This window comes from Cedecea neteri NBRC 105707 = ATCC 33855 (assembly GCF_001571265.1).
GTDB classification, from domain to species: Bacteria; Pseudomonadota; Gammaproteobacteria; order Enterobacterales; family Enterobacteriaceae; genus Cedecea; species Cedecea neteri.
Genome location: NZ_BCTL01000048.1, coordinates 1 through 48,438, shown reverse-complemented (window position 1 = coordinate 48,438; position 48,438 = coordinate 1). Strand labels below are relative to the sequence as shown.

The following is a 48,438-nucleotide window of genomic DNA, read 5'->3' as shown; positions in this document are numbered from 1 at the left end:
ACACCTAAATTAATCAGCAGTAAAAGCAGTATTTCGGCGAGTAGCGCAGCTTGGTAGCGCAACTGGTTTGGGACCAGTGGGTCGGAGGTTCGAATCCTCTCTCGCCGACCAATTTAAAAAGCCCTTCTGAAGAAGGGTTTTTGCTTTCAACACCGAACCGTAAAAGGTCACAGGCACGTTGAAAGCCGCAGTAAGAGCAGTATTTCGGCGAGTAGCGCAGCTTGGTAGCGCAACTGGTTTGGGACCAGTGGGTCGGAGGTTCGAATCCTCTCTCGCCGACCACATTAGAAAAGGCCAGCTTTCGAGCTGGCCTTTTTGCATCTGAAGTCAAAGAGGATGAGAACCTCCGAAGGAGGTTTGAGCCGAGCGCAGCGAGACAACGTTGCTTCAGCAACGGCCCGCAGGGGAATAATCCTCTCTCGCCGACCACATTAGAAAAGGCCAGCTTTCGAACTGGCCTTTTTGCTTTTAGCGTTTCACCATCCTCTCCCGCTAATGCCAGATATCCCCAACCCTGCCTTTTTAGTCTTCATGCTGCCATAGGCTGTTATTGTCGCTCAGACGCGACAATAGGGTTATTTTATGTCTCTAAATGGAGACATTTAGCTCTTTGTTTTCAAAGTGATTTATAAATAATGTGCTAACCCGTCTCCTTAAGGAGACAAAAGCTTTCCGTGATGAATGGAATGCGGGGATATCTGAAAGGAATACTTCGGCCATGCTAATACTATGAAACTACTAATATTGGCGGTTGGATGAGTTTCTAAATGCAAACCTGGCATGCATTGTGCAATAATACCTGCGTAGATGCTCATTCCACTTCTTATGTTTGCTTAGGCTTCATAAACCAAGGAATGACGCAGAGCCGATTAGGGTGCTTATCGTCCACCGACAGATGTCGCCCCGATGGGGTCTCATCCAACACCATGGACATAACGTTGAGTGAAGCACCACTTAGTTGTCAAACAGACCTGTTTTAACACCTGCCCTTTGGCAGGTGTTTTTTTTTGCGTGGGGAAAAGAGAAGGGCGGCAGAATTCCGCCCTGGCTATCAGACGTTAGAGGGCGTTTGCAGGGTGAGCAACAGACCGTCACGACGCATAAGAGCTGCTTCTTCAGGCTTATGCAGTTTGTCGAGAGAGTCCGCCAGCCAGGCGTAATCGTAGGCATCCGGACGCTGTTTAATGGCTTCACGAAATGCATCACACGCCTGCTGCCATTCACCGTGTTTCATCAGCAACTGGCCAAGGGTACTCTGCAGTAAAGGAAGATCGCCCTGCGTTTTGATCTGCTGACGTAAGGCTTTTTCCAACTGTTCCGGATTACCTGACTTCAGCCGTGGCATCAGCAATACCAGACGATCATCATACTGGCGTTTCAGCCCGTCGAGAATGATCTCCTGGGCGGCGTCGTGATCGTCACACTCAATGAGATGCTCCGCGATGGCCACCTGCAGCGTGGTCTGGTGGCGAGTTTTACGACTTTGGTTACGCCACCAGGATTTCAGACCTTCGTTGCCCTGATCGGCCATCGCCTGATCCATGAGGCCGATCCAGGCCTGCTGTTGTAGCGCATTGCGGTGGGCTTCATCACCGATCTGTACTTTCTCCATGGCTGGCAGAATATCCAGCAGCGAACTCCATGCGCCGGTTCGCAGGTAAGCCTGCTCAGCCAGACGAAGCACTTCAGGATGGCGCGGTGCAATTTCAAGGAGCTTATCGATGCCGTGCCGTGCGGCATGGTTTTCATTACGAGCAAGCTGCAGGCGAACGCGAGTGATTTCGACCGGGAGCTGATCGTTATCCGCCAGTTCGGCAGCGCGTTCTAAATGCTGATTGGCACGAATTTCATCCCCACGCTGCTGGGCCGCTTCGGCAGCTAGCAGATAGTTGACCACCGGCTGTTCGGCATGATCGGCATTCTTGCTCATCAGCTTCTCAACCTGCTGATAATCGCCTTCAGCCAGTTTCAGCAGTGCGGCTTTAGTTTGCTTGCGGGCACGGCTGCGCTTGCGGCCCAGGAACCAGCCGCGTGTACGGGCGCCGGTACGGAAAATGCGGCGCAATACCCATTCGATAGCAAACAGCACTACCATCGCCAGGATCAGAATAATGACTAAACCGGTCACGCTGGTTTCAACGTTGTAGTTGTCGGTCTGGATCAATACGTAACCCTGGTGACCTGCCAGCATTGGACCCAGCACGATGCCTGCAATCAGCAGTAGGAAGAGCAATAAGACTTTAATCATGCTTATTCTCCCTGGCTTACGGCAGGCGCAGGCTGTGCTGGCGCTGCCTCTGGCTGTGTATTATTGGCCGCAGGGCTTGCCGGTTGAGCAAGTAAATTACGAACCCGGGTTTGCATCAGCTTTTCAAGCAGCGCCTGGCTTTGCAGTGTTTGCGGAATATCCATATGGATGCTTTGCTGGCTCAGGCCATCAAGCTCTTCAAGGAACGCTTTGGTGGCGGAATCATTAGTGTCGTAATAGGCGCGAACCCAGGTCGAAACGTTATCCAGCGCCTGCTTGTAGGTATCTTCCTGATGGCGTGGCACAGCCTGCGCGGCGACCAGCAGGCGGGAGCGAATATTTTCACGCAGGTAGATATCCTGATTCGGTGCCAGCAGCGGCACGGCGGTTTCATCGCGGCGGCGGATAGTAATAAAACTGTCCATAAAGCTGTGCCAGCTTTTCACCAGATTTTGGCGCCATTCGGTAATTGTGCCTGACAGCTCGCTGCTATCAGAATCCATCGGGGAATCATCGCTGTCGTTGTCGGCCAGACGCAAATTATCCAGGCCGTTGGAGAGCTGATTCAGCTTGAGGATAATCCCGTCGTAGTCGACCTGCGTTACCGTAGAGAGCGTTGAAATATCATCGGTCAGCGCGCGTCGAGCGGTGATCAGGCTCGGGTCGTTCATATCTGCCAGGCTTGCATCCGCGCTTTTTAACAGCGCCGCTGCCGTTGTGACGTCCTGATCGCTCCACAGCTTACGGCCCGCCAGCTTCACGAGGAAGTCAGCCTGTGCCAGCAGCCAGGTTTTCGAGTCACTGCCGGAAATCGTCGCGACTTTTTGTTGTACTTCGTCCAGCTGATGTGCCAGAGCGGCCTGCTGTTTATTGGCATCGCTCAGCGCAGTGGCCTGTTGTTTCAGCGTCGCTTCAAACTCGTTCTTCTGCGTTTCCTGCTGTTTTTGCAGGGCAATCAGCTGATTAGCCAGCGCATCGCTGGTCGCCGTCTGAGTTGATGCCTGATGTTTGCCATAGCTATAAAGCCCGCCGCCTAAGGCCAGAGCAATCGCAATGGCAATCGCTCCCAGCGCAATACCCGCCACGCCGGAACGATTTTTCTTCGGCGATGGCTCGGGCTGCGATGGCGTCTCCACCGCGGGTGTGGTTTCCTCAACCATGGCGGAGGAGTTATTTTGTTCCGTCATTGTGGCATCCTGTTATTGTTAGGTGTGTTGTAACGCACGTAGCAGCGCGTCATTGTCCGCATTCGCGGCGACCCGAATATTCTGCCAACCCATTTCCCGGGCAAGGTTCGCTAAACGCTCGCTGACAACCAGCAGCTGGCAGCGAAGTAGCCAGTTCTCGCGATACCAGTCGGGCGTTAACGTGTACAGCTGCTGCAGCATTTCACCGCTAGTGACCACCAGCGTCGAGATCCCTCGTGCATGCCAGCGGTTCGCTTCTTCTATTCCATCGTAAATAATAGCGCTTCGCTGATAACACTCACAGAAGCTGACCTCTGCGCCTCGCGCCTCAAGCGTTTCACCCAGCAGTTCGCGCCCACCGTTTCCACGTAAAATTAACGCGCGTTTGCCGGCAACATTCTGTAATTCAGGTAATTGTAGCAAGACTTCGCTGGTTTCCCGATCTTGTGGGTAACGAACAGGAATATGGCTGACGGTATGGAAAGCCAATGCGGTAGTTCTGCCGATGGCGAACCAGCTTAGATTACCCGGCCACGGGATGCCGTTACGACGCAAAAGCGGGGCGGCATAGTCAATGACGTGCTGTGAGAGGACAAAAACCAGATCGCCGGGGGCAAGCTCCGCAAGCTGGGCCGGAAGCTGCGATAGCTGCCGACCGGGCGAGAACTCGATAAGCGGGAAGCTGTAAGCCACCTGCCCGAGTGCGCGCAGTCGGCTCACTAACTCTTCCCCGGCTGGGGAGGGGCGGGTGACAAGGATCGTCATGCGGGAGCGTCTCCATCATAAACGTCGGCGAGGATTTCCCGGGCACCGTTATTCAACAGCTCTTCCGCCAGTGAAATACCCATGGACACGGCCTCTTCCGGCTTACCTCGGCGTTCACCACGTACCATAATGGAACCGTCCGGCGCGCCAACTAATGCACGCAGCCAAAGTTCGTTATCTTTTAGCTCTGCATAGCTGCCGATCGGCACCTGGCAGCCGCCTTCAAGGCGCATATTCATCGCTCGTTCGGCGCTAACGCGAACGGCGGTTTCATGGTGATTCAGCGGAGCCAGCAGCGCTTTGGTGCGCTCATCATCCAGGCGGCATTCAATGCCAACTGCACCCTGGCCGACGGCGGGCAGAGACACTTCCGGCGGCAGCGCGTAGCGAATGCGATCCTGCATTTCAAGGCGGTTTAGCCCGGCGACGGCAAGAATAATGGCATCATATTCGCCTTTATCCAGTTTACCGAGACGGGTTCCAAGATTACCGCGCAGGGATCGAATCACCAGGTCTGGACGCTGTTCGGCTATCTGACACTGACGGCGCAGGCTTGAGGTGCCGACAACGCTTCCGGCAGGCAACTCATCCAGCGTTTGATAATGATTGGAAACAAAAGCGTCGCGGGGATCGTCTCGCTCGCAGATGGTGACCAGCCCCAGACCTTCAGGAAACGCCACCGGCACATCTTTCAGGGAATGAACGGCGATGTCCGCGCGCCCATCCAGCATTGCCAGCTCGAGCTCTTTAACGAACAGCCCTTTCCCGCCTACTTTGGCAAGGGGCGTATCCAGCAAGACGTCGCCGCGGGTGACCATTGGCACCAACTCAACGGTGAGCTGTGGGTGAAAAGCTTCAAGACGTTGCTTAACATAATGTGCTTGCCAGAGCGCAAGGGGACTTTGGCGAGTGGCAATTCTGAGTATATTGTCTAACATGCTTGTTACCGTAATTATCGTCCACCGACCATCCTACCACTGTTAGCGGAAGGCTGTCAGGTTCGGCGGTTTTTGCGGCAACAGAGGGACGTGATTCGTATTATGGAAGAAACCGCCTGTGGCCAGGGCGTCTACCACTTTGGTAGCGCATCTTTCTTTACGGTCAACAGGCAAGGTGTTAAATTGATCACGTTTCCAGCAATTGCTGTCCCGATCGTTTATAATCATGGGGACAACAACCAGGAAACGGGTTTTTTCGTAATACTGAAACCATCAGGCGATACGTCTTGTACCTCTATATTGAGACACTTAAACAGAGACTGGATGCCATTAACCAACTGCGCGTAGATCGTGCGCTTGCTGCTATGGGGCCTGCCTTCCAACAGGTCTACAGTCTACTGCCAACGTTATTACATTATCATCACCCGCTGATGCCGGGTTACCTTGACGGTAACGTTCCCCGTGGCATTTGCCTCTACACGCCTGATGAAACCCAACGCCACTACCTGGACGAACTCGAACTGCAGCGCGGAATGCCGCCTCAGGAGACGCCAGCGGGCGAACTGCCGATCACCGGCCTCTATTCTATGGGCAGTACCTCCTCCGTGGGGCAGAGCTGTTCTTCTGACCTTGATATCTGGGTTTGCCACCAGGCCTGGCTCGATAACGACGAGCGACAACTGCTGCAGCGTAAATGCAGCCTGCTGGAAAGCTGGGCGGCCTCTCTTGGCGTTGAAGTCAGTTTCTTCCTGATTGATGAAAACCGCTTCCGCCACAACGAAAGTGGCAGCCTGGGCGGCGAGGACTGCGGCTCTACTCAGCATATCTTGCTGCTGGATGAGTTTTATCGCACAGCGGTACGTCTGGCCGGGAAACGCATTTTGTGGAACATGGTGCCGGGCGATGAAGAAGAGCATTACGACGATTACGTGATGACTCTTTACGCGCAGGGTGTGCTGACGCCAAACGAATGGCTCGATCTTGGCGGTCTCAGTTCGCTGTCTGCTGAAGAGTATTTTGGTGCCAGCCTGTGGCAGCTGTATAAAAGCATCGACTCGCCGTATAAGGCCGTGCTGAAAACGCTGCTGCTGGAGGCATACTCCTGGGAATACCCAAACACGCGCCTGCTGGCAAAAGACATTAAACAGCGCCTGCATGACGGTGAAATTGTCTCCTTTGGCCTCGATCCGTACTGCATGATGCTGGAACGCGTCACCGAGTACCTGACGCAAATTGAAGATCATGCGCGTCTGGATCTGGTTCGCCGCTGTTTCTATCTGAAAGTTTGCGAAAAACTTTCACGTGAGCGCGCCTGTGTTGGCTGGCGTCGTGAAGTTTTAAGCCAACTGGTGAAGAGCTGGGGCTGGGACGAAGCGCGCCTGGCGATGTTGGACAACCGTGCAAACTGGAAAATCGACCAGGTCCGCGAAGCGCACAACGAACTGCTCGACGCGATGATGCAAAGCTACCGCAACCTGATCCGCTTTGCGCGCCGCAACAACCTTAGCGTTTCCGCCAGCCCGCAGGACATCGGCGTATTAACGCGTAAGCTGTACGCCGCGTTTGAGGCGCTGCCGGGTAAAGTGACGCTGGTAAATCCGCAAATTTCCCCCGATCTCTCCGAGCCGAACCTGACCTTCATCCATGTGCCGCTGGGCCGAGCAAACCGCTCTGGCTGGTATCTCTACAACCGCGCGCCAAACATGGATTCTATCGTCAGCCATCAACCGCTGGAATATAACCGTTATCTTAATAAGCTGGTGGCATGGGCGTACTTTAACGGCCTGCTTACCTCGCGTACCCGCCTGTTTATTAAGGGCAACGGTATTTGTGATTTGCCGAAGCTGCAGGAAATGGTGGCGGATGTTTCCCATCACTTCCCGCTGCGTCTCCCGGCCCCAACGCCGAAAGCGTTGTACAGCCCGTGCGAGATTCGCCATCTGGCGATTATCGTCAACCTCGAGTACGACCCGACGGCCGCCTTCCGCAATCAGGTTGTGCATTTCGACTTCCGCAAGCTGGACGTGTTCAGCTTCGGCGAGCAGCAGCAGTGCCTGATTGGCAGCGTTGATCTGCTGTACCGCAACTCGTGGAATGAGGTGCGTACCCTGCACTTTAACGGCGAGCAGGCGATGATCGAGGCATTAAAAACTATTCTCGGGAAAATGCATCAGGACGCCGCGCCGCCAGATAGCGTCGAAGTTTTCTGCTACAGCCAGCATCTGCGTGGCCTGATCCGCACTCGCGTGCAGCAGTTGGTGTCTGAATGCATCGAGTTCCGCCTTTCCAGCACGCGCCAGGAGCCTGGCCGCTTTAAAGCACTGCGCGTTTCCGGGCAGACGTGGGGCCTGTTCTTTGAGCGTCTGAATGTCTCGGTACAAAAACTGGAAAACGCTGTCGAGTTTTATGGTGCGATCTCGCACAACAAGCTGCATGGCTTGTCAGTGCAGGTTGGCACTAACCAGGTTCAACTGCCGGCGGTGGTAGATGGCTTTGCCAGCGAAGGGATTATTCAGTTCTTCTTTGAAGAGGCCAGTGAGGATCAGGGCTTCAACATCTATATTCTGGATGAAAGTAACCGGGCGGAAGTTTATCATCACTGCGAAGGGAGCAAAGAAGAGTTGGTGCGCGACGTCAGCCGCTTCTACTCCTCGTCCCACGATCGCTTTACCTACGGCTCAAGCTTCATTAACTTCAACCTGCCGCAGTTCTATCAGATTGTGAAGGTTGATGGCCGGATGCAGGTCATTCCGTTCCGCACCCAGTCAATCACAGCAGCCGCGCCGGTTAATCAGGACGATAACTCAGCGCCGCTGCTGCAGCAGTACCAGCCGTAATCAGCGGAAGCTAACCGCTTCACCCGCCTGCTGCGTGCTGGCTTCTTCCATCAACTGCCAAAACTCAGCGCCGCTACGGTCGCAAATCCATTCGTCACCCTTCAGGTTGAAATGGTAGCCGCCACTTTTGGTGGCCAGCCACACCTGATGTAAAGGCTCCTGGCGATTGATGATGATTTTGCTGCCGTTTTCAAAACTGATGGTCAGTACGCCACCGTTGATCTCACAATCAATATCGCTATCGCCGTCCCAGTCATCCAGGCGTTCTTCAATCGTGCGCCACAGGTTATCGGCTAAAAGGTGAAATTCGCTGTCGTTCATGTCTGCTTCCTGTTGGGATTTCAGGGCAGTATAAGAGCATCGCCGGTAATTAGGAACTGCGGCTCTGGCATCATCCAGACCCGTAATGCCAATCCGTTTTATCTGTGCCACCTTTTGAAAGACAACCTGCCTCAGCGATGAGAGGGGGCCCGGTACCAGAGATTATTTTCTTGCCAGGTTTACGGGATGGTGATTTTCAGCGGTCGGGGTAACGAAGAGTATTGCTTTTCAGGGTTCACCTGCGATGATAGACGGCAGAATAGTGAATCACAGGCTACCCGATAATGAAGAAGATTTTCTGCCCTCTAGCTTTGGCACTTACGCTTGCCAGCCTCACCGGTTGTGGCCTGAAGGGGCCTCTGTATTTCCCTCCGGCTGATAAAAAAGCGACGCCGACAACACATAGCGCAACCCCGGAACAATCTATCCAGACGGCACCGGTCCGCAACAGTCGCGGCATTGATGATGCGCCGACTCAGGTTGTTTACTAGCTAAATCGTGCTTTGTAACCGCGCTAATGGAGCAGAAGATGCAGTTCTCTAAAATGCATGGCCTTGGTAATGACTTTATGGTCGTCGACGCGGTGACGCAGAATGTTTATTTTTCTCCGGAGCTGATCCGTCGGCTTGCGGATCGTCATCTTGGAGTAGGCTTCGATCAGTTGCTGATCGTTGAGCCCCCGTACGATCCCGATCTCGACTTCCATTACCGGATCTTTAACGCCGACGGCAGTGAAGTTTCCCAATGCGGTAACGGCGCGCGCTGTTTTGCCCGCTTTGTGCGGCTGAAAGGGCTGACCAATAAGCGTGAGATTCGCGTCAGCACGGCGAATGGCAGAATGGTACTGAGCGTTACGGAAGATGAGATGGTGCGCGTCAATATGGGCGAGCCTAACTTCGAACCGTCCCAGGTACCGTTCCGGGCAAACAAAGCAGAAAAGACCTATATTATGCGTGCCGCCGAACAAACCATTATGTGCGGCGTCGTTTCAATGGGTAACCCGCATTGCGTCATTCAGGTCGATGACATCGAAACCGCCGCGGTTGAAAGCCTGGGCCCAGTGATGGAAAGCCATGAACGCTTCCCCGAGCGAGCCAACATCGGCTTCATGCAAGTGGTAAGCCGGGAACACATCCGGCTGCGCGTTTACGAACGCGGAGCAGGTGAAACTCAGGCCTGCGGCAGCGGCGCCTGTGGCGCGGTGGCGGTTGGTATTCAGCAAGGATTACTGGCGGAGCAGGTGCGCGTTGAGCTGCCTGGCGGCCGTCTTGATATCGCCTGGAAAGGGCCAGGGTCACCGCTTTACATGACCGGCCCGGCGGCCCACGTCTATGATGGATTTATACATCTATGAAGAATGCCGAGGAACAGCAAGAAGCCCTTCTTGAGCTTAACGATGTCGCGGTTGCCGAATACTTACAGCGCAACCCTGATTTCTTTATTCGCAATGCCCACCAGGTGGAGAGCATGCAGGTTCCTCACCCGGTGCGCGGCAGCATTTCGCTGGTGGAGTGGCATATGGCCCGCAGCCGTAACCACATCAACCACCTCGAAGAAAATATGACGCTGCTGATGGAGCAGGCGAGCGCTAACGAAGGCCTGTTCTATCGGCTACTGAAGCTTCAGGGGCGGCTGGCTTCCGCTTCCAGCCTGCAGGAGATGCTGAACCGGCTGCATCGCTGGGCGCGGGACATTGGTCTCGCCGGGGCGAATATCCGGCTTTTTGCTGACCGCTGGCGTATCGGTGCTCCGTCGGACTTTACGCATCTCGCGCTGAACCGCCAGGCCTTCGAGCCGCTGCGCATTCAGCGTCTTGGTGAAAGCCAGCACTACCTCGGCCCGCTGAATGGCCCGGAACTTTTGTTGGTCTTACCACAGGCAAAAGCGATTGGTTCCGTTGCTCTGTCGCTGATGGGCAGCGAGGGCGATCTTGGCGTTCTGCTGTTCAGTAGCCGCGACCCGCAACATTATCAACAGGGGCAGGGCACTCAGCTGCTGCACGAGCTGGCACTGATGCTGCCAGACTTGCTGGAGCGTTGGATTGAACGGGCATGACCGCTTCCGTATTAACGACCCACGTTGATGGCTTTCTTCGATATCTGAAGGTTGAGCGCCAGCTCAGCCCGCTTACTCTCCTGAACTACCGGCGCCAGCTTACGGCGATTATCCATATTGCCGAAGAAATGAAGTTAGCCAACTGGCAGCAATGCGATGCCGCCGCCGTGCGTTCACTGACCGTGCGCAGCCGCAGGGCGGGTCTACAGGCTTCCAGCCTGGCGTTAAGACTTTCTGCGTTACGCAGCTTTTTCGACTGGATGGTCAGCCAGGGAGAGCTAAAAGCAAACCCGGCCAAAGGTATCACCACGCCGAAAGCGGGCCGTCACCTGCCCAAAAACATTGAAGTCGATGATGTGAACCACCTGCTGGATATCGATCTGAACGATCCGCTGGCGGTGCGCGATCGCGCGATGCTGGAAGTCATGTACGGCGCAGGCCTGCGTCTCTCCGAACTGGTGAACATGAACTGCGGCCATATCGATCTTTCGACCGGTGAGGTCTGGGTGATGGGGAAAGGCAGCAAAGAACGCCGCGTACCCGTTGGGCGCAGTGCGGTCACCTGGGTTGAACACTGGCTGGATCTACGCGAGCTATTTGGCCCGGATGACGATGCGCTATTTCTGGCGAAGACGGGAAAGAGAATCTCTGCCCGCAACGTGCAAAAGCGGTTTGCGGAATGGGGTATCAAGCAAGGGCTAAGCAGCCATGTGCATCCCCATAAACTGCGTCACTCGTTTGCCACCCATATGCTTGAGTCCAGCGGCGATTTGCGCGCGGTCCAGGAATTGCTGGGGCACGCTAACCTCTCCACGACGCAAATTTATACCCACCTCGACTTTCAACATTTAGCCTCGGTGTACGATGCCGCGCATCCACGCGCCAAACGGGGGAAATCGTAATGCATTTTTACCGCCCGCTCGGGCAAATTGCCGCCCTGACCTTCGATCTCGACGATACGCTTTATGATAACCATCCGGTGATTATGCGTACCACTCAGGAGTCTCTGGCCTTTGTGCAGAGCTACCATCCGAGGCTTAGCGCATTTACCGCCCTGGACTTCCACCGCAGCCGGGAAGCGCTACGCCTGAAAGAACCGGAAATTTACCATGACGTTACCGAATGGCGCCGCCGTGCCGTCGAGCAAATAATGCTGGATGCCGGACTTAGCCCGGAAGAGGCTTTTAGCGGTGCCAGTGCTGCCATGGAAAACTTCGCAAAATGGCGCAGCCGCATCGACATTCCACAGGAAACGCACGACACGCTGGCAAAGCTTGCTGAAAAATGGCCGCTGGTGGCGATCACTAACGGTAACGCAGAGCCGCACCTGTTCGGGCTGGATAACTACTTCGAATTCATTCTGCGAGCCGGGCCGGACGGGCGCGCTAAACCTTTCAGTGATATGTATCATACCGCCGCCCAGCGCTTAGGCGTTCCGTTGGAGCAAATCCTGCACGTAGGTGATGACCTGACTACTGACGTAGCAGGTGCGGTGCGCTGTGGTATGCAGGCCTGCTGGATTAACCTGCGTGAGGGCGACCTGATGCGAATCGATGACAGCCGTTTGCTGCCGCATCTCGAGATTTCGCGGTTGGCATCCCTGACTGCGCTGATATAATCAACAATAATTCTGTATAAATCACCAGTGGTTGGCTGTGCCAACTCTTTCTCTTTTTCGGCGGTGCCAATGGACGTTTCTTACCTGCTCGACAGCCTCAATGATAAACAGCGCGAAGCGGTTGCCGCCACGCGCAGCAATATGCTGGTGCTGGCCGGGGCAGGCAGTGGTAAGACGCGCGTGCTTGTGCACCGAATTGCGTGGTTGATGACGGTAGAAAACTGCTCGCCTTACTCCATTATGGCGGTGACGTTTACCAACAAAGCGGCAGCGGAAATGCGCCACCGTATCGGCCAACTGATGGGCACCAGCCAGGGCGGTATGTGGGTAGGTACCTTCCACGGCCTGGCACATCGCCTGCTGCGCGCTCACCATATGGACGCCAACCTGCCTCAGGACTTCCAGATCCTCGACAGCGAAGATCAGCTGCGCCTGCTGAAACGCCTGATTAAAGCCATGAATCTGGATGATAAGCAGTGGCCGGCACGCCAGGCGATGTGGTACATCAACGGCAAAAAAGATGAAGGGCTGCGCCCGCACCACGTCGAAAGCTACGGTAATCCGGTGGAGCAAACCTGGCAGAAGGTTTACCAGGCTTATCAGGAAGCCTGTGACCGCGCCGGGCTGGTGGACTTTGCCGAGCTGCTGCTGCGCGCTCACGAACTGTGGCTGAACAAGCCGCATATCCTGAACCACTACCGCGAGCGCTTCACCAACATTCTGGTGGATGAGTTCCAGGATACCAACAGCATCCAGTATGCCTGGATCCGCCTGCTGGCCGGTGAGACCGGCAAAGTGATGATCGTGGGCGATGATGACCAGTCGATCTACGGCTGGCGTGGTGCTCAGGTGGAAAATATCCAGCGCTTCCTGAATGACTTCCCGGGGGCGCAAACTATCCGTCTGGAGCAAAACTACCGCTCGACGAACAACATTCTGAATGCGGCCAACGCCCTGATTGCCAATAACTCCGGCCGACTCGGCAAAGAGCTGTGGACCGACGGCAGCGACGGCGAGCCTATCTCAATCTACTGCGCGTTCAACGAGCTGGACGAAGCCCGCTTCGTGGTCAACCGCATTAAAACCTGGCAGGAAAACGGCGGTGCGCTGGAGCAGTGCGCCATTCTGTACCGCAGTAACGCCCAGTCACGCGTGTTGGAAGAAGCGCTGCTGCAGGGAAGCATGCCTTACCGTATCTACGGCGGGATGCGCTTCTTCGAACGTCAGGAAATCAAAGATGCGCTCTCCTATCTGCGCCTGATGGCCAACCGCAACGACGATGCGGCCTTTGAGCGCGTGGTGAATACGCCAACCCGCGGCATCGGCGATCGTACGCTCGATGTCGTGCGCCAGACCGCTCGCGACCAACAATTAACGCTGTGGCAATCTTGCCGCCTGCTGCTGCAGGAAAAAGCGCTGGCCGGTCGTGCGGCGTCCGCTCTGCAGCGCTTTATGGAGCTGATTGATGCCCTCGCGCATGAAACGGCTGATATGCCGCTACATGTCCAGACCGACCGGGTGATTAAAGATTCCGGCCTGTTCATGATGTATGAGCAGGAAAAAGGCGAGAAAGGCCAGACCCGCATTGAGAACTTAGAGGAACTGGTAACGGCCACTCGCCAGTTCAGCTACAACGATGAAGACGAAGACCTGATGCCGCTGCAGGCGTTTCTCTCCCACGCCGCGCTGGAAGCTGGTGAAGGGCAGGCAGATACCTGGCAGGATGCGGTGCAGCTGATGACCCTTCACTCGGCGAAAGGCCTCGAATTTCCGCAGGTGTTCATCGTGGGCATGGAAGAGGGCATGTTCCCGAGCCAGATGTCCCTCGACGAGGGTGGGCGCCTGGAAGAAGAGCGCCGTCTGGCCTATGTGGGCGTTACCCGGGCGATGCAAAAGCTGACGCTGACCTACGCGGAAACACGTCGCCTGTACGGCAAAGAAGCCTACCATCGCCCTTCGCGCTTTATCGGTGAACTGCCAGAAAACTGCGTGGAAGAGGTTCGCCTGCGCGCAAGCATCAGCCGCCCGGTCAGCCATCAGCGTATGGGCACACCGATTGCGCAGAACGATTCGGGGTTTAGCCTGGGGCAGCGCGTACGCCATCCTAAGTTCGGCGAAGGTACCATTGTGAATCTGGAAGGTAGCGGCGAGCACAGCCGCCTGCAGGTGGCATTTCAGGGGCAGGGAATCAAGTGGTTAGTCGCCGCTTATGCGCGCCTGGAAACCGTGTAACCTACAGAAATTAATTACATTTTTAAGTACGTGCGCTACCCTTAATATGTCACTGGCATGAACTTGTTCAGCCGTGTCCCGTTGCGTGTTGACGCCATATTAGTGGTGGCGTAACATGCGCGCACGAATACGCTAAGAGGACACTCGCCTTGGACACACCCAGTAGATGCTGGCTCAATAACCTGTCATCCAGGTACAACTTCTAAGGCTATCCTCTGATGCTGATAGCCTTCGTGGTTGTCAGCGACCTCGTGTATTTTCATTCCGTCGCCCCTTGAGTCAGACTGTTTAATGGTCTGAAACCTCTATTGTTTCTGTCTGTGTGCCAACCGAATTGTCCCTGATCTTTTTTTGCATTGGGAGTCCCGGTCATGCTGAGCGCATTTCAACTGGAAAATAATCGCCTTGCCCGCATTGAGCTGGACGAGACGGATACCCTTGCCAACTCGGTATGGGTCGATCTCGTCGAGCCGGAAGAGAGCGAGCGAGAGCGTGTGCAAACGGAACTTGGCCAAAGCCTGGCAACCCGACCAGAGCTGGAAGACATCGAAGCGTCCGCGCGTTTCTTCGAGGACGAAGATGGCCTTCATATCCACTCCTTTTTCTTCTTTGAAGATGCGGACGATCACGCGGGCAACAGCACGGTCGCTTTTACGATTCGTGAAGGCCGCCTGTATACGCTGCGTGAACGCGAACTGCCGGCATTTCGTCTCTATCGTATGCGTGCCCGTAATCAGTCGATGGCGGACGGCAACGCGTGGGAACTGCTGCTGGACCTGTTTGAAACCAAAATCGAACAGCTGGCGGATGAAATCGAAAACATTTATAGCGACCTGGAGCAGCTCAGCCGGGTGATCATGGAAGGGCATCAGGGCGATGAATACGATGCCGCGCTTTCGACGCTGGCAGAGCTGGAAGATATCGGCTGGAAGGTTCGACTGTGCCTGATGGATACCCAGCGCGCGCTGAACTTCCTCGTGCGTAAAGCGCGTTTGCCGGGCAGCCAGCTGGAGCAGGCTCGCGAAATTCTGCGAGATATCGAATCCCTGCTGCCGCATAACGAATCGCTGTTCCAGAAGGTTAACTTCCTGATGCAGGCGGCAATGGGCTTTATCAACATCGAGCAGAACCGCATCATCAAAATCTTCTCGGTGGTCTCGGTTGTCTTCCTGCCGCCAACGCTGGTGGCATCCAGCTACGGGATGAACTTCGAGTTTATGCCTGAGCTCAAGTGGAGCTTTGGCTACCCCGGCGCGATTATCTTTATGATGCTTGCCGGCTTAGCGCCTTATCTCTACTTTAAGCGCAAAAACTGGTTGTAAGAGAAAAGGAGCCGAAAGGCTCCTTTTTTACGTTTACTTCACCGACAGGGCTTTGGTGCGCCGCTGAGTATAAATCGCGTCGGCGATAAACAGCGCCAGCGCTGCCCAGATAAAGCCAAAAGTGATCAGCTTATCTTCGGTCACCACTTCATCGTAGAACGTCACCGCCAGCAGGAACATCAGCGTTGGCCCCAGATACTGGAAGAAGCCCAGCGTTGAAAGGCGCAGACGCGTCGCGGCAGCCGTAAAGCACAGCAGCGGCACGGTGGTAATCACGCCTGCAGCAATGAGCATCAGGTTCAGCGTCCACGGGTTCATTCCCATATGGCTGGTGGCGCTGTCGGCGATGCCAAACAGGTAAATGCCCGCAATCGGCAACAGCCACAACGTTTCAAACAGCATCCCGGTTTGTGCATCTACGGCAATTTTTTTGCGGATCAGACCGTAAAAAGCAAAACTGAAGGCGAGGCCCAGGCCGATTATCGGCAGCGAACCAAAAGTCCATAGCTGCACCAGCACGCCGCAAGTCGCCAGCAACACGGCGACCCACTGCATACGGCGGAAGCGCTCGGCTAAAAACAGCATGCCCAGCACGACGTTGACCAAAGGATTGATGAAGTAGCCCAGGCTGGCTTCCAGCATGTGGTGATTATTCACCGCCCAGATATAAAGCAGCCAGTTCCCGCCAATCAGCACGGCGCTTAACGCCAGCGCGAGGATTTTTTTCCGGTTCTGGCAGGAGCGTTTTACCTGCGGCCACTGGCGGCAGACGGTGATCAGCGCCAGCATAAAGAAGAACGACCAGATAACGCGGTGGGTCAGGATTTCGGTGGCCGGTACGTAGTGAATAAGTTTGAAATATACCGGCGCGATGCCCCAGATAAAGTAGGCCGTCAGGGCAAGCAAGATCCCCTGACGTGTCTGTTTCGGATCCATGAAGAAAACTCAGCAAAAAAATAGTGAGCAAATAATAACAGGGTTTACATCCTTACCCTACCATGTAGGTAGCCGTTGCGCTGGCGATGTGCAGCTGATCCTGGTTATGGAGTTCCACGCGAGCCACGGCGACTTTATTCCCGGCACGCAGGAGGCTGCTGCTGGCCGTAAAGCGCTCTCCGCGCCCCGGACGCAGATAATCAACGCGCAAATCGATGGTGCCCATTTTTGACAGGCGCTGGCGCAGTTCGTCTTCGGTGATGGTGTCATGGCGCGTCAGCGTGCTACCCACGCAGACCAGGCCTGCCGCTACGTCCAGCGCCGAGGCGATAACGCCGCCATGCAAAATACTTTGTGCCCAGTTTCCCACCATCATTGGCTGATTATTAAAGCTCAGCTGGGCAAAGGCTTTTTCGTATCGTTCCAGTTCCAGGCCTAGCGCACGGTTAAAAGGCATGTGATACACAAAGATTTCGCCCACCAGCTTGAGGGCGGCTTCTGTGGTTAGAACAGGGGAAGACATGGTTCATTCCTCGAACAAATAACGGATAAGTTAACAAGATGTGTAGTTTATGCTTCTCAATTGTTGCTTTCCACTTTAGGAACCGAAGGGACGCGCTTTAGGGCCTCCCGCTGTAGAATGATCGGCGATAAATATTTTGAAACTTATTTTGTTATGGAGAACGGGACCAATGCTGAAACCTCTGGGGTGGGGAATGGCCGCGATGCTGCCTTTGACCACCTTCGCACAAGAAGCGACTATCGATAAGATCCACGACAAACCGGCCGTACACGGCAGCATCATTGCCAATCTGCTGCAGGAACATGAAAACCCGTTCACGCTGTACCCGTACGACACAAACTACCTGTTGTACACCTGGACCAGCGATATGAACAAAGAGGCGATTAGCTCTTATGACTGGGCGCACAACGCCCGCAAAGATGAAGTGAAGTTCCAGTTGAGCCTGGCGTTCCCGCTGTGGCGCGGCATTCTGGGGGATAACTCGGTGCTGGGCGCTTCCTACACCCAGAAATCCTGGTGGCAGCTTTCTAATCGCAGTGAATCTTCCCCGTTTCGTGAAACCAACTATGAGCCTCAGCTGTTCCTCGGCTTTGCAACGGACACTACGTTTGCTGGCTGGACGCTACGGGACGTCGAGTTTGGCTATAACCACGACTCGAATGGCCGCTCAGACCCGACTTCTCGCGGCTGGAACCGCCTTTACACCCGCCTGATGGCGCAAAACGGCGACTGGCAGGTTGAGGTGAAACCCTGGTATGTGGTGGGCAGCGTTGATGACAACCCCGATATTGCCAAATATATGGGCTACTACCAGCTTAAGGTTGGCTATGCGCTGGGGGATGCGATTGTCAGCGTGAAGGGACAATACAACTGGAACAGCGGCTACGGCGGAGCAGAGTTTGGCGTGAGCTACCCGATCTCGAAAAACGTTCGCTTCTATACTCAGGTCTATAGCGGCTACGGCGAATCGCTCATCGATTACAACTTTAACCAGACACGAGTTGGCGTAGGCGTTATGCTAAACGATCTTTTCTAAAGCATTGCAGTTTCTCTTCCAGGCGCTGAAAATGGCGCCTGAATTTTAGGTAGTGGGGATAGCGTGGCACAGGCGGAAGTAATCAATCAGGCGTCGCTGGCGAGACAGGTTCTGCAGGATACCTTCGGGTATCAACAGTTCCGACCGGGCCAGGAAACCATCATCGACACGGTGCTGGAGGGGCGTGACTGCCTGGTGGTGATGCCGACCGGTGGCGGTAAATCGCTGTGTTATCAAATTCCTGCGCTGGTGTTTGGCGGCCTGACCGTGGTGGTCTCTCCGCTGATTTCCCTGATGAAAGACCAGGTGGATCAGCTGCTGGCGAACGGCGTGGCGGCGGCCTGCCTTAACTCGACCCAGACCCGTGAACAGCAAATGGAAGTGATGACCGGCTGCCGTACCGGGCAAATTCGCCTGCTGTATATCGCGCCGGAACGCCTGATGATGGACAACTTTATCGACCATCTCAGCAACTGGCAGCTTTCTATGGTTGCGGTGGATGAAGCGCACTGTATTTCGCAGTGGGGGCATGACTTCCGCCCGGAATATGCCGCGCTTGGCCAGCTTCGCGAACGGCTGCCTGCCGTCCCCTTTGTGGCATTAACGGCAACGGCTGACGACACCACGCGGCTTGATATTGTTCGCCTGCTGGGGCTAAACGATCCGTTTATCCAGATCAGCAGTTTTGACCGGCCGAATATACGCTACATGCTGATGGAGAAGTTTAAGCCGCTCGATCAGCTCACCCGCTATATTCAGGAACAGCGTGGTAAATCCGGGATTATCTACTGTAACAGCCGGGCAAAGGTTGAAGATATCGCCGCCCGCCTGCAAAGCAAAGGCATCAGCGCCGGCGCTTACCACGCGGGCCTGGAGCATCAGGTGCGCGGTGACGTGCAGGAAAAATTCCAGCGAGATGACCTGCAAATTGTGGTGGCAACCGTCGCGTTTGGCATGGGCATCAACAAGCCGAACGTGCGTTTTGTCGCCCACTTCGATATCCCGCGCAACATCGAATCTTATTACCAGGAAACCGGCCGTGCCGGGCGCGATGGCCTGCCTGCCGAAGCGATGCTGTTTTACGATCCGGCGGATATGGCCTGGCTCCGCAAATGCCTCGAAGAGAAAGCGCCGGGGCAGCTTCAGGACATCGAGCGGCACAAGCTCAACGCGATGGGAGCGTTTGCCGAAGCGCAAACCTGCCGCCGTCTGGTGCTGCTTAACTACTTCGGCGAAGGCCGCCAGCAGGCATGCGGCAACTGCGATATTTGTCTCGATCCTCCTCGTCGCTATGACGGGCTGATGGATGCACAAAAAGCACTGTCCTGCATTTACCGTGTCGGCCAGCGCTTTGGGATGGGCTACGTGGTTGAAGTGCTGCGCGGTTCTAACAATCAGCGTATCCGCGATCTCGGCCACGACAAGCTGAAGATTTACGGTGAAGGCCGCGAGCACACCACCGAGCATTGGGTCAGCGTGATCCGCCAGCTCATTCACCTTGGCGTGGTCACGCAAAATATTGCCGCACACTCGGCTCTCCAGCTGACGGAAGCGGCGCGTCCCTATCTGCGTGGCGAAGAGCCGCTCATGCTGGCGGTACCGCGCGTGGTGGCGATTAAGCCGCGCGCCAGCCAGAAAGTCTTTGGCGGCAATTACGATCGCAAATTGTTCGCCAAACTCAGGAAGCTGCGCAAGTCCATCGCTGACGAAGAAAACATTCCACCTTACGTGGTGTTCAACGATGCCACGCTGATTGAAATGGCCGAGCAGATGCCGTTGTCACCGGGTGAAATGCTGGGGATTAACGGCGTGGGCACGCGCAAGCTTGAGCGCTTTGGCCGCCCGTTTATGACGATGATCCGCGACCACGTTGACGGCGTGGATGAAGAGTAGCCTGCTGCGAGGAAAAGTGGCAGGATAATGACTCTTCGAATTATCTGCACGCGAGCTATTCCCTATGTTAATGCTATTCCTGACCGTGGCGCTGGTGCACATCGTTGCCCTGATGAGCCCGGGTCCTGACTTTTTCTTTGTTTCCCAGACAGCCGTAAGCCGCTCTCGCAAAGAGGCGATGATGGGCGTGCTGGGCATTACCGCTGGCGTTATGGTTTGGGCGGGCGTGGCGCTGCTTGGCCTGCACCTGATCCTCGAAAAAATGGCCTGGCTGCATAATATTATTATGGTCGGCGGCGGGCTGTATCTGTGCTGGATGGGTTATCAGATGCTGCGCGGTGCATTCAAGAAAGAAGCTAAAGGCGAAGAAGCCCCGAAAGTGGAGCTGGCGAGCGGCGGGAAGAGCTTTGTGAAAGGGCTGCTGACGAACCTGGCAAACCCGAAAGCGATTATCTACTTCGGCAGCGTGTTCTCGCTGTTTGTTGGCGACGATGTGGGGGGCGCTGAGCGCTGGGGCCTGTTCGTGCTGATCGCGATTGAAACTTTCGCCTGGTTCACAATTGTGGCGAGTCTGTTTGCCTTACCAAAAATGCGTCGCGGCTATCAGCGCCTCGCCAAATGGATCGACGGCATGGCGGGCGCTCTATTCACCGGATTTGGTATTCACCTGATCATCTCCCGATAATCAGGCCTGGCGCGCTCCGGCAAGTAGCGCGCCAACCAGCATAAACAGCGAACCAAAGACCCGGTTCAGGGCTTTCATCTGGCGTGGTCCCTTAATCCATGCGGCAATCCGTTTGGCCAGGGTCGCGTAACCAATCATCACGATAATATCGACGACTACTGTGGTAACACCGAGCACGACGTACTGCATCGCCTGAGGCTGATGAGGGGCGATAAACTGTGGGAACAGCGCGGCCAGAAACACGATGCTCTTCGGGTTTGTCAGGTTAACAAACACCGCACGCTTGAACAGTTTACTGCGCGGCTGAGTGGTTGCCAGCGTGTTTAAATCCAGCGCGCCGGCCGCTCTCCATTGCTGGATCCCAAGCCAAATAAGATAGGCGACGCCGGCCCATTTCAGCACTTCAAAGGCCAGCAGCGAGCGAGAAAAAAGCGCCCCAAGGCCGACACCGACCAGCACAATATGCAGCGCCAGCCCGGTTTGCAGCCCGGTAATCGAAGCCGCCGCGCCGCGATAGCCGTGGCTAATCGCGGTAGTCATGGTATTAATGGCCCCGGATCCGGGGGAAAGGCTAAGAATTATTGTGGTCAGCAGATAGGTAAACCACCACTCGAAGGTCATGCGAAACTCCCTGAACGCGCGCTTTTATGCCACAATACGCTATTGTTGATAAGCGTGCCACGGGCCATAAAAAAACCACAGATACCTGATGCCGACCCCTATGTCTCAGCATAAAAATAGATGGTTAGAACGGGAAGGCGCATTTGCTGCTTTTGCCACGGGTCCGCTGACGGACTTCTGGCGCAGGCGGGAAGAGCGCGAATTTACCGGCGTGGATGACGTGCCGGTTCGCTACGTTCGTTTCTGTTCGCCGCAGCACGATCGCGTGATTGTTGTCTGCCCCGGCAGAATAGAAAGCTACGTGAAATATGCTGAGCTGGCCTATGACCTGTTTCACTGCGGGTTTGATGTCCTGATAATCGACCACCGTGGCCAGGGGCGCTCAGGGCGGATGCTGTCGGATACTCACCGTGGGCACGTCGTCAACTTTGGCGACTATGTCGAAGATTTTGACCGCTTTTACCAGCAGGAAGTAGCGTCGGGGCACTGGCGTAAACGCTACCTGTTGGCCCATTCGATGGGCGGCGCAATTGCCGCATTATGGCTACAGCAAGCCCCCGATGCTTTTGACGCGGTCGCGCTTTGCGCGCCGATGTTCGGCATTACGCTGCGCTGGCCGGAATGGATGGTGCGACACATTCTTGACTGGGCCGAAGGGCATCCACGTATTCGGGAAGGATACGCCATTGGGACGGGCCGCTGGCGCGCGCTGCCGTTTAGCGTTAACGTCCTGACCCACAGTGAAGAGCGGTACCGCCGCAGCCTGCGTTTTTATGCTGATGAGCCAGCATTGCGGGTGGGTGGGCCAACGTTCCATTGGGTACGAGAAGGGATCCTCGCCGGAGAAAAGGTGTTAGCAGGAGCCACTGCCATCACCACGCCGATCTTTTTACTCCAGGCGGAAGAGGAGCGAGTGGTTGATAACCGCGCGCACCAGCGATTCTGCGAAATTATGGCCGCGGCGGGCCACCCTTGTGAGGGGGAAACACCTTACGTCATTGAAGGCGCGTATCACGAGATCCTGTTTGAGAAGGACGCTATGCGAGCCAGAGCATTGTCTGCCGTGCTTGAGTTTTTCGACCGGCATAACTAATTGAATATATCTCTTCAGAGGATCTCTATGTACCACGTCGTTGCTTCAGATTTAGATGGCACCTTGCTGTCTCCCGATCATTTTCTCTCCGCTTACGCGAAAGAAACGTTAAAACTGCTCACAGCCGAAGGCGTTAATTTTGTTTTTGCTACCGGTCGTCACCATATCGACGTGGCGCAAATCCGCGATAACCTTGAGATCAAGGCGTACATGATCACCTCTAACGGGGCGCGCGTGCACGATACCGACGGCAATCTGTTCTTCTCTCACGATCTCGACCATGACATCGCTCAGGATCTGTTTGGCGTGGTGCATAACAACCCGGACATCGTGACCAACGTCTATAAGGGCGACGAGTGGTTTATGAACCGCCATCGTCCTGAAGAGATGAAGTATTTCCAGGAAGCCAAATTTAGCTACACCCTGTTTGAGCCAGGTCTGCTGGAAGCGGATGGCGTCAGCAAGGTGTTCTTCACCTGTGACGACCACGATACGCTGCTGCCGCTGGAGCAGGCGATCAACGCCCGCTGGGGTGACCGCGTCAACGTGAGCTTCTCCACGCTTACCTGCCTGGAAGTGATGGCGGGCGGCGTGTCCAAAGGGCACGCGCTGGAAGCGGTCTCGAAAGCGATGGGTTACAGCCTGAAGGATTGCATTGCCTTTGGCGACGGCATGAACGACGCCGAGATGCTGAGCATGGCCGGTAAGGGCTGCATTATGGGCAACGCTCACCAGCGCCTGAAAGATCTGCTGCCGGAGCTTGAGGTAATTGGTACTAACGGCGATAACGCCGTACCGCACTATCTGCGCCGGTTGTTCCTTAAGGCTGAGTGATCGGTAACTGACGAGTGGTTTATACATGACCACTCGTCAACTAAATAGTTAAGCTGATGTAACGCCCTCTGAGTACAATGGCGCAATCTTGTTCGTTACGGACTGCTCATTGTGCCATTACTCATCATTACTACGATTCTGTGGGCCTTCTCTTTTAGCCTGATTGGGGAATACCTTGCCGGGCATGTGGACAGCTATTTCTCGGTGCTGATGCGCATCGGCCTGGCCGCGCTGGTGTTTCTGCCGTTCCTGCGCTTTAAGGGCTACCGGCTAAAAACCCTGCTGCTGTATATGCTGGTGGGGGCGCTGCAGCTCGGCGTGATGTATCTGTTCAGCTTCCGCGCTTATCTCTACCTCACGGTTTCCGAATTCCTGCTTTTCACGGTGATGACGCCGCTGTACGTCACGCTTATCTATGACTTGCTGAGCGGCAATAAACTGCGCTGGGGCTATGCGTTGAGTGCGGGACTGGCGGTTATCGGGGCGGCGATTATTCGCTACGACAAAGTGAGCGATCACTTCTGGATCGGGCTGCTGCTGGTGCAGGCTGCTAATATCTGCTTTGCCATCGGCATGGTGGGCTACAAGCGACTGATGGAAACGCACCCGATGCCACAGCACTGCGCGTTTTCGTGGTTCTATCTGGGGGCGTTTATCGTCGCCGTTGTTGCCTGGTTTGCCCTGGGCAATCCGCAGAAACTGCCCACCACCACGCTACAGTGGGGGATTCTGGTCTGGCTTGGCGTGGTCGCTTCCGGGCTGGGTTATTTTATGTGGAACTATGGCGCAACTCAGGTGGACGCCGGCACGCTCGGCATCATGAACAACGTGCATGTCCCGGCCGGGCTGCTGGTGAATCTTGCCATCTGGCAGGAGCAGCCCCACTGGCCGAGCTTTATTATTGGGGGAACGGTGATAATGGCCTCGCTGTGGGTACATCGCCGATGGGTCGCTCCGCGTTCTTCACAAACGGTAAATGGTCGCAGGCATGCTGGCGCGTCGAGCGAATAAACGCTTCGGTCACCGGCTGGCGCTGTTCGCCGTCGCGTACCGCAGCGTACAGGCGGCTCCATAAGCCCTCACCCAGGGTTCTGGTAACAATCAGGCCCTGGTGCTCAAAGCTTTCCACCACCCAGTGCGGCAGAGCGGCAATCCCCATCCGCGCTGACACCATCTGAATCAGCAGCAGCGTGTTATCGACGTTTTTCAGCGACGGGCTAACTCCTGCGGGCTGCAGGAAATGACGCCAGATATCCATGCGTTCACGCTGTACCGGATAGATAAGCAGCGTTTCAAGCGCCAGGTCCTCAGGCTCAATGCTCTCTTTCTTCGCCAGTGGGTGGTCGGTCGCCATCACCAGGCGCACTTCAAAATCAAACATCGGTGAATAATGTAGCCCGCTGCGCGGCAAAATATCTGATGTCAGAACGATATCCAGTTCGCCCTGTTGCAGCGCAGGTTGCGGGTCAAACGTGACGCCGGATTTAAAGTCCATCTCCACCTGCGGCCAGTGCTGGCGGAAGGTTTCCAGGGCAGGTGTCAGCCACTGAATGCAGCTATGACACTCAATCGCAATGCGCAGCCTGGTCTGGTGTGGCTCATTGCAGGCCTGCAGCGCGCGACCAATCTGCGGTAACACCTGCTCGGCAAGCTGCAGCAGGATCTCTCCCTGCGGTGTGAAGCGAAGCGGCTGACTTTTACGGATAAACAGGCGAAAGCCAAGCCGTTGCTCCAGATCGCTGAACTGGTGGGAAAGGGCCGACTGAGTCTGATGCAGGGCGGCGGCGGCGGCGGCCAGCGAACCGCTGTGTCGTAACGCTTGCAGCGTCCGCAGGTGTTTAATCTCGATCATGAAAGTCCTTCACTTCGGCATGAACAAATTGCGCTTGAGGAATATACAGTACCTGCGGATTATAGCGGTGTAAACATCTGGACGTCTAAATCAAGTGTCTTTCGAATTTATGTTGCGTTGGTGTCACTCACTTACTCCGGTCACTTACTTATGTAAGCTCCCGGAGATAAGCGAGCTTACCGCCTTACCTAAATCCGAAATCCATCTGGATTAATCTAATAAATAAAGAGGCGATAATATGACAATCCATAATCACACCCTGGGTTTCCCTCGCGTCGGCCTTAAGCGCGAGTTGAAAAAAGCACAGGAAAGCTACTGGGCAGGGAATACCTCCCGTGAAGAATTACTGGCGGTTGGCCGCGAACTGCGTGCCCGCCACTGGGACCAACAAAAACAGGCCGGCGTTGAATTGCTGCCGGTGGGCGACTTTGCCTGGTACGACCATGTTCTGACCACCAGCCTGCTGCTCGGTAACGTGCCGGCTCGTCATCAGAACAAAGACGGCAGCGTCGATATCGATACACTGTTCCGCATTGGTCGTGGTCGTGCGCCAACCGGCGAGCCTGCCGCCGCCGCAGAAATGACCAAATGGTTCAATACTAACTACCACTACATGGTGCCGGAATTTACCAAGGGTCAGCAGTTCAAACTGACCTGGACTCAGCTGCTGGAAGAAGTCGACGAAGCGCTTGCGCTGGGCCATAAGGTAAAACCTGTCCTGCTGGGCCCGGTGACTTACCTGTGGCTGGGCAAAGTGAAGGGCGAGCAGGTTGATCGCCTGAGCCTGCTGAAAGATATTCTGCCGGTGTACCAGCAGGTGCTGGCCGAGCTGGCGAAACGCGGCGTTGAGTGGGTGCAGATCGACGAACCTGCGCTGGTTCTGGAACTGCCAAAAGCGTGGCTCGATGCCTTCAAACCAGCTTACGACGCGCTGACCGGCCAGGTTAAGCTGCTGCTAACTACCTATTTCGAAGGCGTGGGGCCAAACCTGGATACCATCACCGCGCTGCCGGTACAGGGCCTGCACGTAGACTTTGTTCACGGCAAAGATGATGTGAAAGAGCTTCATCAGAAGCTGCCTGCAAACTGGCTGCTGTCTGCGGGCGTGATCAACGGCCGTAACGTCTGGCGTGCCGACCTGACGGAGAAATACGCTCAACTGAAAGACCTGGTGGGTAAACGTGACCTGTGGGTTGCCTCTTCCTGCTCCCTGCTGCACAGCCCAATTGACCTGAGCGTAGAGACTCGCCTGGATGCTGAAGTTAAAAGCTGGTTTGCCTTTGCCCTGCAGAAATGTGCCGAACTGTCCTTACTGACCGAAGCGCTGAACAGCGGCGATACCGCAAAAATTGCCGAATGGAGTGCGCCGATTCAGGCTCGCCGCCAGTCTAAGCGCGTGCACAATGCTGCCGTGGGCGAACGCCTGGCGAAAATTACCGCTCAGGACAGCCAGCGCCAGAGCTCCTATACCGCGCGTGCGGCGGCACAGCGTGAACGTTTCAATCTGCCGGCGTGGCCAACGACGACCATCGGCTCCTTCCCGCAAACTACCGAAATCCGTGGCCTGCGCCTGGACTTCAAGAAAGGGAAGCTGGATGCCAACAACTACCGCACCGGTATCGCCGAACACATTAAGCAGGCGATTGCCGAGCAGGAGCGCCTGGGCCTGGACGTGCTGGTGCACGGCGAAGCCGAGCGTAACGACATGGTTGAGTACTTCGGCGAACATCTGGATGGTTTTGTGTTTACTCAGAATGGCTGGGTGCAGAGTTACGGTTCCCGCTGCGTTAAGCCGCCGATTGTTATCGGTGACATCAGCCGCCCTGAGCCGATCACCGTTGAGTGGGCGAAATACGCGCAGTCCCTGACCGACAAACCGGTAAAAGGCATGCTGACCGGCCCGGTAACGATTCTTTGCTGGTCCTTCCCGCGCGAAGATGTTTCTCGCGAGACTATCGCGAAGCAGATTGCCCTGGCCCTGCGTGATGAAGTAGCGGATTTGGAAGCCGCAGGTATCGGTATCATTCAGATTGATGAACCTGCTCTGCGTGAAGGTTTACCGCTGCGTCAGTCCGACTGGCAGGCTTATCTGGCGTGGGGCGTTGAGGCCTTCCGCCTGAACGCCGCCGTGGTGCGTGACGACACCCAGATCCACACCCATATGTGCTACTGTGAATTCAACGACATCATGGACTCTATCGCGGCGCTGGATGCGGACGTGATAACCATCGAGACTTCTCGTTCCGATATGGATCTGCTGGAGTCGTTCAAAGAGTTCGAATACCCGAACGAAATCGGGCCGGGCGTGTATGACATTCACTCCCCAAACGTTCCGGATGTGGAGTGGATTGAAGCGCTACTGAAGAAAGCCGCGGAGTCCGTACCGGCAGAGCGCCTGTGGGTTAACCCGGATTGCGGCCTGAAAACGCGCGGATGGCCAGAAACTCGTGCGGCGTTGGCGAACATGGTCCAGGCGGCACAGAACCTGCGTAGTGTATAGTTCTAAAAACAAAATGGGGGCAATTGGCCCCCGTTTTTCTATTTCCTCACGCCATACCGCTTAAACCACGCCAGCATCCTTTCCCAGCCGTCTTTGGCCGACTCTTCATGATAACTCGGGCGGTAATCTGCGTTAAAAGCATGGCCGGCTTCCGGGTAGACAATGATCTCCGCATTGGCATTTGCCGCTCTTAATGCCTGACGCATTGTCTCTACGCTTTCCTGAGAAATTCCGGTATCCTGGCCGCCATATAGGCCGAGCACCGGCGCATTAAGGTTGACGGCGATATCTACGGGATGATGCGGAGAGTTTAATGTTTTGTCTCCCACCAGCTTGCCGTACCACGCCACCGCGGCTTTGAGCTGTGGATTGTGCGCGGCATACAGCCAGGCAATGCGTCCACCCCAGCAAAAACCGGTCACCATCAGGCGGTGTGCGTCACCACCGTTGCGGGAAGCCCAGCTGGCCACATGGTCAAGATCACCCAGTACCTGGTTGTCCGGGACTTTTGAAACCAGTCCGCTCAGCAACGTTGGGATATCGGCGAAGTCTCCCGGTTCGCCCTGGCGAAAGTAAAGTTCTGGCGCAATGGCCAGATAGCCTTCAAGCGCTAGTCGACGGCATAGATCGCGGATGTGTTCGTGGACGCCAAAAATCTCCTGGATGATGATAACCACAGGAAGCGGCCCGTCGGCATTTTTAGGCCTGGCGTGATAAGCCGGCATATTGTCGCCCTGGCTTGGAATTGACGTTTCCCCGGAAAGAATAGCGTCGTCCGGCGTTAGCAAAGCAGTGGGGGCGATGGGTGATGCCGCCGGTGCGAAACCTTCGCCCGGTGTGTTATGTGTTGTTTGCTTTTGTTTCATGGTTTTCTCCGAACCAGCATTAGCGCAGTGTGATAACTATAGCCAGGATTAGTAGCAAATCTGGCGGGCAAAAAACGCCGCCAAAGTTCAAAAAATAGCCCGATCGACGCTTAATTGTGATGCTGATCGCATATGAATATACAAAAAATGTAATTTGTTTCATTCAAAGTGAGCGTCATCACGAAATTATGCTCAGGGGTTCTGTAAAGTGTCGCTTTGCTTCTCCTGAAACCTACTCAACAGAGGAGTCTGTTATGTCCAAGTCTGATGTTTTCCATCTCGGCCTCACTAAAAATGATCTGCAAGGGGCTACGCTTGCCATCGTCCCTGGCGATCCTGAGCGTGTGGAAAAAATCGCCGCGCTGATGGACAAGCCGGTTAAGCTGGCTTCCCATCGTGAATTCACTTCCTGGCGTGCTGAGCTGGACGGTAAGCCGGTTATCATCTGCTCTACCGGCATCGGTGGCCCTTCTACTTCTATCGCGGTTGAAGAACTGGCGCAGCTTGGCATCCGTACTTTCCTGCGCGTCGGGACTACCGGGGCGATTCAGCCGAACATCAACGTGGGCGACGTGCTGGTGACTACCGCATCCGTTCGCCTTGACGGGGCCAGCCTGCACTTCGCTCCAATGGAATATCCGGCTGTAGCAGACTTCGCTTGTACCACCGCGCTGGTCGAAGCGGCAAAAGCCGTAGGCGCCACGACCCACATTGGCGTAACCGCCTCTTCAGACACCTTCTACCCGGGGCAGGAGCGTTACGACACGCTGTCCGGCCGCGTCGTTAGCCGCTTCAAGGGCTCGATGAAAGAGTGGCAGGAGATGGGTGTGATGAACTATGAAATGGAATCCGCCACGCTGTTGACCATGTGTTCCAGCCAGGGCCTGCGTGCGGGTATGGTTGCCGGGGTTATCGTGAACCGTACTCAGCAAGAGATCCCTAACGCGGAAACCATGAAGAAAACGGAAAGCCACGCGGTGAAAATCGTGGTCGAGGCGGCCCGTCGCCTGCTGTAGTTTTCCCTGTTTTCAATTCGAAGCCGGCGCTCGCCGGCTTTTTTTATGCTTTACGTAGTGCCTTCCGGAAAATCCCTTTTCATCTGGACATTTATACAGCAGAATTTTATCTTGCCGCTGTTGGCATTGTTTTGGGGGAAGCATGGATATTTCACTGTTGTTTGGGCTGGGCATTGGGCTGGTGGGCTTACTGACCGGTTGGCTTATTGCCAGCCTGCGTGCGGCTCAGCGGCTGGCTGCTTTGCACGAAGAGCAGCGTGAAATCTACGGGGAGCTTGCCGCCGCGCGCCAGGAGCTTCAGCAAAGCCAGCACTGGCGGGAAGAGTGCGAGCAGCTTAACCGTGAAGTTCGTGCCCAAATGGAAATTAACAGCGGGCAGGAAGCCGACATCCGTGAATTAACCACGCTGCTGGAGCAAACCCGGCTCAATGCCGAAGATAAGCACCGTCAAATGCTCAACAGCGAGCAGCGCCTGAACGAGCAGTTTGAGAATCTGGCAAACCGTATTTTTGAGCAGAGCGGGCGTAAGGTAGAAGAACAGAATCGCCAAAGCCTGAATGTGCTCCTTTCGCCACTTCGCGAGCAGCTCGACGGCTTCCGTCGCCAGGTCCAGGAGAGTTTTGGCCAGGAGGCGCGCGAACGCCATACGCTGACGCACGAAATCCGCAATCTGCAGCAGCTCAATGCACAAATGGCACAAGAGGCACTAAACCTCACCAAAGCGCTGAAGGGCGACAACAAAACCCAGGGCAACTGGGGGGAAGTGGTATTAACCCGCGTGCTTGAAGCTTCTGGCCTGCGTGAAGGTCATGAATACCAGACTCAGGTGAACATCCAGCTTGAGAACAACAGCCGTATGCAGCCGGATGTTATTGTTCGCCTGCCGCAGGGCAAAGACGTTGTTATTGATGCGAAAATGACGCTGGTGGCCTATGAGCGCTACTTCAACGGTGAAGATGAACTCACGCGTGAAAGCGCGCTGAATGAGCATATTGCCGCTATCCGCAGCCATATTCGCCTTCTGGGCCGTAAGGATTACCAGCAACTGCCGGGGCTGCGTTCGCTGGACTACGTGCTGATGTTCATCCCGGTTGAACCCGCCTTCTTGCTGGCGATCGACCGCCAGCCCGAGCTGATTAGCGAAGCGCTGAAAAATAACATCATGTTGGTCAGCCCGACGACGCTGCTAGTGGCGCTGCGTACCATTGCCAATCTGTGGCGCTATGAACATCAAAGCCGTAATGCCCAGCAAATCGCCGACAGAGCGGGGCGGCTGTACGATAAAATGCGCCTGTTCGTGGATGATATGTCGGCGATTGGCCAAAGCCTCGATAAGGCACAAGATAACTACCGCCAGGCGATGAAAAAGCTTTCGTCGGGGCGTGGAAATATCCTGGTTCAGGCAGAGGCATTTCGCGGGCTTGGGGTAGAAGTGAAGCGAGAGATTAATCCAGATCTGGTCGAACGTGCTCATCAGGAAGATGAAGATGATTCCGCACGGTTGGGCCACGAGAGTGCAGAATCTGAGTCCGAAAGTGATGAATTTGCTTCACAACGCTCAGGAGAAGGGCGTTGAGCTAAGGTTTAGTCGCACGGTTGAATCATAGGGCTTTCGCGCCCATTCTGTTACACTTCCCGAACATTTTCTTGATTAAGCAGGCATTGAGATGGTTGATGAATCCCAGGAGTCCGGATCCCAGGAAACAACGCACTTTGGCTTCCGTACCGTAGCTAAAGAGCAGAAGGTCGATATGGTGGCGAACGTGTTCCACTCTGTTGCGGCGAAATACGACGTAATGAACGACCTTATGTCTTTTGGTATCCACCGGTTGTGGAAACGCTACACGATCGACTGTAGCGGTGTACGTCGCGGCCAGCGCGTGCTGGACCTTGCGGGCGGCACGGGCGATCTAACGGCGAAATTTTCTCGCCTGGTGGGTGAAACCGGTGAAGTCGTGCTGGCGGACATCAATGACTCAATGCTGAAAATGGGGCGTGAAAAGCTACGCAACATCGGCATTGTTGGGAACGTGAGATACGTGCAGGCAAACGCCGAAGCGCTGCCGTTCCCGGACAACACCTTTGACTGCATCACTATTTCATTTGGCCTGCGCAACGTCACGGATAAAGACGCTGCGCTGCGCTCTATGTTCCGTGTTCTAAAACCCGGTGGCCGTCTGCTGGTGCTTGAGTTCTCCAAACCGGCTTTCGAGCCGCTGAACAAAGCCTACGACGCTTATTCCTTCCATATTCTGCCGCGCATTGGTGAAATGGTTGCTCAGGATGGCGAAAGTTATCGCTACCTGGCAGAATCCATTCGCATGCATCCGGACCAGGAAACGCTTAAAGGCATGATGGAAGAAGCCGGGTTTGAAAACACCACCTATTACAATATGACCGGTGGGATTGTCGCCCTACATCGTGGCTATAAATTCTAACCAGGGAGCCGCGATGCCATTTATGTCGCTGATGACTGCTGGAATCGAAGGTGTATTGAACACCTTCCTCTGGCGAGATCGTAGCCTGAAATCTGCGCGTCAACGCCTGCAGGGCAAGACGTTACGCGTTAGCCTGAAAGAATTTTCAGCGCCGCTGGTGCTGGCGTTCAGTGAGCAACAGCTGGACGTACTGAGCCAGTGGGAAGGTGAGGCGGATTGTAGCGTCACAACCCATATCGGCGTGCTGCCGAAACTGCGCGATCGCCAGCAACTTACCGCTCTGATTCGCAGCGGTGAACTTGACGTTACTGGTGATATTCAGGTTGTACAAAATTTGGCATCGCTGATGGATCTCGCAGAGTTTGACCCTGCGGAATTGCTGGCCCCGTATATAGGCGATATTGCCTCTGAAGGCATCAGTAAGTTTGCGCGTCATGGCGGCAAGCTGCTGAAAAAAGGATTTATCCGCAATCAGCAGTACCTGGGGGAAGCGCTCACCGAAGAGTGGCGTGTTGCGCCGGGTTCGCTGGAAGTTGCCTGGTTTGCAGAGGAAACCGAAGCGCTGGCACGCTCGGTGGATGCGCTCAGCAAACGGCTGGACACGCTGGAGGGCAAATGACGCCAGGAGAAATTCGCCGCCTTTATTTCATTGTCCGTACCTTCCTGAGCTATGGTCTTGATGAACTGATTCCCAAGATGCGCATTACGCTGCCGTTACGTTTGTGGCGGCGTTGCCTGTTCTGGATGCCTAATCGTCATCGCGAAAAGCCTTTGGGCGAGCGTCTTCGCCTTGCGCTACAGGAGCTTGGGCCCGTTTGGATCAAGTTTGGTCAGATGCTTTCCACTCGCCGCGATCTGTTCCCGCCGATCATTGCCGACCAACTCGCGATGCTGCAGGACAGAGTTGCGCCCTTTGACGGTGCGCTGGCGAAAAAACAGATTGAACTGGCGATGGGTGGCATTCCCGTTGAAAGCTGGTTCGACGATTTTGATATCAAGCCTCTGGCTTCTGCTTCGATTGCTCAGGTGCATACCGCACGCCTGAAAGAGAGTGGCAAAGAGGTGGTGATTAAGGTGATTCGGCCTGACATCCTGCCGGTTATCAAAGCCGACATGAAGCTTATCTACCGCCTTGCTCGCTGGGTGCCTCGCCTGCTGCCGGATGGCCGACGTCTCCGCCCGCTGGAAGTCGTGCGCGAATACGAAAAAACGCTGATCGACGAGTTAAACCTGCTGCGTGAAGCAGCCAACGCCATCCAACTGCGTCGTAACTTCGAAAATAGCCCGATGCTCTATGTGCCTGAAGTTTATTCGGACTATTGCAGCGAGAACATGATGGTGATGGAGCGGATTTACGGCGTTCCGGTCTCCGATACCGTTGCGCTTGAAGCGCAGGGCACTAACATGAAGCTGCTTGCCGAACGTGGCGTGCAGGTCTTCTTTACCCAGGTCTTTCGCGACAGCTTCTTCCATGCGGACATGCACCCGGGCAATATCTTTGTGAGCTATGACCACCCTGAAGATCCGCAATACATTGGGATCGATTGCGGCATTGTGGGTTCACTGAACAAAGACGATAAGCGTTATCTGGCGGAAAACTTTATCGCCTTCTTCAACCGTGATTACCGCAAAGTGGCCGAGCTGCATGTGGATTCCGGCTGGGTACCGCCGGACACAAATGTAGAAGAGTTCGAGTTTGCTATTCGTACCGTCTGCGAGCCTATTTTCGAGAAGCCGCTGGCTGAGATCTCTTTCGGCCATGTGCTGCTGAACCTGTTCAACACCGCGCGCCGTTTCAACATGGAAGTTCAACCACAGCTGGTTTTACTGCAAAAGACCCTTTTATACGTCGAAGGCGTCGGTAGGCAGCTTTATCCTCAGCTGGATCTGTGGAAAACAGCGAAGCCTTTCCTGGAAAGCTGGATCAAAGATCAGGTTGGTATTCCTGCTCTGGTACGCGCTTTCAAAGAAAAAGCCCCTTTTTGGGTGGAAAAAATGCCGGAATTGCCGGAACTGGTGTACAACAGTTTGCGCCAGGGCAAGCAATTACAGCTTAGCGTTGATAAAATTCAGCGCGACCTGCAACTTCATCACGTGCGGCAGGGACAGTCGCGTTACCTGTTCGGCATTGGTGCCACGCTTATACTGAGCGGGACGCTGCTGCTGATCAACAAACCTGAGTGGGACTTTATGCCTGCCTGGTTGATGGCGGGGGGAATCGTTGTCTGGCTGATTGGCTGGCGGCGCTCTGCCTGAACTTTAATCGGAATTAACGGGTGATTGCCGTATAATAGCGGTTCTCATTGCCTTAACATCTTTATTCAGGAGTAGGTATGGGCATCAGTTGGCCACAATTGCTAATCATTGTTGTTATCGTTGTTTTATTGTTTGGCACCAAGAAGCTGGGCTCTTTAGGTTCAGACCTTGGCGCGTCTATCAAGGGCTTCAAGAAAGCCATGAGCGACGACGACAGCAAAGAGAAAGAAAATGGTGAGAAGGATGCTGATTTCACAGCGAAATCCCTCTCTGAAAAACCGAGCGACGTGAAAAAAGACGAAGCGAAAAGCAACGACAAAGAGCAGGTATAAACCGTGTTCGACATTGGTTTCGGCGAACTGCTGCTGGTGTTTGTGATTGGCCTGATTGTTCTGGGCCCGCAGCGCTTACCGGTGGCGGTAAAAACAGTTGTTGGCTGGGTGCGCGCGCTGCGCTCTCTGGCTACTACGGTTCAGAACGAACTCGCTCAGGAACTGAAACTGCAGGAACTGCAGGACAGCCTGAAAAAGGTCGAGAAAGCCAGTATGGATAATTTGACGCCTGAACTGAAGGCGTCAATGGACGAACTGCGCCAGGCCGCTGAGTCGATGAAGCGTTCTTATACCCAGAACGATGCTGAAAAGAACAGTGACGAAGCCCATACCATCCATAACCCATTGGTAAAGGATGAACAGCAAAGTCATGAAGGCGTAACGCCAGCTCATGCGGCACATCAGGCGGCAGCGCCTGATGCCGTACCGTCAGAGGCGGTGCCCCCGGCGCCAGTGGCGGCCGAAAACGTCGTCGAATCAGCTGCCGAGCCTCAGGTGAAGCCTTTGCCCGAAGCTGCACCTGCTGTAACCCCAACGCAACCTCCTGGTGAAAAATCGTAACTATGGCTGTTGAAGATACCCAACCGCTCATTAGCCATCTGATCGAGCTGCGTAAGCGCCTGCTGAACAGCATGATCGCCGTGCTGGTGATTTTCCTGGCGCTGGTCTATTTCGCCAATGACATCTATCAGGTGGTTTCCGCACCGCTGATCAAACACATGCCGTTGGGGTCAACGATGATTGCGACCGATGTCGCCTCGCCGTTCTTTACTCCGATTAAATTAACCATTTACGTTTCGGTGTTCCTGGCCGCCCCGGTCATTCTGTACCAGATTTGGGCCTTTATTGCCCCTGCGCTGTACAAGCATGAACGTAAAATGGTGATGCCGCTGCTGTTTTCCAGCACGCTGCTGTTTTATATCGGCATTGCGTTTGCTTACTTCGTTGTCTTCCCGCTGGCCTTTGGCTTCCTGACAAAAACCGCGCCAATAGGGGTGGTCGTCTCGACGGACATTACGAAATATCTCGACTTTGTCATGTCGCTCTTCATGGCCTTTGGCGTGGCCTTTGAAGTGCCCGTCGCCATTATCCTGCTGTGCTGGATGGGGGTGACGACACCGGAATCATTGAAACAGAAGCGCCCTTATATTCTGGTCGGGGCTTTTGTTGTCGGCATGCTGTTAACGCCGCCGGATGTTTTCTCGCAAACCCTTCTGGCGGTGCCAATGTACTGCCTGTTTGAGGTTGGCGTCTTCTTCTCCCGCTTCTACGTCGGTAAAGGGCGTAATGGCGATGAAGATGATGAGTCTGAACCTGAAGAAACGCGCTCTGAAAAAGAGCAGTAATGAAATAACCGCCCGCAGGGGCGGTTGTCGTTTGGAGGGAGAGATGTTTGATATTGGCGTGAATCTAACCAGTTCGCAATTTGCGAAAGACCATGCGGAAGTGGTCACGCGAGCATGGCAGGCTGGCCTGAGCGGCATGATGTTGACCGGTACCAACCTCCATGAAAGTGAGCAAGCGTTGCTCATGGCGCAGCAATATGAAAACTGCTGGTCCACAGCCGGAGTGCATCCCCATGATGCCAGCCAGTGGAATGACGAAACTGCCGCAGCTATCCGTCGCCTGGCGGCAGCACCCCAGGTGGTCGCCATTGGCGAATGCGGTCTGGATTTTAACCGTAATTTTTCCACTCCTGCTGAGCAGGAGCGCGCTTTCACCGCGCAGCTGGCATTAGCTGCAGAGCTGATGATGCCGGTATTTTTGCACTGTCGGGATGCACACGAACGCTTCCTTGCTCTGCTTGATCCCTGGCTGGAACAACTGCCTGGCGTGGTGCTGCACTGCTTTACCGGGACTGAAGCAGAAGCACGGGATTGCCTGCTGCGAGGGTTATTTATCGGCATCACCGGCTGGGTTTGCGATGAGCGCCGCGGCTTAGCCTTAAGAGAATTACTTCCGGTTATCCCTGCTCAGCAGTTGCTGTTGGAAACCGATGCGCCCTATTTGTTGCCCCGGGATCTACAACCAAAACCTGCGTCCCGCCGCAACGAACCCTGTTATCTGCCCCATATCCTGAATAAGGTCGCCGAATGGCGCGGTGAAGACCCGGCCTGGCTTGCGCAGATAACAGATGACAATGCTCGTCGGTTATTCCGACTGGGTTTTAATCAGGAGAAAGTTAAATGAGCTATGCATTTCCCGGTACGTTTCCCGGTCGCCGTATGCGCCGCGTACGCCGTCATGACTTCAGCCGTCGCCTTGTGGCTGAAAACCAACTGACGGTAGACGACCTTATTTACCCTGTGTTTGTCATGGAAGGCCACAACCAGCAGCAGGAAGTGCCGTCAATGCCGGGCGTTTATCGTATGACTATCGATCAACTGCTGAAAGAAGCAGAGGCGGTAGCGAAACTGGGTGTACCGGTGCTCTCTCTGTTCCCGGTAATTGAAAGCGACGGGAAATCGCTGCATGCGGAAGAAGCCTATAACCCAAACGGGCTGGTGCAGCGGGCGGTACGCGCGCTGAAAGACGCCGTACCTGAGCTTGGATTGCTGACTGACGTTGCTCTGGATCCTTATACTACTCATGGCCAGGACGGCGTCATTGACGCTGATGGCTATGTGATCAACGACGTCACCCGCGAGATTCTGGTTCGTCAGGCACTTTCCCATGCTGAAGCCGGGGCCGAAATCGTCGCGCCCAGCGATATGATGGATGGACGCATTGGCTCAATCCGGGATCAGTTAGAAGCTGATGGCTTTGTGAATACCCAGATCATGTCTTACGCAGCGAAATATGCTTCCTGCTACTACGGGCCGTTCCGGGATGCGATTGGCTCCTCCGGTAACCTGAAAGGCGGCAACAAGAAGACTTACCAAATGGACCCTGCTAACAGCGATGAGGCCTTGCAGGAAGTGGCGCAAGATCTGCAGGAAGGGGCTGATATGGTGATGGTGAAACCAGGAATGCCATACCTCGACGTTGTGCGTCGCGTGAAAGACACTTTTGGCGTGCCGACTTTCGCTTACCAGGTTTCCGGTGAATACGCTATGCACATGGCGGCGATTCAGAACGGCTGGTTGGCCGAAAAACCGGCCATTATGGAATCTTTGATGTGCTTTAAACGTGCCGGAGCGGATGGCGTACTGACGTACTTCTCAAAACGTGTTGCCCAATGGCTGCACGATGAGCAGATGCAGCGCTAGTTGCGATTCAGGAAGAAAGAGGCCAGCATTTGCTGGCCTCTTTGCATTAAACCTTGCGGAAATCAGTATTCCTGACGCTTTGCCGCACCTGCTTGTTCAATAAGTTCAGCAGCAGCATCGAACGGGCTTCGCCGTCGGGTTCGGCAAAAATTGCCTCTAACCCTTCGAAAGCGCCTTCGGTAATCACCACGCTATCGCCCGGATACGGCGTTTCGGGGTCGGTGATGTCCTCGGCCTGAAAGTGAATCAGCTCATCAATCACTTTCTCCGGCACCGTTGCCGGCTGCGTGCCGAAGCGCACGAAGTGGCTGACGCCACGGGTGGAATGCACCGTGGTGGTATGAATAGATTCCGGATCGAACTCGACAAACAGGTAATTAGGGAACAAAGGCTCGCTGACCGCAGTTCTTTTACCACGCACCATTTTTTCCAGCGTGATCATTGGCGTAAGGCAATTGACCTCCTGACGCTCAAGATGCTCTTTGGCGCGCAGTAATTGGCCTCGTTTACAATAAAGAAGATACCAGGATTGCATAATTTCTCTTTTCGCCCGCTTAAGCGCGTCAGAATAACAAAACGTCTTCCGCAGAGATAGACAGCTCCAGTATAACCTGGCTAAGCGCCGCCGCCGGCGAGTTTCACGCTAATTTAACAAAAATACAGCATGGCGGCGGTGAAGTCCGTATAATGACGGCAAAATCCGACGTCACGATAAATTGCATGAAATACCACGACCTACGCGAATTTCTTGCGCTGCTAGAGCAGCAGGGCGAACTCAAACGTATCGCATTGCCCGTCGATCCGAACCTGGAAATGACTGAAATTGCCGATCGCACGCTGCGAGCCGGTGGCCCGGCTTTGCTGTTTGAAAACCCGAAAGGCTACACCATGCCGGTGCTGTGTAACCTGTTTGGAACGCCGAAACGCGTAGCGATGGGGATGGGTCAGGAAGATGTTACTGCCCTGCGTGAAGTCGGGAAACTGCTGGCTTTCCTCAAAGAGCCTGAGCCGCCAAAAGGTTTCCGCGACCTGTTCGACAAACTGCCGCAGTTTAAACAAGTTCTGAATATGCCCACCAAGCGTCTGCGTAACGCGCCTTGTCAGGAGCAAATTTGGGAAGGTGATGAAGTCGACCTGAATCGTATTCCGATCATGCGCTGCTGGCCTGAAGACGTTGCTCCGCTAATTACCTGGGGCTTGACGGTCACCCGCGGCCCGCACAAAGAGCGCCAGAATCTGGGTATTTACCGCCAGCAGCTGATTGGCAAAAATAAGCTGATTATGCGCTGGTTATCCCACCGTGGCGGTGCCCTGGATTTCCAGGAGTGGTGTGAGGCTCATCCGGGTGAACGTTTCCCTGTCTCCGTAGCGCTTGGCGCTGACCCGGCAACTATCCTTGGCGCGGTGACGCCGGTGCCGGATACGCTTTCCGAATATGCTTTTGCCGGGCTGCTGCGCGGGACCAAAACCGAGGTCGTGAAGTGTATTTCTAACGATCTTGAAGTGCCTGCTGGTGCAGAAATTGTGCTGGAAGGCTACATTGAGCGTGGCGAAATGGCGCCGGAAGGCCCCTACGGCGACCACACGGGTTACTACAATGAAGTCGATAGTTTCCCGGTGTTTACCGTAACTCACGTTACCCAACGGCAGGATGCGATTTATCATTCAACGTATACCGGTCGTCCGCCGGATGAACCTGCGGTACTGGGCGTTGCGCTCAATGAAGTGCTGGTGCCAATCCTGCAAAAGCAATTTCCGGAGATTATTGATTTCTATCTACCGCCGGAAGGGTGTTCATACCGTCTGGCAGTCGTGACAATCAAAAAACAGTATGCCGGGCATGCCAAGCGAGTCATGATGGGGGTTTGGTCGTTCCTGCGTCAGTTCATGTACACCAAGTTTGTTATCGTGTGTGATGATGATGTCAATGCACGCGACTGGAACGATGTTATCTGGGCTATCACTACGCGTATGGATCCGTCACGTGATACGGTGCTGGTGGATAACACGCCAATAGATTATCTGGATTTTGCCTCCCCGGTTTCCGGGCTGGGCTCTAAAATGGGACTGGACGCCACCAATAAATGGCCGGGCGAAACCCAGCGTGAATGGGGGCGCCCAATCAAGAAAGATGTTGAGGTATGCGCGCGTATTGATGCAATCTGGGATGAACTGGCTATTTTTGATAACGACAAAGGCGCCTGAGCGGCGACCTTTACGGTTTAGCATTATTGACCCGACAGAGGGGACGCATGACAACCTTAAGCTGTAAAGTGACCTCGGTAGAAGCGATAACCGACACGGTATATCGCGTTCGATTGCTGCCGGAAGGCGATTTCTCATTCCAGGCCGGGCAGTATTTGATGGTGGTGATGGACGAACGAGACAAGCGCCCGTTCTCTATGGCATCCACGCCGAGCGAGCATGAGTTCATTGAGCTGCACATTGGTGCTTCGGAGCTCAACCTCTACGCCATGGCGGTCATGGACCGTATTCTGAAAGAGCAGGAAATTGTGGTTGATATGCCGCATGGTGATGCGTGGCTGCGTGAAGATGAAGATCGCCCACTTATCCTGATTGCTGGCGGAACTGGTTTCTCTTACGTTCGCTCTATTTTGTTGACGGCGCTGGCTCGTAACCCGGAGCGTGAAATTGCCATCTACTGGGGCGGCCGCGAAGAGAAACATCTTTACGACCTGGCCGAACTGGAAGGGTTGACCTTGCAGCATCCAAATCTGCGTGTTGAAGCCGTGGTGGAGCAGCCGGAAGAAGGCTGGCGTGGACGTAGCGGGACTGTGCTTACCGCCGTTATGCAGGATCACGCTTCACTGAGTGGGCACGATATCTATATTGCGGGCCGTTTCGAAATGGCAAAAATTGCCCGTGACCTGTTCTGTAACGAGCGCGGGGCGCTGGTTGAGCACATGTTCGGCGACGCTTTCTCCTTTATCTAAGGCCGTTCGTCGTCAGAATAAGCCACCGCATCGTCGGTGGTTTTTTTATCTTTCAGATATAAAAAAACCCGCCCCTGACAGGCGGGAAACACGGCAACTAAACTCAGTTTCGTTTTTTATTAAACGCGTTCAAATACGGTCGCGATGCCCTGACCCAGGCCAATACACATGGTGGCCAGGCCAAACTGTGCGTCGCGACGCTCCATCAGGTTGATAAGCGTGGTGCTGATACGCGAGCCGGAGCAACCCAACGGGTGGCCGAGCGCGATCGCGCCCCCGTTCAGGTTGATCTTCTCGTCGATCTTGTCCATCAGCCCCAGATCTTTAATGCACGGCAGGATCTGGGCGGCAAACGCTTCGTTCATTTCAAACAGGTCGATATCCTGCGCCGTCAGGCCTGCTTTTTTCAGCGCCAGCCTTGATGCCGGGACCGGCCCGTAGCCCATGATGGACGGATCGCAGCCGACGACGGCCATAGACCGCACGCGAGCGCGGATTTTCAGGCCCAGCTCTTTGGCGCGTGATTCGCTCATCAGCAGCATCGCGGATGCACCATCGGACAGCGCCGAAGATGTGCCCGCGGTGACGGTACCGTTGACTGGGTCGAAAGCAGGTTTCAGCGCCGCCAGACCTTCAACCGTGGTTTCCGGGCGAATCACTTCGTCGAAGTCATAGCGCTTCAGAACGCCGTCGGCATCGTGGCCGCTGGTCGGCATAATCTCGGCTTTAAAGTGACCGGCTTCCGTTGCGGCCCAGGCACGCTGATGCGAGCGGGCGGCAAACTGATCCTGCATTTCACGGCTGATGCCGTGGATGCGGGAAAGCATTTCAGCCGTCAGGCCCATCATGCCGGCGGCTTTTGCCACGTTGCGGCTCAGGCCTGGATGGAAATCAATGCCGTGGGTCATCGGCACGTGGCCCATATGTTCTACGCCGCCAATCAGGCAAGCATGCGCGTCGCCGGTTTGAATCATACGTGCAGCATCGTGCAACGCCTGCATAGAAGAACCACAAAGGCGATTCACCGTGGTGGCAGGAACCGAATGAGGTATTTCCGCCAGAAGCGATGCGTTGCGGGCAATATTGAAACCCTGCTCCAGAGTCTGTTGGACGCAGCCCCAGTAAATATCATCCAGCGCGGCCGCTTCGAGCGCCGGGTTACGGGACAGAATGCTGCGCATCAGGTGCGCCGACAGATCCTCAGCGCGAACGTTGCGGAACGCGCCGCCTTTAGAGCGGCCCATCGGCGTACGGATGGCATCAACAATAACAACCTTTTCCATAATCACTCCTCAGACGCTTTTCAGGTCACTGGCCGGGCGGGCAGGCTCAACCGGCGGATAGTACGGCTCATTGCGTGATGCTTTGGCCTTCAGGCCTTCAGGCACGACGTACAGCGGGCCGAGGTTTTGGTACTGCTGCGCCATATCGAAATACTTCGCGCTGCCTAGGGTATCCAGCCAGCGGAATGCACCGCCGTGGAACGGAGGGAAACCGAGGCCGTAAACCAGTGCCATATCGGCTTCCGCCGGGCTGGCAATCACGCCTTCTTCGAGGCAACGAACGACTTCGTTGACCATTGGGATCATCATGCGGGCGATAATTTCTTCTTCGCTAAAGTTACGCTTAGGCTGGCTGACTTCTGCCAGCAGGCTATCGACAGCTTCGTCCTGCTCTTTGCGTGGTTTGCCTTTGCTGTCTTCTTTAAAGCGGTAGAAGCCCTGCTGGGTTTTCTGGCCGTAGCGCCCGGCATCGAACAGTACATCGATCGCGTCGCGGTAATCTTTGCTCATGCGCCGCGGGAAGCCTGCGGCCATCACTGCCTGGGCGTGATGGGCGGTATCAATCCCGACCACGTCCAGCAGGTAAGCCGGGCCCATCGGCCAGCCGAACTGTTTTTCCATCACTTTATCGATCTGACGGAAATCCGCGCCGTCGCGCAGCAGCTGGCTAAAGCCTGCAAAGTAGGGGAACAGCACGCGGTTTACGAAGAAGCCCGGGCAGTCATTTACCACGATAGGGGTTTTGCCCATCTTGCTTGCCCATGCCACCACTTTGGCGAGGGTCGCATCCGAGGTTTTTTCTCCGCGAATGACTTCAACCAGCGGCATGCGATGCACCGGGTTAAAGAAGTGCATGCCGCAGAAGTTTTCCGGGCGTTTCAGCACGCTTGCCAGTTCGCTAATAGGAATGGTGGAGGTGTTGGAAGCCAGCACGGCATCCGGGCGAACCTTATCTTCGGTTTCCGCCAGCACCGCCTTTTTCACTTTCGGGTTTTCAACCACGGCTTCAACAACGACGTCTACGCGATCAAACCCGGCGTATTCCAGCGTTGGCTGAATGGTCGAAATAACCTGCGCCAGCTTCATACCGTCAATTTTGCCGCGTTCAAGCTGCTTGTTCAGCAGCTTGCTGGCTTCGTTAATACCCAGCGCCAGCGACTTTTCGTTAATGTCCTTCATCAATACCGGCACGCCTTTCCAGGCAGACTGATAAGCAATGCCGCCGCCCATAATGCCCGCGCCGAGTACGGCCGCGTGTTTAGGCGTTTCAATGTCTTTGGTGAGCTTTTTCGCCTGGCCTTTAACAAACTGATCGTTCAGGAAGATGCCGACCAGCGCGCGGGCTTCATTGGAGCGAGCCAGCGGCACAAAGCTTTGGGTTTCCAGCTTCAGGGCTTCATCACGACCAAGGCCAGCGGCGGCTTCAATCGTTTTTACCGCGGTCATCGGGGCTGGATAATGTTTACCGGCGATCTGTGCCACCATGCCTTTGGCGATGGTAAAGCTCATGCCGGCTTCAATTTTGCTCAGTTTCAGCGGCTGCAGTTTCGGGGCGCGTTTAGCCTGCCAGTCCAGCTCGCCTTTGATTGCCTGCCGCAGAATCGCCAGCGCACCGTCGCGCAGCTTTTCGGTTTTCACTACGCCATCAACCAGGCCCAGTTTCTGCGCTTCTGCCGCGCCGACGTCTTTACCTGCGGTAATAATTTCCAGCGCGCTATCTGCACCCAATAAACGTGGTAGGCGAACGGAGCCGCCGAAGCCAGGCATAATGCCTAGCTTGGTTTCCGGCAGGCCAATACGGGCGTCCGGCGTTGCCAGGCGATAGTCCGTCGCCAGCACGCATTCGCATCCGCCACCCAGCGCGTAGCCATTCACGGCGGCGATGGTTGGGACGGGCAGATCTTCCAGGCGATTAAAAACGCTGTTGGCAAATTGCAGCCAGTGGGTCAGCTGTTCGGCAGGGACCAGGAACAGCGACAGGAATTCGGTAATGTCGGCGCCAACGATGAAGGCGGACTTGCTGGAGCTCAGCAGCAGGCCTTTGAGGTTAGGCTGTTTTTCAAGCACGGCCAGCGCTTCGCCGAGGCTGGCGACGGTCGCCGTATCCAGCTTGTTGACGGAACCGGGGGCATCAAAAACCAGTTCGGCGATGCCGTCTTCCAGCCAGTCGAGATGTAGGGTTTCACCTTGGTAGAGCATGTCAGTCTCCTGAATCCAGCAATGGGATCTGGTCGTACCAGATGAAGCGGAGTGTGGAATTGATGTTAATGAAATGCAAATTTCTCTTTAAATATTTGCAAACTCGATCACAGGCGGCGGAAATAACTCGGTGGTTTGTCCGGTATGCTAAGATGCGATGCGAACAGAGACAAAAACAGAAGGATAAATTATGGAATCACTGGCCGCGCTGTACAAAGATCATGTGGCAACGCTACAGGAGCGTACCCGCAACGTTCTGGCGCGTTTTAACCTTGATGCATTACTTATTCACTCCGGGGAGCTGTTCAACGTCTTCCTCGATGACCATGCCTATCCGTTTAAAGTGAACCCGCAGTTCAAGGCGTGGGTGCCGGTGACTCAGGTACCTAACTGCTGGCTGCTGGTGGATGGCGTGAATAAGCCGAAGCTGTGGTTCTATCTGCCAGTGGATTACTGGCACAACGTGGAGCCGCTGCCGGAATCCTTCTGGACAGATGATATTGAAGTGATTGCGTTGCCTAAAGCCGACGGTATTGGCAGCCAACTGCCTGCCGCACGCGGCAATATTGGCTACATTGGCCCGGTGCCAGAGCGCGCTTTGCAGCTGGATATCACGCCAGCCAATATCAACCCGAAAGGGGTTATCGATTACCTGCATTACTATCGCGCCTATAAAACGGACTACGAACTGTCCTGCATGCGTGAAGCGCAGAAAACAGCGGTCGTAGGCCACCGTGCTGCGCATGAAGCTTTCCTGTCCGGTATGAGCGAGTTCGATATTAACATCGCCTATCTGACTGCGACCGGCCACCGCGATACTGACGTGCCTTATGGCAATATCGTGGCGCTCAATGAGCATGCTTCGGTGCTGCACTACACCAAACTGGATCACCGCGTTCCAGCGGAAATCCGCAGCTTCCTGCTGGACGCTGGGGCTGAATATAATGGCTATGCCGCCGACCTGACCCGCACCTGGACCACCCACAGCGACAGCGATTTTGCTCACCTGATTAAAGACGTCAACGAAGAGCAACTGGCGTTTATCGACACCATGAAATCCGGTGTGCGTTATACCGACTACCACATCCAGTTCCATCAGCGCCTGGCTAAGCTGCTGCGCCGCCACAAACTGGTGAACGACATCAGCGAAGAAGCAATGTTGGAAGCCGGGATCACAACCCCGTTCATGCCACACGGCATCGGGCACCCGCTAGGCCTGCAGGTTCACGACGTAGCCGGGTTTATGCAGGACGATACGGGGACGCATCTGGCTGCACCTTCGCAGCATCCTTACCTACGCTGTACCCGTGTGCTGGAGCCTCGCATGGTACTGACCATCGAACCGGGCCTGTATTTCATTGAATCGCTGCTGGCCCCGTGGCGTGAAGGGCAGTACAGCAAGTACTTCGACTGGAAGCACATTGAAGCCCTGAAGCCGTTTGGCGGCATTCGTATTGAAGATAACGTCGTTATCTATGAAAACAGCACCGAAAACATGACGCGTAACCTGAAGCTCGCGTAATGGAAAGCTGGCCTATCCCCGCTGAGCCCGTCACGGTCAGCGAGGAGATTAAAAAAAGCCGCTTTATTACCCTTGTCGCCCATACAGACGGGGTAATAGCGGCTAAAGCTTTTGTGGAGAAGGTCCGGGCTGAACACCCGGACGCCCGGCACCACTGCTGGGCATGGGTCGCCGGAGCGCCGGATGACTCGCAGCAGCTCGGTTTCTCGGATGATGGCGAACCTGCCGGCACTGCAGGAAAACCCATACTTGCCCAACTGATGGGGAAAGGCATTGGTGAAATCACGGCGGTTGTAGTGCGCTATTATGGCGGGGTGAAGCTGGGCACGGGTGGCCTGGTGAAAGCCTACGGCGGCGGCGTGCAGCTGGCGTTAAACCAGCTTCCGACAGTGCTCAAAGTGCCGTTAACCGAATATACTTTGCAGTGCGACTATTCGCAGCTGGCGGGTGTGGAAGCGCTGCTCAAGCAAAGTGATGGTCTTATCGTGGAAAGCGACTTCCAGGTCGCCGTTGATCTGCGCGTAGCATTGCCGCAAACCCAGGTGGCTGCTTTCAGCGCCAGGCTGAGTGATTTTAGCCGCGGTGCATTGCATTTATTGCCGTTTGAACAATAATCCCACCTCGTTATTTATAGATATTTAAGGAAGCGGCTGAAATGCATTTTCGCGCCATAACCCGAATCGTTGGTCTGTTGGTTATCCTCTTTTCCGGAACCATGATACTCCCCGGCTTAGTGGCTCTAATCTATCGCGATGGTGCCGGCCGCGCCTTTACCCAAACTTTTTTCGTTGCGCTGGCGATAGGCTCTTTGCTGTGGTGGCCTAACCGCCGTGAGAAAAGAGATCTTAAACCCAAAGAAGGCTTCCTGATCGTTGTGCTGTTCTGGACCGTGCTGGGCAGCGTGGGTGCGCTACCGTTTGTCTTCGCCGAGCGGCCAAACTTGACGGTAACAGACGCCTTTTTTGAATCTTTTTCTGGCCTGACGACCACCGGGGCGACAACGCTGGTGGGGTTGGACTCTTTGCCTCATGCGATTCTATTCTATCGGCAAATGCTGCAATGGTTCGGTGGGATGGGGATCATTGTCCTGGCTGTGGCCATCTTGCCTATTCTTGGCGTCGGGGGGTTGCAGCTCTACCGGGCAGAAATGCCGGGGCCGCTAAAAGATAACAAAATGCGCCCGCGAATCGCCGAAACGGCAAAGACGCTGTGGCTTATTTACGTCCTGCTGACGATTGCCTGCGCGCTTGCGCTTTGGTTTGCCGGTATGCCGGCGTTTGACGCTATCGGGCATAGCTTCTCTACTATTGCGATTGGCGGCTTCTCTACTCATGACGCCAGCGTGGGCTACTTCAATAGTCCAACCATCAATACTATTATCGCAATCTTCCTGCTGATCTCCGGCTGTAACTATAGCCTGCACTTCTCCCTGCTTAGCGGGCGCAGCCTGAAGGTGTACTGGCGCGACCCGGAATTTCGGATGTTTATCGGCGTGCAGTTATCGCTGGTTCTGGTCTGCACGCTGGTGCTTTGGTTCCATAATACCTACCAGTCAGCCTGGCAGACGTTGAACCAGGCCTTCTTCCAGGTCGTATCGATGGCGACCACCGCGGGCTTTACCACGGACAGCATCGCCCGCTGGCCGCTGTTCTTGCCGGTATTGCTGCTCTGTTCTGCTTTCATCGGTGGCTGCGCGGGTTCCACCGGTGGTGGCCTGAAAGTGATTCGTATCCTGCTGCTGTTCAAACAAGGTAATCGCGAGTTGAAACGTCTGGTGCATCCGAATGCGGTTTACAGCATCAAACTTGGAAATCGAGCTTTGCCGGAACGAATCCTCGAAGCGGTATGGGGATTCTTCTCTGCTTATGCGCTGGTGTTTATCGTCAGTATGCTGGCCATCATTGCGACAGGCGTCGATGACTTCTCAGCATTCGCCTCGGTAGCGGCAACGCTGAATAACCTGGGCCCGGGGCTTGGCGTCGTTGCCGACAACTTTGCCAGTATGAATCCCGTGGCCAAATGGATCCTGATCGTGAATATGCTGTTTGGCCGCCTTGAAGTGTTTACCCTGTTAGTACTGTTCACGCCTACTTTCTGGCGCGAGTAACCGGAGCCTGTGTGAAAACCTTAATTCTGTTTTCGACCCGAGATGGTCAAACTCGTGAGATAGCTTCCTATATCTCTTCTGAACTGAAAGAGCTGGGCGTTGAGAGTGATGTGGTTAATCTCCATCGCTGTGAGGATATCGCCTGGGCTAACTACGATCGGGTAATTATTGGTGCTTCTATTCGCTACGGGCATTTTCATGCATCCGTCGAGGCGTTTGTTAAAAAGCATCAGCTGCAGTTGAAGGAGCGTGCGAGTGCATTTTTCGCGGTCAACCTGGTTGCTCGTAAACCAGAGAAGCGTTCGCCACAGACAAATCCCTATACCCGCAAGTTTTTGCTTAACTCGGTTTGGCAGCCAGACCATTGCGCCGTGTTTGCAGGCGCACTGCGTTATCCACGTTATGGTTGGCTAGACCGCTTCATGATCCGCTTAATTATGAAAATGACCGACGGTGAAACTGATACTAGTAAAGAAGTGGTTTATACCGATTGGCAGCAGGTAGCCCGTTTTGCCCATGAAATTGCGCAGTTAAGCACCAAATAGTGTTGTAAATAAGCGGGTTGGCGAAAAAGAATACGGTCAGAAAGTTTTTTTAAATAAACGCTTGTCACCGCCGAAGAACTCCCTATAATGCGCCTCCACTGACACGGAACAACGGCTTGCAAAGCGGCGTGTCAGGCGGAGTGAAGCGAAAAATAAATGCTTGACTACGCAGCGGGAAAGCGTAATATGCACAGCCCGCGCTACTGAGAAAGTAG

45 protein-coding genes, 2 tRNA genes and 1 other RNA gene are annotated in these 48,438 nt (G+C 55.0%); 35 read left to right on the top strand and 13 right to left on the bottom strand.

Annotation, left to right across the window (positions count from 1 at the left end; genetic code table 11):
• Nucleotides 1–34 precede the first annotated feature (34 nt).
• The 3 genes from CNE01S_RS19140 (at nt 35) to CNE01S_RS19130 (ending at nt 429) form a co-directional block, all read left to right on the top strand.
• A tRNA-Pro gene (locus CNE01S_RS19140) sits at nt 35–111 on the top strand.
• 94 nt (nt 112–205) lie between these two features.
• Nucleotides 206–282: transfer RNA gene (locus CNE01S_RS19135), tRNA-Pro, on the top strand.
• 33 nt (nt 283–315) lie between these two features.
• Nucleotides 316–429, top strand: a non-coding RNA gene (locus CNE01S_RS19130) — RtT sRNA.
• A gap of 622 nt (nt 430–1,051) precedes the next feature.
• Here CNE01S_RS19130 and hemY read toward each other — a convergent pair.
• From hemY to hemC, 4 genes are read right to left on the bottom strand one after another with little or no spacing between them, the layout of a single operon-like run.
• A complete protein-coding gene (gene hemY / locus CNE01S_RS19125; RefSeq protein WP_061277812.1) occupies nt 1,052–2,248 on the bottom strand; it encodes a protoheme IX biogenesis protein HemY in 1,197 nt (398 codons plus the stop codon).
• A 2-nt stretch (nt 2,249–2,250) separates the two neighbouring features.
• Nucleotides 2,251–3,435 carry a uroporphyrinogen-III C-methyltransferase gene (hemX, locus tag CNE01S_RS19120; protein WP_061277811.1) on the bottom strand — a complete coding sequence of 395 codons (1,185 nt, stop codon included), beginning with the start codon at nt 3,433–3,435 and terminating at the stop codon, nt 2,251–2,253.
• Between the two features lie 18 nt (nt 3,436–3,453).
• Nucleotides 3,454–4,200: a uroporphyrinogen-III synthase gene (hemD, locus tag CNE01S_RS19115; RefSeq protein ID WP_061277810.1), complete on the bottom strand. Its 747-nt coding sequence runs from the start codon at nt 4,198–4,200 to the stop codon at nt 3,454–3,456.
• Nucleotides 4,197–5,138, bottom strand: a complete 942-nt coding sequence (hemC, locus tag CNE01S_RS19110; RefSeq protein WP_061277809.1) for a hydroxymethylbilane synthase — start codon at nt 5,136–5,138, stop codon at nt 4,197–4,199. The genes hemD and hemC overlap by 4 nt, the downstream gene beginning before the upstream one ends.
• A gap of 287 nt (nt 5,139–5,425) precedes the next feature.
• Here hemC and cyaA point away from each other — a divergent pair, with 287 nt between their 5' ends.
• Nucleotides 5,426–7,975 (top strand): class I adenylate cyclase, encoded by a 2,550-nt coding sequence (gene cyaA / locus CNE01S_RS19100; protein ID WP_061277807.1) that lies wholly within the window; start codon nt 5,426–5,428, stop codon nt 7,973–7,975.
• On the opposite strand, the gene cyaY is transcribed toward cyaA, so the two are convergent.
• Entirely contained in the window at nt 7,976–8,296 is a 321-nt protein-coding gene (gene cyaY, locus CNE01S_RS19095) for an iron donor protein CyaY (protein ID WP_061277806.1), read from the bottom strand.
• A gap of 284 nt (nt 8,297–8,580) precedes the next feature.
• On the opposite strand from cyaY, the gene lptM reads away from it, so the two are divergent.
• The 8 genes from lptM to corA all read left to right on the top strand — a co-directional run bounded on the left by lptM (nt 8,581) and on the right by corA (nt 15,523).
• Nucleotides 8,581–8,787, top strand: coding sequence for an LPS translocon maturation chaperone LptM (gene lptM, locus CNE01S_RS24675; protein ID WP_072279180.1), 207 nt, complete (start codon nt 8,581–8,583; stop codon nt 8,785–8,787).
• A 38-nt stretch (nt 8,788–8,825) separates the two neighbouring features.
• Nucleotides 8,826–9,650, top strand: coding sequence for a diaminopimelate epimerase (gene dapF, locus CNE01S_RS19090; protein WP_061277805.1), 825 nt, complete (start codon nt 8,826–8,828; stop codon nt 9,648–9,650).
• On the top strand, nt 9,647–10,351 hold the full coding sequence (locus CNE01S_RS19085) for a DUF484 domain-containing protein (protein WP_061277804.1): 705 nt from the start codon (nt 9,647–9,649) through the stop codon (nt 10,349–10,351). The genes dapF and CNE01S_RS19085 overlap by 4 nt, the downstream gene beginning before the upstream one ends.
• Nucleotides 10,348–11,253, top strand: a complete 906-nt coding sequence (gene xerC / locus CNE01S_RS19080; protein ID WP_061277803.1) for a tyrosine recombinase XerC — start codon at nt 10,348–10,350, stop codon at nt 11,251–11,253. The genes CNE01S_RS19085 and xerC overlap by 4 nt, the downstream gene beginning before the upstream one ends.
• Nucleotides 11,253–11,969, top strand: coding sequence for a 5-amino-6-(5-phospho-D-ribitylamino)uracil phosphatase YigB (gene yigB, locus CNE01S_RS19075; protein ID WP_061277802.1), 717 nt, complete (start codon nt 11,253–11,255; stop codon nt 11,967–11,969). Before xerC ends, yigB begins: the two co-directional genes overlap by 1 nt.
• A 69-nt stretch (nt 11,970–12,038) precedes the next feature.
• On the top strand, nt 12,039–14,201 hold the full coding sequence (gene uvrD / locus CNE01S_RS19070; RefSeq protein ID WP_061277801.1) for a DNA helicase II: 2,163 nt from the start codon (nt 12,039–12,041) through the stop codon (nt 14,199–14,201).
• A gap of 149 nt (nt 14,202–14,350) precedes the next feature.
• A complete protein-coding gene (ysgD, locus tag CNE01S_RS26020) occupies nt 14,351–14,407 on the top strand; it encodes a YsgD/CorL family protein (RefSeq protein ID WP_353591484.1) in 57 nt (18 codons plus the stop codon).
• Nucleotides 14,408–14,572: 165 nt separating this feature from the next.
• Nucleotides 14,573–15,523 (top strand): magnesium/cobalt transporter CorA, encoded by a 951-nt coding sequence (gene corA / locus CNE01S_RS19065; protein WP_039289228.1) that lies wholly within the window; start codon nt 14,573–14,575, stop codon nt 15,521–15,523.
• Between the two features lie 33 nt (nt 15,524–15,556).
• Here the strand turns inward: corA and rarD are convergent, their stop codons facing one another.
• Both rarD and yigI read right to left on the bottom strand, forming a co-directional pair.
• A complete protein-coding gene (rarD, locus tag CNE01S_RS19060; protein WP_061277800.1) occupies nt 15,557–16,459 on the bottom strand; it encodes an EamA family transporter RarD in 903 nt (300 codons plus the stop codon).
• Nucleotides 16,460–16,511: 52 nt separating this feature from the next.
• Complete coding sequence (gene yigI / locus CNE01S_RS19055) at nt 16,512–16,982, bottom strand: acyl-CoA thioesterase YigI (RefSeq protein ID WP_008455502.1); 471 nt, start codon at nt 16,980–16,982, stop codon at nt 16,512–16,514.
• Nucleotides 16,983–17,151: 169 nt separating this feature from the next.
• Between yigI and pldA the strand changes: the two genes are divergently transcribed.
• The 3 genes from pldA (at nt 17,152) to rhtC (ending at nt 20,596) form a co-directional block, all read left to right on the top strand.
• Complete coding sequence (pldA, locus tag CNE01S_RS19050; RefSeq protein ID WP_061277799.1) at nt 17,152–18,018, top strand: phospholipase A; 867 nt, start codon at nt 17,152–17,154, stop codon at nt 18,016–18,018.
• 63 nt (nt 18,019–18,081) lie between these two features.
• Complete coding sequence (recQ, locus tag CNE01S_RS19045) at nt 18,082–19,911, top strand: ATP-dependent DNA helicase RecQ (RefSeq protein WP_061277798.1); 1,830 nt, start codon at nt 18,082–18,084, stop codon at nt 19,909–19,911.
• 64 nt (nt 19,912–19,975) lie between these two features.
• A complete protein-coding gene (gene rhtC, locus CNE01S_RS19040) occupies nt 19,976–20,596 on the top strand; it encodes a threonine export protein RhtC (RefSeq protein WP_061277797.1) in 621 nt (206 codons plus the stop codon).
• On the opposite strand, the gene rhtB is transcribed toward rhtC, so the two are convergent.
• Nucleotides 20,597–21,217 carry a homoserine/homoserine lactone efflux protein gene (gene rhtB / locus CNE01S_RS19035; protein WP_061277796.1) on the bottom strand — a complete coding sequence of 207 codons (621 nt, stop codon included), beginning with the start codon at nt 21,215–21,217 and terminating at the stop codon, nt 20,597–20,599.
• A 100-nt stretch (nt 21,218–21,317) separates the two neighbouring features.
• On the opposite strand from rhtB, the gene pldB reads away from it, so the two are divergent.
• The 3 genes from pldB to CNE01S_RS24670 all read left to right on the top strand — a co-directional run bounded on the left by pldB (nt 21,318) and on the right by CNE01S_RS24670 (nt 24,155).
• Nucleotides 21,318–22,310, top strand: a complete 993-nt coding sequence (gene pldB / locus CNE01S_RS19030) for a lysophospholipase L2 (RefSeq protein WP_061277813.1) — start codon at nt 21,318–21,320, stop codon at nt 22,308–22,310.
• A 27-nt stretch (nt 22,311–22,337) separates the two neighbouring features.
• Nucleotides 22,338–23,144 carry a sugar/pyridoxal phosphate phosphatase YigL gene (yigL, locus tag CNE01S_RS19025; protein WP_061277795.1) on the top strand — a complete coding sequence of 269 codons (807 nt, stop codon included), beginning with the start codon at nt 22,338–22,340 and terminating at the stop codon, nt 23,142–23,144.
• Between the two features lie 111 nt (nt 23,145–23,255).
• Entirely contained in the window at nt 23,256–24,155 is a 900-nt protein-coding gene (locus tag CNE01S_RS24670; RefSeq protein ID WP_072279179.1) for a carboxylate/amino acid/amine transporter, read from the top strand.
• Here the strand turns inward: CNE01S_RS24670 and metR are convergent.
• Nucleotides 24,043–24,996 (bottom strand): HTH-type transcriptional regulator MetR, encoded by a 954-nt coding sequence (gene metR / locus CNE01S_RS19015; RefSeq protein ID WP_061277793.1) that lies wholly within the window; start codon nt 24,994–24,996, stop codon nt 24,043–24,045. The genes CNE01S_RS24670 and metR overlap by 113 nt on opposite strands.
• Nucleotides 24,997–25,234: 238 nt before the next feature.
• On the opposite strand from metR, the gene metE reads away from it, so the two are divergent.
• On the top strand, nt 25,235–27,496 hold the full coding sequence (gene metE / locus CNE01S_RS19010; protein WP_061277792.1) for a 5-methyltetrahydropteroyltriglutamate--homocysteine S-methyltransferase: 2,262 nt from the start codon (nt 25,235–25,237) through the stop codon (nt 27,494–27,496).
• A gap of 38 nt (nt 27,497–27,534) precedes the next feature.
• On the opposite strand, the gene CNE01S_RS19005 is transcribed toward metE, so the two are convergent.
• The gene (locus CNE01S_RS19005; protein ID WP_061277791.1) at nt 27,535–28,362 is read right to left on the bottom strand and encodes a dienelactone hydrolase family protein; all 828 of its coding nucleotides are present in this window, start codon (nt 28,360–28,362) and stop codon (nt 27,535–27,537) included.
• Between the two features lie 254 nt (nt 28,363–28,616).
• Between CNE01S_RS19005 and udp the strand changes: the two genes are divergently transcribed.
• The 10 genes from udp to hemB all read left to right on the top strand — a co-directional run bounded on the left by udp (nt 28,617) and on the right by hemB (nt 37,613).
• Nucleotides 28,617–29,378 (top strand): uridine phosphorylase, encoded by a 762-nt coding sequence (gene udp / locus CNE01S_RS19000; protein WP_008455474.1) that lies wholly within the window; start codon nt 28,617–28,619, stop codon nt 29,376–29,378.
• A gap of 142 nt (nt 29,379–29,520) precedes the next feature.
• Nucleotides 29,521–30,954, top strand: coding sequence for a DNA recombination protein RmuC (gene rmuC, locus CNE01S_RS18995; protein ID WP_061277790.1), 1,434 nt, complete (start codon nt 29,521–29,523; stop codon nt 30,952–30,954).
• A gap of 91 nt (nt 30,955–31,045) precedes the next feature.
• Nucleotides 31,046–31,816, top strand: coding sequence for a bifunctional demethylmenaquinone methyltransferase/2-methoxy-6-polyprenyl-1,4-benzoquinol methylase UbiE (gene ubiE, locus CNE01S_RS18990; RefSeq protein ID WP_008455469.1), 771 nt, complete (start codon nt 31,046–31,048; stop codon nt 31,814–31,816).
• Between the two features lie 13 nt (nt 31,817–31,829).
• The gene (ubiJ, locus tag CNE01S_RS18985; RefSeq protein ID WP_061277789.1) at nt 31,830–32,435 is read left to right on the top strand and encodes a ubiquinone biosynthesis protein UbiJ; all 606 of its coding nucleotides are present in this window, start codon (nt 31,830–31,832) and stop codon (nt 32,433–32,435) included.
• Nucleotides 32,432–34,072 carry a ubiquinone biosynthesis regulatory protein kinase UbiB gene (gene ubiB, locus CNE01S_RS18980; RefSeq protein WP_061277788.1) on the top strand — a complete coding sequence of 547 codons (1,641 nt, stop codon included), beginning with the start codon at nt 32,432–32,434 and terminating at the stop codon, nt 34,070–34,072. The genes ubiJ and ubiB overlap by 4 nt, the downstream gene beginning before the upstream one ends.
• Before the next feature lie 77 nt (nt 34,073–34,149).
• Nucleotides 34,150–34,404 (top strand): twin-arginine translocase TatA/TatE family subunit, encoded by a 255-nt coding sequence (tatA, locus tag CNE01S_RS18975; RefSeq protein WP_039289241.1) that lies wholly within the window; start codon nt 34,150–34,152, stop codon nt 34,402–34,404.
• 3 nt (nt 34,405–34,407) lie between these two features.
• Nucleotides 34,408–34,965 (top strand): Sec-independent protein translocase protein TatB, encoded by a 558-nt coding sequence (tatB, locus tag CNE01S_RS18970; protein ID WP_061277787.1) that lies wholly within the window; start codon nt 34,408–34,410, stop codon nt 34,963–34,965.
• Nucleotides 34,966–34,967: 2 nt separating this feature from the next.
• Nucleotides 34,968–35,750 carry a Sec-independent protein translocase subunit TatC gene (gene tatC, locus CNE01S_RS18965; protein WP_061277786.1) on the top strand — a complete coding sequence of 261 codons (783 nt, stop codon included), beginning with the start codon at nt 34,968–34,970 and terminating at the stop codon, nt 35,748–35,750.
• A gap of 43 nt (nt 35,751–35,793) precedes the next feature.
• Nucleotides 35,794–36,594: a 3'-5' ssDNA/RNA exonuclease TatD gene (gene tatD / locus CNE01S_RS18960; protein ID WP_061277785.1), complete on the top strand. Its 801-nt coding sequence runs from the start codon at nt 35,794–35,796 to the stop codon at nt 36,592–36,594.
• Complete coding sequence (hemB, locus tag CNE01S_RS18955) at nt 36,591–37,613, top strand: porphobilinogen synthase (RefSeq protein WP_061277784.1); 1,023 nt, start codon at nt 36,591–36,593, stop codon at nt 37,611–37,613. Before tatD ends, hemB begins: the two co-directional genes overlap by 4 nt.
• 46 nt (nt 37,614–37,659) lie before the next feature.
• Here hemB and rfaH read toward each other — a convergent pair whose 3' ends face one another.
• The gene (gene rfaH / locus CNE01S_RS18950; protein ID WP_061277783.1) at nt 37,660–38,148 is read right to left on the bottom strand and encodes a transcription/translation regulatory transformer protein RfaH; all 489 of its coding nucleotides are present in this window, start codon (nt 38,146–38,148) and stop codon (nt 37,660–37,662) included.
• A gap of 176 nt (nt 38,149–38,324) precedes the next feature.
• Between rfaH and ubiD the strand changes: the two genes are divergently transcribed.
• Together ubiD and fre are read left to right on the top strand one after the other, a co-directional pair.
• Nucleotides 38,325–39,818 (top strand): 4-hydroxy-3-polyprenylbenzoate decarboxylase, encoded by a 1,494-nt coding sequence (gene ubiD / locus CNE01S_RS18945; RefSeq protein ID WP_096754214.1) that lies wholly within the window; start codon nt 38,325–38,327, stop codon nt 39,816–39,818.
• A 47-nt stretch (nt 39,819–39,865) separates the two neighbouring features.
• Nucleotides 39,866–40,567 carry an NAD(P)H-flavin reductase gene (fre, locus tag CNE01S_RS18940; protein ID WP_045783611.1) on the top strand — a complete coding sequence of 234 codons (702 nt, stop codon included), beginning with the start codon at nt 39,866–39,868 and terminating at the stop codon, nt 40,565–40,567.
• A 119-nt stretch (nt 40,568–40,686) separates the two neighbouring features.
• Here fre and fadA read toward each other — a convergent pair whose 3' ends face one another.
• Both fadA and fadB read right to left on the bottom strand, forming a co-directional pair.
• A complete protein-coding gene (gene fadA, locus CNE01S_RS18935; protein WP_061277781.1) occupies nt 40,687–41,850 on the bottom strand; it encodes an acetyl-CoA C-acyltransferase FadA in 1,164 nt (387 codons plus the stop codon).
• A 9-nt stretch (nt 41,851–41,859) separates the two neighbouring features.
• Nucleotides 41,860–44,049 (bottom strand): fatty acid oxidation complex subunit alpha FadB, encoded by a 2,190-nt coding sequence (gene fadB / locus CNE01S_RS18930; RefSeq protein WP_061277780.1) that lies wholly within the window; start codon nt 44,047–44,049, stop codon nt 41,860–41,862.
• Between the two features lie 190 nt (nt 44,050–44,239).
• Between fadB and pepQ the strand changes: the two genes are divergently transcribed.
• The 4 genes from pepQ to hemG are packed head-to-tail and all read left to right on the top strand — an operon-like array spanning nt 44,240 to nt 48,223.
• Nucleotides 44,240–45,571 carry a Xaa-Pro dipeptidase gene (pepQ, locus tag CNE01S_RS18925; protein WP_061277779.1) on the top strand — a complete coding sequence of 444 codons (1,332 nt, stop codon included), beginning with the start codon at nt 44,240–44,242 and terminating at the stop codon, nt 45,569–45,571.
• Nucleotides 45,571–46,185, top strand: a complete 615-nt coding sequence (locus tag CNE01S_RS18920; protein ID WP_061277778.1) for an IMPACT family protein — start codon at nt 45,571–45,573, stop codon at nt 46,183–46,185. The genes pepQ and CNE01S_RS18920 overlap by 1 nt, the downstream gene beginning before the upstream one ends.
• A gap of 41 nt (nt 46,186–46,226) precedes the next feature.
• Nucleotides 46,227–47,678, top strand: coding sequence for a Trk system potassium transporter TrkH (gene trkH, locus CNE01S_RS18915; protein WP_008455438.1), 1,452 nt, complete (start codon nt 46,227–46,229; stop codon nt 47,676–47,678).
• A gap of 11 nt (nt 47,679–47,689) precedes the next feature.
• Nucleotides 47,690–48,223, top strand: coding sequence for a menaquinone-dependent protoporphyrinogen IX dehydrogenase (gene hemG, locus CNE01S_RS18910; protein ID WP_038476803.1), 534 nt, complete (start codon nt 47,690–47,692; stop codon nt 48,221–48,223).
• The last annotated feature ends 215 nt before the right edge of the window (nt 48,224–48,438 follow it).

Coding starts and splice junctions, on each gene's coding strand:
- rfaH (WP_061277783.1), bottom strand. CDS start 38,148: ATGCAATCCTGGTATCTTCTTTATTGTAAACGAGGCCAATTACTGCGC.
- hemY (WP_061277812.1), bottom strand. CDS start 2,248: ATGATTAAAGTCTTATTGCTCTTCCTACTGCTGATTGCAGGCATCGTG.
- yigI (WP_008455502.1), bottom strand. CDS start 16,982: ATGTCTTCCCCTGTTCTAACCACAGAAGCCGCCCTCAAGCTGGTGGGC.
- hemD (WP_061277810.1), bottom strand. CDS start 4,200: ATGACGATCCTTGTCACCCGCCCCTCCCCAGCCGGGGAAGAGTTAGTG.
- pldB (WP_061277813.1), top strand. CDS start 21,318: ATGTCTCAGCATAAAAATAGATGGTTAGAACGGGAAGGCGCATTTGCT.
- CNE01S_RS18920 (WP_061277778.1), top strand. CDS start 45,571: ATGGAAAGCTGGCCTATCCCCGCTGAGCCCGTCACGGTCAGCGAGGAG.
- udp (WP_008455474.1), top strand. CDS start 28,617: ATGTCCAAGTCTGATGTTTTCCATCTCGGCCTCACTAAAAATGATCTG.
- xerC (WP_061277803.1), top strand. CDS start 10,348: ATGACCGCTTCCGTATTAACGACCCACGTTGATGGCTTTCTTCGATAT.
- CNE01S_RS19085 (WP_061277804.1), top strand. CDS start 9,647: ATGAAGAATGCCGAGGAACAGCAAGAAGCCCTTCTTGAGCTTAACGAT.
- rhtC (WP_061277797.1), top strand. CDS start 19,976: ATGTTAATGCTATTCCTGACCGTGGCGCTGGTGCACATCGTTGCCCTG.
- ubiJ (WP_061277789.1), top strand. CDS start 31,830: ATGCCATTTATGTCGCTGATGACTGCTGGAATCGAAGGTGTATTGAAC.
- trkH (WP_008455438.1), top strand. CDS start 46,227: ATGCATTTTCGCGCCATAACCCGAATCGTTGGTCTGTTGGTTATCCTC.
- fre (WP_045783611.1), top strand. CDS start 39,866: ATGACAACCTTAAGCTGTAAAGTGACCTCGGTAGAAGCGATAACCGAC.
- lptM (WP_072279180.1), top strand. CDS start 8,581: ATGAAGAAGATTTTCTGCCCTCTAGCTTTGGCACTTACGCTTGCCAGC.
- fadB (WP_061277780.1), bottom strand. CDS start 44,049: ATGCTCTACCAAGGTGAAACCCTACATCTCGACTGGCTGGAAGACGGC.
- hemB (WP_061277784.1), top strand. CDS start 36,591: ATGAGCTATGCATTTCCCGGTACGTTTCCCGGTCGCCGTATGCGCCGC.
- rhtB (WP_061277796.1), bottom strand. CDS start 21,217: ATGACCTTCGAGTGGTGGTTTACCTATCTGCTGACCACAATAATTCTT.
- rarD (WP_061277800.1), bottom strand. CDS start 16,459: ATGGATCCGAAACAGACACGTCAGGGGATCTTGCTTGCCCTGACGGCC.
- pldA (WP_061277799.1), top strand. CDS start 17,152: ATGCTGAAACCTCTGGGGTGGGGAATGGCCGCGATGCTGCCTTTGACC.
- pepQ (WP_061277779.1), top strand. CDS start 44,240: ATGGAATCACTGGCCGCGCTGTACAAAGATCATGTGGCAACGCTACAG.
- tatD (WP_061277785.1), top strand. CDS start 35,794: ATGTTTGATATTGGCGTGAATCTAACCAGTTCGCAATTTGCGAAAGAC.
- ubiB (WP_061277788.1), top strand. CDS start 32,432: ATGACGCCAGGAGAAATTCGCCGCCTTTATTTCATTGTCCGTACCTTC.
- metR (WP_061277793.1), bottom strand. CDS start 24,996: ATGATCGAGATTAAACACCTGCGGACGCTGCAAGCGTTACGACACAGC.
- dapF (WP_061277805.1), top strand. CDS start 8,826: ATGCAGTTCTCTAAAATGCATGGCCTTGGTAATGACTTTATGGTCGTC.
- tatC (WP_061277786.1), top strand. CDS start 34,968: ATGGCTGTTGAAGATACCCAACCGCTCATTAGCCATCTGATCGAGCTG.
- cyaY (WP_061277806.1), bottom strand. CDS start 8,296: ATGAACGACAGCGAATTTCACCTTTTAGCCGATAACCTGTGGCGCACG.
- corA (WP_039289228.1), top strand. CDS start 14,573: ATGCTGAGCGCATTTCAACTGGAAAATAATCGCCTTGCCCGCATTGAG.
- hemX (WP_061277811.1), bottom strand. CDS start 3,435: ATGACGGAACAAAATAACTCCTCCGCCATGGTTGAGGAAACCACACCC.
- hemC (WP_061277809.1), bottom strand. CDS start 5,138: ATGTTAGACAATATACTCAGAATTGCCACTCGCCAAAGTCCCCTTGCG.
- rmuC (WP_061277790.1), top strand. CDS start 29,521: ATGGATATTTCACTGTTGTTTGGGCTGGGCATTGGGCTGGTGGGCTTA.
- CNE01S_RS19005 (WP_061277791.1), bottom strand. CDS start 28,362: ATGAAACAAAAGCAAACAACACATAACACACCGGGCGAAGGTTTCGCA.
- yigL (WP_061277795.1), top strand. CDS start 22,338: ATGTACCACGTCGTTGCTTCAGATTTAGATGGCACCTTGCTGTCTCCC.
- uvrD (WP_061277801.1), top strand. CDS start 12,039: ATGGACGTTTCTTACCTGCTCGACAGCCTCAATGATAAACAGCGCGAA.
- ubiE (WP_008455469.1), top strand. CDS start 31,046: ATGGTTGATGAATCCCAGGAGTCCGGATCCCAGGAAACAACGCACTTT.
- metE (WP_061277792.1), top strand. CDS start 25,235: ATGACAATCCATAATCACACCCTGGGTTTCCCTCGCGTCGGCCTTAAG.
- yigB (WP_061277802.1), top strand. CDS start 11,253: ATGCATTTTTACCGCCCGCTCGGGCAAATTGCCGCCCTGACCTTCGAT.
- tatA (WP_039289241.1), top strand. CDS start 34,150: ATGGGCATCAGTTGGCCACAATTGCTAATCATTGTTGTTATCGTTGTT.
- fadA (WP_061277781.1), bottom strand. CDS start 41,850: ATGGAAAAGGTTGTTATTGTTGATGCCATCCGTACGCCGATGGGCCGC.